We start from the raw sequence: 52,211 nt of genomic DNA on the forward strand, positions 1-52,211 counted from the left end.
CCCCCGCCGGCAGCCGGCGACGTCCCGCCGCCCCCGCCGCCTGCCGCGCCCCAGGCCAACTGAGCCGGCAAATCCTAGGCCATCACACTGGCCGCACAGCGGAGCAACGCTCCGCTTGAACGCACCCCGACACGCTTGCCGCGTGCCGGGGTGTTTGTTTTCCAGGCGGGGCTAAGCCCAGGCAGATTTCCCCGTTTTGACGCATGGGCCCTGGCCGCGCCCCATAACAGGGCACCAGCATGGTGCATTGCCATAGCCTGAAGGACACTGCGGCGGGTTGCACGATGGCGCCGAAACCTGGCACGGACATTGCTTGAAGGGATTTGAGCCGGTTTTACCTGCACAAGCCGGCCAGCCGGATGCGCCGCGCGCCGTCCGCTCTTTCGACTATCCGATCAGGACCTTCGCACCATGAATAAGACGTTGCTAGCCTTGCCCCTCGCGCTTGCCGCTTGTTTTGCAGGTGTGGCGCAAGCCGAACCCACCGACCTGGGTGGCGGCTTTTCGCTCAGCGGTAACGCCACCATAGTCAGCGATTACCGCTTCCGCGGCTATTCGCAGACCGACTTCCGTCCTGCCGTCCAGCTGGGTTTCGACCTGAACCACAGTTCGGGCTTCTACCTGGGCAACTGGAACTCCAACGTCTCCAGCTTCGTCTTCACCGACGGCAACCTGGAAATGGATTTCTACGGCGGCTGGAAGGGTGACGTGGGCGGCGGCTTCACGCTGGATGCGGGCGTGCTGCATTACTACTATCCCGGCTCCAGTTCCCCCAAGGGCGGGAACTACAACAACACGGACCTCTACCTGGGCGCGTCCTACGGCAACTACAGCCTCAAGTATTCGTACACGCCCAGCGACTTTTTCAGCACGCCGGACAGCAAGGGCACCTGGTACCTGGACGGAACGGCCACGTTCGACCTGGGCGACGGCTGGGGATTGCTCGGCCACCTGGGCTACCAGAAGCTCAAGAACCAGACCAATATGGACGGCGACTCGATCGGCCATTACGTCGACTACAAGGTGGGCGTGACCAAGGACCTGAAGGGATGGATCCTGGGCCTGGCAGCCGTCGGCGCCACCAAGGACAACTGGCTGCCCACCAAGTACGGCCACCCGTCGGGCCGTATCGGCGCCGTCTTCTCGGTTGCGCGCTCGTTCTGATATCCGTGGCGGCGCCTGACCGGCGCCGGCCCTTGGGGCTGTTCCGGCACGCCGCCTTGCCCGGCGGCGGGCCGGAGCAGCCCCTTGTTTATCTGCGCGGGGCGCAGCACCTCAGAGCGAGGTACGGGCCGCTCCTGCCCCATCAAAGCCGATTTCCGGTAATTCGCGAAGTCCTTCTACAATCACGGGTTGCGTGCAATTCTGGACTGCGTGAGATGTCTGACGTTTTGAGTATCGAATCCCTGGACCTGGAAGCCAGGGGGATCGCCCGCCGCGACGGGAAAGTCATTTTCGTGGAAGGCGCCTTGCCGGGCGAACGGGTCACCGCGGTCACGTTGCGCCGCAAGCCTTCCTATGAGACCGCCCGTGTCGACGAGGTGCTGCGTCCCTCATCGCAACGCGTGGAACCCCGCTGCCCGCATTTCGGCGTCTGTGGCGGCTGTGCCATGCAGCATCTGGAGCCCACCACGCAGGTGGCGATCAAGCAGCGCGCGCTCGAAGACACGTTCTGGCATGTCGGCAAGCTGCGCCCGGCGCTGATCCTGCCGCCGCTGCAGGGGCCGACCTGGGGCTACCGTTACCGCGCGCGCCTGTCGGTGCGCGTGGTGCCCAAGAAGGGCGGGGTGCTTGTGGGCTTTCACGAACGCAAGAGCAGCTTCGTGGCCGACATGCGCGAATGCCATGTGTTGCCGCGCCACGTCAGCGATCTGCTGATCCCGCTGCGCGAAATGATCGCGTCCATGTCCGCCCCTGACCGCATGCCTCAGATCGAGGTGGCCCTCGGCGAAGGCGTGACGGCGCTGGTGCTGCGCCATCTGCTGCCGCTGACCGACGGCGATATCGCCATCCTGCGCGCCTTTGCGGCCAAGCACAACGTGCAATGGTGGCTGCAGTCCAAGGGTCCGGAAACGGTGCACGCGCTGGAGCGCGAGCACAACGACGCGCTGTCCTACACCATGCCAGAATTCGGCCTGCGCATGCCGTACCGGCCCACCGACTTCACGCAGGTCAACCACGCCATCAACCGCGCGATGGTGTCGCGCGCACTTAAACTGCTGGACGTGCAGCCTACCGACCGCGTGGCCGATCTGTTCTGTGGTTTGGGCAACTTCACGCTGCCGCTGGCCACGCAAGGCCGTGAGGCCGTGGGCGTGGAAGGCAGCAAGGCGCTGACTGATCGCGCCTTCGATGCGGCGTCACGCCACGGCCTGGGTGACCGCACCAGCTTTGCCACGCTGAACCTCTTTGAAGTCGACGCGACCTGGCTGCGCAGCCTGGGCTATTTCGACCGCATGCTGATCGATCCGCCGCGCGAAGGCGCCCACGCGGTGTCGCAGGCGTTGTCCGATCTCACGTATGAAGAACGGCCGCGCCGCATCGTCTATGTGTCCTGTAATCCCGGCACCTTGGCGCGCGACGCGTCCATCCTCGTGCACGAAGGCGGCTACGTGCTCAAGAGCGCAGGCGTGATCAACATGTTCCCGCACACGGGCCATGTGGAATCCATCGCCGTGTTCGAAACCCTGGATGCCGAGGGTGTGCTGGAGGCGAAGGAGCGCGCTCGTCAACGCGCGATCCAGGCAGCGGCTGATGCGGCGGCCGCCGAGCAAGCCAAGTTGGCCGCGGCGGCTGAAAAGGCGGCAGCCAAGCAGGCTGCCACCGAAGCATACGAGGCCCGTGTCGCCGCCGAGGCGCAGGCGGACCAGTAAAAAGCAGCGGCGGGCGTATCCCGCGGCGGGCGTCGTCCCGCGGTGGGCGTATCCCGCGGCGGGCGTATGCCGCGGCGGGAAAATCTCCGCCGCGTGGCGTCAGTGCGAGCAGCCCAGGTTTTCCAGAATGGGGCAGTCGGGCCGCTCGTCGCCATGGCAATGCTGCGCCAGATGCTTAAGCGTGGCGGCCATCTCGCGCAGCGCCTCCGCCTTGCGCTCCAGCTCCTCAACGTGTTCCAGCGCAATCCGCTTAACGTCCGCGCTGGCCCGGCTGCGGTCCTGCCATAGCGCCAGCAGCTCGTTCATCTGTTCCACCGAAAAACCCAGATCGCGCGCACGGCGCACGAAACGCAGCGTGTGCACGTCGTGCTCGCTATAGACGCGGTAGCCCGAATCCGTACGCACGGGCGGGCTGATCAGGCCGATGCTCTCGTAGTAGCGGATCATCTTGGCCGAGATGCCGGATTCCTTGGCGGCTTGTCCGATGTTCATGCTTGCCTCCCGTGGGGGCGGAATGCCTTCAGGCGCAGCGCATTGCCCAGCACGAAGACGCTGGACAGCGCCATCGCGCCCGCCGCAAAGATCGGCGATAGCGACAGACCGAAGGCCGGATACAGCGCGCCCGCGGCCAGGGGAATCAGCGCCGCGTTGTAGGCGAACGCCCAGAACAGGTTTTGCCGGATGTTGGCCAGCGTGGCGCGGCTGAGCGCGATGGCGTTGGGCACGCCGTGCAGGTCGTCGGCCATCAGCACGACGGATGCCGCCTCGATCGCGACGTCCGTGCCGGTGCCGATTGCGATGCCGGTATCGGCCGCGGCCAGCGCCGGCGCGTCGTTGATGCCGTCGCCCACAAACGCCACCTTGCGGCCGCCTTCGCGCAGCGTGGCGATAGCCTCGACCTTGCCGTCCGGCAGCACCTCGGCGCGCACTTCGTCGATGCCCAACTGGCGCGCAACCGCCTGCGCGGTGTGGCGGTTGTCGCCCGTGATCATGGCGGTCTTCAGGCCTTGCGCGTGCAGCGCGGCGATGGCCGATACGGCCGAGGGCTTGACCGGATCCGTCACGGCCATCATGGCGGCTGCCTGGCCGTCGACGGCGACGTAGATCGGCGTCTTGCCTTCGTTGCCCCAGTCGGCGGCGCGTGCGCCGAATGCGCTGACGTCAACGCCACGCTCGGCCATCAGACGCGCCGCGCCCGCCAGCACCTTGCGGCCCGCCACCGACGCCTCGACGCCGGCGCCGGTGATGGCGGCAAAGCCTTCCGCGGGCAGCAGTTCAATCTTGCGTTCGGCGGCCGCGGCCACGATGGCCAGCGCGATCGGATGTTCGGAGCGCGCCTGCACGGACGCCACCCACTGCAGGACCTGCTGCGCATCCTGGCCCGGCGAGGGTTCCAGTTCGGTGAGGGTGGGCTTGCCCAGCGTCAGGGTGCCCGTCTTGTCGAAGGCCACGACGTTGACGTCGCGCAGCGTCTGCAAGGCATCGCCCTGCCGGAACAGCACGCCCATCTCGGCGGCGCGCCCCGTGCCCACCATGATGGACGTGGGCGTGGCCAGCCCCATGGCGCATGGGCAGGCGATGATCAGCACGGCCACCGCGTTGATCAGCGCATGGGACAACGCCGGTTCGGGGCCTATGAAGAACCATGCCAGGAAGGTGAGCAGGGCGGCCGCCATGACCGCCGGCACGAACCACGCGGTCACCTGGTCCACCATCGCCTGGATCGGCAGTCGCGCGCCCTGGGCCGCTTCGACCATGCGGATGATCCGGGCCAGCATGGTGTCCGCGCCCGTGTGCGTGACGCGCAGCGTGAAGCTGCCCGACGTGTTCAGCGTTCCGCCGGTGGCCTGCATGCCCGGCTCCTTTTCCACCGGCACGGGCTCGCCCGTCAGCATGGATTCGTCGACGTACGAGCTGCCTTCGATGATGTCGCCGTCCAGCGGAATCTTCTCGCCCGGTCGCACCATCACGATGTCACCCGTGCGCACGCGTTCGATCTCGATGTCCTGCGCCTGGCCGTCGCGCAGCACGCGCGCGGTGCGCGGCTGTAGGCCGATCAGCCGCTTGATGGCCGCGCCCGTCTTGCCCTTGGCCCGGGCTTCCAGCATGCGGCCCAGCAGGATCAGCGTGACGATGACGGCGGCGGCTTCAAAATAGACGTTGCGCGCCGCGTCCGGCAGCAAGCCCGGCGCAGAGGTGGCGACAACCGAATAGCCCCAGGCCGCGCCCGCGCCCAGCGCCACCAGCGAATTCATTTCGGGCGCGCGGCGCCACAGCGCCACAAGCCCCTTGGTGAAGAACTGCCGGCCCGGCCAGACCAGCACTGCGGTGGTCAGTACAAACTGCAGCAGCCAGCTGTTTTGCCGGCCAATCGTTTCCATCACCCAGTGGTGCATGGCGGGAATCAGGTGCGATCCCATCTCCAGCGCAAACACCGGCAGCGTCAGGACCAGCGCGGCGATGAACGCACGTTGCAGGCGGTGCGCCTCGGCGTCGCGGGCCTCGGACTGCCGCTCGGCATGGTCATCCTGGGCGGCGATCGGACGCGCCTCATAGCCCATCTTGCCGACGGCCGCGACCATCGCCTGCGGCTCGGCAGCGGTAGGATCGAAGGAGACCCGCGCCCGCTCGGTTGCAAGGTTCACTTGCGCCTGCGCAACGCCGGGAACATTCGCCAGCGCTTTTTCCACGCGCTTGACGCATGATGCGCAGGTCATGCCTTCGATGGCGAGTTCCAATTCGGAAAATGAAGATGAGCGTGCTGCGTGCATGACTATCTCGATCTGGATGGGAGCGCCCAGTTTCATCCTTCCCATCGTGGGAAGGTCAAGCGCCATTCTACGCTTGACCTTGACATGATGGGAACGTTTAACCTGCCGGGCATGGTGGCTCGAGCGCCACCCCTCAATCTTCTGGAGAAAACCATGAGCATCGCTTTTCAAGTGCCGGACATGACCTGCGGCCATTGCGTCAAGACCATTACCGGCGCCGTCAACGAGGCGGTCCCGGGCGCCGTGGTCGCCGTGGATCTGCCCACGCACCGCGTCACCATCACGGGCACCGATCAGGCCGACAAGGTAGAAGCCGCCATCCGCGAGGCGGGTTACGAGCCGGCCCGCGTCTAAAGACGCGAACGCCAGTTTGTGATAGCTTCAATCTTTCGCGAAATATTCGGCAATTGTCTTGGGCTATCAATCAATTAATTTAATTAAATTGGATTAATTGATAGCCGAGATTTATGATTCTTTTCATGGCGGGCCAGAAACCCGCCACTTAAGTTATCAAACCAAGGAGAGAATCGAATGCTGCAAAACCGCGAAGGCCAACGTGTTCCGAATGTGACGTTCCCCGTTCGTGAGGACAACACGTGGAAGAAGGTCACGACCGACGACCTGTTCAAGAACAAGACGGTCGTGGTCTTCTCGCTTCCCGGCGCTTTCACGCCGACCTGCTCGTCCACCCACCTGCCGCGCTACAACGAACTGGCTCCCGCGTTCTTCGCCGCCGGCGTCGATAGCATCGTCTGCGTGTCGGTCAACGACACCTTCGTCATGAACGAATGGGCCAAGGACCAGGAATCGGCCAACATCACGCTGCTGCCCGACGGCAACGGCGCCTTCACCGAAGGCATGGGCATGCTCGTCGACAAGAGCGACCTGGGCTTCGGCAAGCGCAGCTGGCGCTATTCCATGCTGGTCAAGGACGGTGTCGTCGAAAAGATGTTCATCGAGCCGGAAAAGGAAGGCGATCCGTTTGAAGTGTCGGACGCCGACACCATGCTGGCTCACTTTGCGCCGTCGGCCAAGAAGCCCGACCAGGTCGTGGTGTTCTCCAAGCCCGGCTGCCCGTTCTGCGTCGAAGCCAAGGCGCTGCTGGACAGCAAGGGCTACGCCCCGATCGAGATCCCGCTGGAAAACAAGGTCCGCGGCCGCGTGATCGGTGCGGTGTCCGGCAAGGGCACGGCTCCGCAGGTGTTCATCAACGGCGCCCTGATCGGCGGCCTGGAAGACCTGAAGGCGCACTTCGCCTGATACACCGGCGAGACGGCCGGGCAGGGGCGTGGCCCCCGCCCGGCCACCCGGACGCGCGGCGGTTGATTCCGCGTTGGCCGCCGCGCGCTCCGGCGCAAGGGTCGGCAACCCAGCCGCCGCGCCATTCCCGCAAGTTTCCCTTCTTTTGCGCCCTTGTGCTGGCGCCGTGCGTCCGCAATGGGGACGCAGGACGGCGTTCGCGTCGAGGGCACGCAACAAGGCGGAATTTGCCTTCACATTCTGAACATCACGCGACAACGGGGGATTCCCAATCATGAAGACGCTGCATACCGACATCGCTGTCATCGGCGCCGGCACCGCAGGCCTGGCTGCTTACCGAGCCGCCAAGGCGGCGGGCAAGCGAGCGCTGCTTATCGAAGGCGGTCCGTACGGCACGACCTGCGCCCGGGTCGGCTGCATGCCGTCCAAGCTGCTGATCGCGGCCGCCGAAGCGGCGCACGCGGCGGCGCACACCGATGCGTTCGGCGTGCACGTCGGCGGAGAGATCACGGTCGACGGCGCCGAGGTCATGGACCGCGTCAAGCGCGAGCGCGACCGCTTCGTGGGCTTTGTTGTCGACGGCGTGGAGAACATTCCGGCCGAAGACAAGGTGCGCGGCTACGCTAAATTCGTGTCCGATACCGTGCTGCGTGTGGATGATCACACCGAAATCCAGGCGTCCCGTGTCGTGATCGCCACCGGCTCGCGGCCGTCCGTGCCGCCGCCTTTCCGCGCGCTGGGCGATCGCCTCGTTGTGAACGATGACGTGTTCGCGTGGGACGATCTGCCTAACCGCGTGGCGGTTTTCGGACCCGGCGTGATCGGGCTGGAGCTTGGCCAGGCGCTCGCCCGGCTGGGCGTGGAAGTGCGCGTGTTCGGCATGAGCGGCAGCCTGGGCGGCATCAGCGATCCGCAGGTGCGGCAAACCGCCCGCAAGATCTTTCAGCGCGAGTTCTACCTGGACACCGATGCCCGCGTCCTGGAGACCAGCCGCGTCGGCGACGAGGTGGAAGTGCGTTACGTGGCGCTGGACAACAGCGAGCGCACCGAGCGCTTCGACTATGCGCTGGTCGCCACGGGCCGCCGTCCCAACGTCGATGGCCTAGGCCTGGAAAACACGTCGCTGGCGCTCAACGCGCAAGGCGTGCCGCAGTTTGACCGGCTGACGATGCAGGCGGGCAGCTCGCCGATCTTCATTGCCGGCGACGCCAACGCCGACGCGCCGCTCCTGCACGAGGCCGCCGACGAAGGCCGCATTGCGGGCGAGAATGCGGCGCGCTTCCCGGAAGTGCGCGAGGGATTGCGCCGTGCGCCGCTGGGTGTGGTCTTCTCGGATCCGCAGATCGCGCTGGTCGGCGCTGGACACGCGAAACTGGTGCCGGGCACATTCGTCACCGGCGCGGTCGATTTCAGCGACCAGGGCCGTTCGCGCGTCATGCTGAAGAACCGCGGCATGCTGCATGTGTACGCCGACATTGAAACGGGCCGCTTCCTGGGCGCCGAAATGATCGGTCCCAGCGCGGAGCACATCGGTCATCTGCTGGCGTGGGCCGTGCAGCAGGAGCTCACGGTGGCGCGCATGCTGGAAATGCCGTTCTATCACCCCGTGATCGAGGAAGGCCTGCGCACCGCGTTGCGTGATGCCGCGTCGAAGCTGGCGCTGGCGCAAGAAGCGATGCGCCAGGCCGACGTCGAAACGGTCTGAGCGCCGCAGGCGTGAGCAGGTCGCAGACGTAAGCGGGTCGCGGTCGCAAAAAAGGTCGCTGACGTAAAAGGGTCGCGGACCTCATGGGATCGCGATCGCAAAAAAGGGCCGCGCCATGAAGGCGCGGCCCTTTGTCGTCGGCGCGGCCGCATTGCCCCGGCGCGGGGCAGGGCGTCAGTCGTCCGATTGCTTCTTCGGTACCGGGAACGGATTCTCGCGATATTGCAGCGTGAAGCCGGCGCGTTCGTCCTGTGCCAGTTCGCGCGCCAGATACGGCATGGCCTGTTTCAACGCGTCGTGCAGCGTCCAGGGCGGGTTGATGAGGAACATCCCGCTGCCGTGCAGGCCGTAGCCATCGATGGTCGCCTTCTTGACGGTCAACGTGGCGTGCAGCCAGCTCTTGACCTTCAGGTTCTCGAAATGGCGCGCCATCTCGCTGGCCTCCCGGCGTTGCACCAGCGGATACCAGATGGCATACGTGCCGGTGGCAAAGCGCTTGATGCACTCCTTCACGGTGAGAAGCGTGCGGCGATAGTCGTGCTTGTCCTCATACGACGGGTCGATCAGGACCATGCCGCGCCGCGTGGGCGGCGGCAGCAGCGCCTTGATGCCCTCGAAACCGTCGTCGCCGTAGATCGTGGTCTGGCGCTGCGCGGCGCGGCCCTGGTGCTCCAGGTTGCCGACCAGCGTGTCGATTTCGGTGGGGTGCATCTCGAACAGGCGCAGGCGGTCGGACGGGCGCAGCGCGTCCAGCGTCAGCCACGGCGAGCCCGGATAGCGGCGCAACCGGCCGTTGGTGTTGTAGTCGCGGATGCGCGCAACGTAATCGGCCAGCAGTGGCGGCAGGTCCTGCGCTTCCCACAGGCGGCCGATGCCGTCCGCGAATTCGGACGTCTTGGCTGCCCAGTCGCTGTCCAGGCTGTAGAGGCCGGCGCCTGCATGGGTGTCGATGACCCAGTACGGGGCGTCTTTCTTGTTGAAGTAGTCCAGGGTGTGGACCAGGATGGCGTGCTTGAGCACGTCGGCATGGTTGCCGGCGTGAAAGGCGTGGCGGTAGCTGAACACGGGGCTTTCTGCCTCAGGCGGCGGGCCGGATGGCGGCCAGCTCGTCGGTGAAAATGCCGTCGATGCCCCAGTCGAGCAGCAGGCGCGCGCGCTCGGGGTCGTTGACGGTCCAGGCCGCGATGCGGTAGCCGGCGGCGTGCACGGCGTCGATCAGTTCGCGGGTGGCGTCCTTCTGATTGATGTTCAGCGCCACGCATTCATATTTGGCAAGGCGTTCGCGCCAGTCGGCAGGCACCTTCTCCACGAGCAGGGCGCGCGGCAGTTCAGGCGCGGCCTGGCGGGCGGCTTCCAGGGCTTCCTCGGCAAACGAGGACAACAGCGGCGCCGTGTCCGCGCCTTGCCACAGTTCGCGGGCGGCCAGGGCGACGGCGCGGCCGGTTTCGGCTTCGCGGCCGGGGCAGGGTTTGATCTCGACGTTGCTGGCGATGCCGTTGGCCAGCGTGTAGCGGGCGACCGCTGCGAAGGTGGGCAACGGTTCGCCGGCGTAAGCCGCCGAATGCCAGCTGCCGAAGTCAAGCTGGGCCAGCTCGGCGTAGGTCTTGGCGGCGGCGGGGCCCTTGCCGTTCGAGGTGCGGTCGACATCGTCGTCGTGCATCAGCACCAGCACGTTGTCGCTGCTGAGCTTCACGTCGTATTCGAACATCGTGAAGCCGTTTTCGGCGCCGACGCGCATGGCGGCCAGCGTGTTCTCCGGCGCCAGACGGCCGCCGCCGCGATGCGCGATGTGGCGGGAGTAGGGCCAGGAGGGAAGGTTTGCGGTCATTTGGTGCTGCTTTGGGGTTCTTTTGGGACAGGTTGCAAGGATACCTTGTTCTGCGATACGTCCATGATCATGCGCGTGGCCAGATACAGGCGCGGCACGATGCTGCTCACCAGGATGTACTCGGCGTCATTCGAATGCGCGCCGAATCCGCTCAGTCCCATGCCCTCGATGACGGGACCGCGGGCCTTGAGCGCCGCGAAGGCGGCGTCCGTGCCGCCGCCGCTGGCCCGGTCCACCACCTTCAGCGGCAGGTCGAGCTCCTGGTAGACCTTCACGCCGTGCTGGGCCAGGGCGCGCGACGCCGCGGTCGCTTCCAGCGGCGGGCGGCGGACCTCGAACTTCACGCTGACCTTGGACTCGGGCAGCAGTTTCTTCTGGATGCGTTCCTCCAGCGTGCGCGCCAGGGCGTCGAAGTCCGACACGCGCAGCGCCCGCGCGTCGCCCTGGGCGGTGGCCAGTCCGGGGATGACGTTGCGGTTGGTGCCTGCCTGGGCGACGGTCCAGTTCAGCTTCAGCCCCTCGTCGGGCTTGGAAAGATCGTCAAGCTGCAGGAGCTGGTGCGACAGCTCGTAGAGCGCATTGACGCCGCCTTCCGGCCGGGCGCCCGCGTGCGAGGTCTTGCCCTGCACGGTCAGGTACGCCGCGCCGATGCCGCTGGTGGCCAGCGTCAGGCGCGGTTCCATGCCGCCGCCCTCGAACGAAAAGACCGCATCCTGGTCGGCGCCCAGGCGGGTGATGGTGCTGCGCGCGCCGGGCGAGCTGATCTCTTCGTCCCCGTTGATCAGCACCGTCAGCGAGCCGTAGTCGGCAAACTTCAGTGTTTTCAATAGGGCGATGGTGTGCAGGATAGCCGCCACGCCGTGCTTGTCGTCGGCAATTCCCAGGCCATAAGCCTTGTCGCCGTCAATACGGAACGGCTGGTCCTTCAACATGCCGTTGCGGTACACGGTGTCCATGTGGGCGATCAGCATGATCTTCTTGCTGCCGCTGCCCTTGAATTCCGCGTGGACCATCGGTCCGACCTTCTCGGGGGTGTCGTCCAGCCGGAACACGTCGGTCGGCGCAATGATCTCGACGGCGCCGCCCAGTTCCTTGAGCCGGTCGCGGATCACCTCGGCGATGCGCTCGACGCCTTCGACGTCCTTGCTGCCCGACTCGATGTTGACCAGATCCCGCATGGTATCGAGCATGGCCTGCTGCTGGCCCTTTGCCGCGTCCAGCACATTGGCCACCGGGGCGGCCTGCGGGGCGTGGGCGCAGCTCAGAAACATCAGGGCGACACAGGACTTCAGCAACGGGAGGCGGGAAGGCGTGAACGGCATCGTGGGTGACCTTTTTGCGCGCGGGAAGGGGAACCGGCCTTGTGCCGGCCTGGCAGGGCGGCCCTCGATCTGCGGGCTAACCCCAGCCCACGATACGAGCGCGGCGCGGGGGCGGTAATGGGGGATTCCCGGGTTGACGGACCTCGCCCTCCGTGGGGACGGATGGTCCACGACGCCGCGCATTGCCGGGTGGCTTGGACAATAGCCGCGCAATGAATGAGAAATGGTAAAATCCGCCCGCTGAACCCGGTTTGAACCGGTATGGGAATAGAGGCGAATCGACTTCGCCTTTTTTTATGCGTTTTCGTGCGGCCCCGGGCGTCTACCCCCGGAGCGCGGCAACAGGGATTCCATGTTCGAATTTATTCGCAGCCATCGGCGCTGGATGCAGTTCATCCTGCTGATCTTGATCGTGCCTTCCTTCTTCCTGGTCGGGATTCAAGGCTATGACAGCTTCATGAGTCGGGAGCCCGAGCTGGCGACGGTGGCTGGCCAGCCGATTTCCCGCGCCGAGTTTGATCAGGCGCACCGCAACCAGCTTGACCAGTTCCGCCAACGCCTGGGCGCGCAGTTCGATCCGGCCGTGATCGATACCCCCGCGCTGCGTGAAGGCCTGCTGAACCAGCTCATTAACCAGCGCCTGCTCGCCAACGTGGCCGCCGACAACCGTTTCTCGGTGTCCGACGAGACGCTGCGCAACACGATCGCCGCCATCCCCGAAGTCCAGGATAACGGCCGCTTCTCGCCCGAACGCTATCGCCAGGTGCTGGCCGCGCAGGGCATGTCGCCGACCTCGTTTGAAGCCGGCCTGCGCCGCGACCTGGCCATCGCCCGTGTGCTCGAGCCCGTCGGCGAATCGGCCCGCGCGCCGGCCGAAGTGGTCGCCGCCGTGGAATCGGCGCTGACCCAGGCCCGCACCGTGCAACTGCGCAACTTCTCCGCCGCCGACTTCCGCTCGCAAGTCACCGTGAACCCGGCCGACATCCAGGCTTGGTACGACGCCAACAAGCAGCAATTGCAGGTGCCGGAACAGGTGCAGGTGCAATACCTGGTGCTGGACGAAGCCGCCGCCACGCAAGGCGTGCAGGTCAAGGACGAGGACCTGGCTTCGTATTACGAACAGAACAAGAACCGCTTTGGCCAGCCCGAGCGCCGCCGCGCCAGCCACATCTTCATCGAGCTGCCGTCGGGCGAAGACGCCCGCAAGGCCGCTCGCGCCAAGGCCGAAGACATCGCCAAGCAGGCCGCTGCCGATCCCGCCAAGTTCGCCGAACTGGCTGCCAAGAATTCGCAGGACGCCGGCTCGGCCGCCAAGGGCGGCGACCTGGGCTGGATTGCCCCGGGTGCGCAGCCCGGCCCGTTGGACAAGGCCATCTTCGGCCAGGCCCAGAACCAGGTGTCCGGCGTGGTCGAAAGCCCGTTTGGCCTGCACATCGTCAAGGTCACGGAAATCAGCCCGGGCGCCGTCAAGCCGCTGGCCGAGGTCAAGGATCAGATCACCGCGGAAGTCCGCAAGCAGATCGCCGCGCAACGTTTTTCCGAGATGGCCAGCCAGCTGAACAAGCAGGTCTACGACCAGCGCGACAGCCTGCAACCGGCTGCCGATGCCGTCGGCCTGAAGCTGCGCACCGCGTCTGGCGTCACCCGCGAAGGCCTGCTGCCCGCCGACAAGGCCGGTCCGGGCTCCGCCGCTGATAGCCCCGACGCCGCGCTGCTGGACAACCCGCGCGTGCGCCAGGTGCTGTTCTCGCCCGACGTGCTGCGCGAAAAGCAGAATTCCGGTGTGATCGAACTCGCGCCCGATACGATGCTGGCCGTGCGCGTCGCCGCCGTCGAACCGGCCCACGTGCCGCCGCTGGACAAGGTCAGCGAAGTCATTCGCGCCAAGCTGCTCGATGAGCGCTCTGCCGAAGCCGCCAAGAAGGCCGGCGAAGCGGCTCTGGCGGCCGCCAAGGCTGATCCCGCCGCGACGCCCGAAGGCTTCGGCCCATCCATCAGTGTGACGCGCCAGAATCCTCAGGACCTGTCGCGCCCGGTGCTGGACGCCGTGATGCGGCTGCCGTCGGCCACGCTGCCAGCCTTCACGGGCGTGCAGTCCGGCGTGGACTACACCCTGGTGCGTCTGGAAAAAGTGGAAGCCGGCAAGTCCGATGCCGCCGACATGGAGCGCCTGGCGCAGCAACTGTCGGGTGCATGGGGCCAGGCCGAAAACGAGGCGTTGATCCGCATGCTGCGCCAACAGTACGAGGTGAACGTCACGCCCGCCGCCGCGGATGTCATCCGCGGCGATCAGGCCCAGGCCGCGGGCTGATCGCCCTGGCAGATAGTCAGTTCAACATGGGCCGCAGCGCCGGCCACACGTTGTCCAGCAATTGAGGCTGGGCATCCTCGTTAGGGTGGATGCCGTCAGCCTGAAACATCGCCCGGTTCGTCGCGATACCTTCCATCAGGAAGGGCACGAGCCGGGCGTTTTCGTTTTTGGCCACATTGGAAAACACCGCGGCAAAGCGTTGGGCGTAGTCCCGTCCGTAATTGGGCGGAATCTGCATCCCGACGATCAGCACGTCGGCATCGGCCTTGCGCGCCGCCTGGGTCATGGTCCGCAGGTTTTGCTCGGTCATGTTCAGGGGCAGGCCGCGCAAGGCGTCATTGGCGCCCAGCTCCAGCACCACGACCGCTGGCGCATGCTGGCGCAGCAGGGCGGGCAGGCGGGCGACGCCGCCGCTGGTCGTGTCGCCGCTGATGCTGGCATTGACGACCTGGAACTTCGGGTATTGTTCTGAGATCCTCGCGGACAGCAAGGGCACCCAGCCCGTGCCGCGCTTGATGCCGTACTCGGCGGACAGGCTATCGCCCACCACCAGCACGGTGCGCGGCGTGGAACCCTGGGGCACAGCGGCGGTCTGAGCGTGGGCGGGCGCCGCCGCGGCAGTCGCGAAGGCAGTCACAAGAAGCAGACGGGAAAATAGGCGCATGGATAGCAATAACTCAATCGTGGTGAAAGGGCTGGGCAAGCGGGTGGCCGATGCCGGTGGATCGCTTTCTATCCTGGAAGGAATCGATTTTACGGTCGCGGCGGGCAGCGCCGTGGCCATCACGGGCAGCTCGGGCTCGGGCAAGTCGACTTTGCTGGGACTGCTGGCCGGTCTGGATGTTCCCAGCGTGGGCAGCGTACACCTTGCAGGGCAGGACCTTTTTGCCCTGGACGAAGACGGCCGTGCCCGTCTGCGGGCCAATCACGTCGGCTTCGTGTTCCAGTCCTTTCAGTTGCTGCCCAACCTGACCGCCCTGGAAAACGTAATGCTGCCGCTGGAGTTGGCCGGCCAATCCGCGCGTGAGGCTGCGCAGGCCATGCTGGAGCGGGTGGGGCTGGGCGCGCGCCTGCACCACTATCCGCGCACGTTGTCGGGCGGCGAGCAGCAGCGCGTGTCGCTGGCCCGTGCATTTGTGGTGCAGCCGGACCTGTTGTTTGCTGACGAGCCCACCGGCAGCCTGGATGCCGCAACTGGCGTGACGGTCATCGATCTGATGTTCGACTTGCACCGCGAACATGGGACAACGCTGGTGCTGGTCACGCACGATCCGCAACTGGCGGCGCGCTGCGGGCGGCAACTGGTGCTGGCGGCCGGCCGCATGGTGACGGACGATTGAGACGAATACCCATTGCTGTGGGAAATGTACGGGAGTAGGCTAACTCAAGGAGTTGCCATGTCCGTCCGTACATCCCTCCATGCGTGCTTGGTTGTTGCATTGCTGGCGCCCGCCGTTGCCAGTGCAAGTGATGGCGTCATCCGCTTTGTCGGGGCCATCGTGGAACCGGCGGTCTGCATGCCGCGCGTGACGCCGGCAATCGCGGGCGGGCTTCCCCGAGTGGTCTGCGCAACGGAATCCCGGATCCGAGCAGCGGACCCGGCGCTGCGGGTCAAGACCTCCGTGCGGGAAATGCCCGCGGCCACTGCTGAAGACCGGGCTGCGGGTAAGCACTATCTGGTGACGCTGGAATACCTGTAGGAATGGCGCTGTCCCGACGCGCCGGGACAGCATGATTAACGCACCGGCGGCGCTGTCGGCCCGCGTTCAGCCCAGATTGCGGATCTCCACGACCGGATCGACGTCGGCCGCGTAGTCCACGCCGTCGATTTCAAACCCGAACAGCCGCAGGAAATCGCGCTTGTAGCCGGCAAAATCGGTCAGCGCATAGAGGCTGTCCGTATCGACCTGATCCCACAGCGCCTGCACCCGCGCCTGCACCTTCGGATCCAGCTCCTTGTAGTCGGCGCGCAGCCGGCCTTCGTCGTCCAGGATGGGCGACGGGCCGCACAGGCTGTCGCGATACAGCCCATACACCTGCTCGATGCAGCCTTCGTGCGTGCCGTCTTCCTTCATGACCTTGAAGAGCAGGGACAGGTACAGCGGCATCATCGGGATGGCCGAGCTTGCCTGCGTGACCACGGCCTTTAGCACCGATACGCGCGCGTCGCCGCCGTGTTCCGAAAGCTTGGCCCGGATGTCCAGCACGCGCTGGTCCAGATCTTTCTTGGCCGCGCCGATGGAGCCGTTCCAGTAGACGTCGTGCGTGATCTTTTCGCCCAGATAGGTGAAGGCCGTGGTGGTGGCGCCGTCGGCCAGCACGCCGGCCTCCAGCAGCGCGTCGATCCACATCTGCCAGTCTTCGCCGCCCATCACGGCGACGGTGGCGTCGATTTCGTCTTGCGAGGCGGGTTCCAGCACGCCGTCCTTGATGAGTTCCTTATCGGTATCCAGGCCGCGCAAGGTCACGGATTTGCCGATGGGCTTGAGCGTGGAGGTGTAGACCTGGCCCGTCTTCGGATGCGTGCGGCGCGGGGCGGCAAGGCTGTAGATGACCTGATCGACTTGGCCCAGGTCCGCCTTGATGGCGGCGATGGTCTTTTGCTTGATCTCATCGGAAAAGGCGTCGCCGTTGATGCTCTTGGCGTACAGGCCTTCGGCCTCGGCAAACTTGTGGAACGCGGCGCTGTTGTACCAGCCCGGCGTGCCCGGCTTGGCGGCATCGCCCGGCCGCTCAAAGAACACACCCAGCGTCTGCGCGCCACAGGCGAATGCGGCGCTAATGCGCGCCGCCAATCCATAACCCGTCGACGCGCCCAGGATCAGCACGCGCTTGGGTCCACCAGGCACCGGTCCTTGCGCTTTCACGTAATCGATCTGTTGCTTCACGTTGGCTTCGCAGCCGGCAGGATGGGTGGTGACGCAGATGAAACCGCGCACGCGGGGCTTGATGATCATGGGAGCCTCTTGTTGGGAATACGCCAGGGACGGATGCGGGAATGGGCATCAGGCGAAGCGCATTGTACGGGAGGCGGCGGGCCCGCCATCGCGAGTCTGCCGCCGTTCAGCGCCGGGGCTATGTGCCGCTGGCAGTCCGTGCGGCGGCGGCGCCTTGGGCGCGGCCACGGCGCCATTCGATCATGCCGATTCCCACGCCGCTGGCGCAAATGATGGCAATGCCCAGCCAGGTCAGCGGGTCGGGAAAATGTCCCCAAACCAGCCAGCCCACCGACGTGGCGCTGATGATCTGCAGGTAGATGAACGGCGCCAGCGTGGACGCCGGCGCACGGCGGTAGGCGGCGATCTGGAACAGGTGGCCCACGCAGCCCGTGATGCCGGTGGAGATGAGCACGGCCCAGTCGAACGCCGACAAAGCCTGCAGAAAAGGCAGCGCGGGCGGCAGGATGAAGGGCAGGGCAAGGGTCAGGCAGATCGTGCCCACCGCACCGCTCCAGATCAGCGAAGTGAAGGGATCGTCGCCGGCGACGCGGCGCGTGGCAATGAACTGGGCCGTGAAGCAACAGGCCGTCAGCAGGCCGAAGATCGTGCCGACCGGATGCAGGCCGCCGCCGGGCCGGATGACGATCAGCACGCCGACAAAGGCGATGCCCGCCGCGACAAAGCGCGACATGCGCGCGGGTTCCTTCAGGATCCAGGGCGCCAGCGACAGCACGAGCAACGGCGCCAGGAAATTGATGGATGTGGCCTCGGCCTGGGGGATGTAGCTCAGTGTCGTGAAGAACATGAGCGTGGCCAGGAACATCGAGCCGCCGCGGATGAGCTGCTCACGCGGCTTGGTGCTGCGCAACACGCGCATGCCGCGCGCGGGCAGCACAAGCGCCAGCACCAGCACCAGATGGATGGCATAGCGGAACCATGACAGCACCAGCAAAGGCACACCCGCGTCCATGACCCATTTGCCGCTAGCGTCAAGGCACGATAGGGTCCACATCGACAACACCAGCAGCAGCACGCCGATCATCGGGCCGCGTGCGGCGGGCGCGCCGGGGCGCGGGCGACCGTTATCGGCCGGGGACATGGAAGGTACTCCTTTCAGCGTGCACGAGGCATGGCGCCTTTGGGGCGATGGGCGGCTGACATGATACGCTCATCGCGCCGGGGGAAAAGGCCAATGATAGAACTACGCAACGTCGAAACGTTTTTCTGGGTCGCCACGCTGGGCAGCTTTCGCGCCGCGTCCGACAAACTCAACACCACGCAGCCCGCAGTCTCGCAGCGCATCGCTTCGCTGGAGGCCGACCTGGGCGTCAAGCTGTTCGAGCGCGATGCGCGCGGTGTCAAGCTGACGGCCAAGGGACACGAACTGCTGTCGCATGCCGAGCGCATGCTGCAGGTGCGGCGCGACATGTTCGAAGCCGCGCGCGAGCAGAACGTCATGTCGGGCACCGTGCGCATCGGCGTGGCCGAGACCATCGTGCAGACCTGGCTGCCCGCGCTCATTGAGCTGATCCACGCGACGTATCCCGCGCTGGTGCTGGAAATCGAAGTCGATACCACGCACGTGCTGCGCTCGCACCTGATGTCGCGCCAGATCGATCTGGCGTTTCTGATGGGGCCGGTGCTTGAGGCACGGGTCGAAAATCTGCCGCTGTGCACCTATCCGCTGGCGTGGGTCGCCAGTCCGCTGCTGGATCTGGGGCCCGAACCCCTGACGCTAGCAACGATCGGCAAGCTGCCGATCATCACCTATCCCTCCAACAGTTCGCCTTACCGCGTCGTGCGCGACATGCTGACCCGGGCAGGGGTCACGTCGCCGCGCATGTATGGCAGCGCTTCGATGTCCATGGTGGTGCGGATGACGCAGGACGCCATCGGCACCAGCGTGATCGCGCCCGTGTTTCTGGGCAAGGAGCTTGCGCGGGGCGAGTTGCGCATTCTGCAGGTGCAGGCCGATCCGCTGCCAGAGTTGAGCTTCACCGCCACGTGGGTGCAAGGGCCGGACAGCCATGCCGTGCGCGTCATCGCGCAGATGGCGCAGAAGGTCGCCGCGCAGACCTGAACGGCATTTTGGCCGTAGGTGTTTTCCCGAGCGGGCGGCGGCGGGGACGGCCATGCCACGTGCGCGAAGAACCTGCTGCCGAGCACGCCGGCTGGCCGCAAAGCCGCGCCGATGCGTCGTTTGCGCGGAACGCATCCACGCCGCGCCGCGAGACCCAAAAAATATTTATACCCCCACATCGGAACTTACGATTGGACGCTCGCCGCCCCTGACGCTGCAATGGCGCTCATAACGAAGTAGCGGCTGGATACACATCCGTGACCACCGATTCTTACCGGCGCGCAACCAGGACAACGGGATCCCGCGCGCGACACACGATCCCGCAGCCAGGAGTTTTTCCATGAAGAAGTCCCTTGCTTTTGCCGCCATCGCCGCCAGCCTCTTGGCCGGCGCCGTCCACGCCCAGGACCTTCCCAAGACCCACTTGAAGATCGTGGGCGGCTTGTCCAACCTGACCGCCTACAACGACTACGAAAAGCCGTTCTGGACCAAGACCATTCCCGAGCAGTCCAAGGGTCAGGTCACGGCGGAGATCAAGGGCTTCAATGAAATGGGCTTGAAGGGGCCTGAACTGCTGCGCCTGATGTCGCAGGGCGTGATCGAATTCGGCACCGCCACGCTGTCCTACTTTGCCAGCGACAACCCGATCAACGAGGCCATCGACCTGGCTGGCCTCGCGCCCGACGTCAAGACCGCGCGCGCCGTGACCGAAGCCTTCGAACCCGTCTACGCCAAGCTGTACGGCGAAGGCAACAACGTCAAGCTGCTGGGCATCTCCACCTATCCGGCGCAGGTGCTGTTCTGCAATGCCGAGATCAAGGGCCTGGCCGACATCAAGGGCAAGAAGGTCCGCACCAGCAGCCGCACCACGGCCGAATTTGTCGAAGCGTTGGGCGGTTCGAGCGTCACGATGGCCTTCGGCGAAGTCGTTCCCGCGCTGCAGAACAAGGTGGTCGATTGCGCCATCACGGGTTCGCTGTCGGGCTACTCGGCCAAGTGGTACGAGGTGTCGACGCACCTGGTGGCGCTGCCGATCAACTGGAACCAGCAGATCCATGCCGTCAACCAGAAGGCCTGGGACAAGCTGGATCCGAAGGTGCGCACGTTCCTGCAGGACAACGTCAAGACGCTGGTCGACAACATCTGGGATGCCGCTGCCCGCCAGACGCAGGAAGGCTATGACTGCAACACCGGCGCGGCCGCGTGCCCGTTCCCGGTCAAGGGCAAGATGGTGCTGGTGCAGCCCAGCGACGCTGACAAGGCGCTGCTCAAGAAGGTGGCGCAAGAGGCCGTCCTGCCCAAATGGGCTGCCCGCTGCTCGGCGCAGTGCGTGAAGGACTGGAATGCCACGGTCGGCAAGACGCTGAACCTGACCGCCAGCAAGTAAGCGCCAGGACGCGCCGGCCCGCGGGCCGGCGCGAACTCCGGCCGGTGATGGCGCGCGATGGTCCGTGACCTTGGCATGAGGTCCGCGCCGCCCGCACGCGATGGCAGGCCGTGCCACCTGAGGTTCCATTCATGACTCAAACCGAACACTTCCGTCTGCTCGGCGGCCTGTTGCGGCGCGCGGAAAGCTTTTCCCGCGCAGCTGTATGGGCCGGCGGCGCTTTGACCGTGGCCAGCGTGCTGCTGATCTCTTTCGACGTGCTGGCCCGCAAGTTCCTGGGTTTCACAACCGGGGGCGCGGACGAACTGTCCAGCTACGCGTTTGCCATCAGCACCTCCTGGGCGCTGGCGTTTGCCACGCTGCAGCGCGCCAACGTGCGCGTCGACGTGCTCTATCAATACCTGCCGGTTCGCCTGTCGGCCGTGCTGGACTGGATCTCCATGGTGGCATTGGCCGTCTTCATGGTCTTTCTGACGTATTACGCGTACGACGTGGTGGTGACGTCCTGGACGCAGAAGTCCGCGGCCAACACGCCGCTGGCTACGCCGCTCTGGATTCCGCAGGGGCTGTGGGTGCTGGGTCTGGCGTGGATGTGCATCACGGTCGCGCTGATGCTGGCGCGGGCATCCGCCGCGCTCGTCACGGGCGATATCGAACTGGTCAAGCAGATCTGCGGTGTGCGTTCGGCGCAGGAAGAGGCTGACGAGGAAGCCGCCGCGGGCGAGCGCATGGTGAAGGGAGAAGCCGCATGATTGCCACCGCCTTGACCCTGTTGCTGGTCCTGATCGGTCTGTCGATCCCCGTGGGCGCCGCGCTTGGCGTCCTGGGCCTGATCCTGGATCCGATGTTCTCGATGCTGCCGCTGACGCGGGCCATCGGCGAGATCTCCTGGAGTTCGAACAACGAGTTCCTGCTGGTCGCGATTCCGCTGTTCATCATGCTGGGCGAAGTGCTGCTGCGCGCCGGTTTTGCCGAGCGCATGTACGGCGCGATGAGCCTGTGGCTGTCGTGGCTGCCGGGCGGACTGATGCACGCCAACATTGGCGCCTCGACGCTGTTCTCGGCGACATCCGGCTCCAGCGTGGCAACGGCTGCTACCGTGGGCACCGTCGCCATTCCGCAGATCCGCAAGTACGGCTACAACGAGCCGCTGTTTCTTGGCAGCCTTGCCGCGGGCGGCACGCTGGGCATCCTGATCCCGCCGTCGATCAATCTGGTCATCTATGGCGTGCTGACGAACTCGTCGGTGCCCAAGCTGTACCTCGCCGGCATCATCCCCGGCTTTGCGATGGCGGCGCTGTTCATGCTGACCGTCGTGATCGCCTGCGTGGCCAAACCGTCGTGGGGCGGCAAGAAGATCCACGCAACGTGGGGCGAACGCATCGCCAGCCTCGTGCATCTGGCGCCGCCGCTGGGCATCTTCTTCCTGGTGGTCGGATCGATCTATGCGGGCCTGGCGACGCCGACCGAGGCCGCCGCGCTGGGCGTGCTGGGCGCGTTCATCCTGGCCGCGTGGTTCCGCCGCCTGACGTGGTCGATGCTGCGCGAGGTGATGGAAGGCACGATGCGGTCCACGGCCATGATCATGCTGATCGTCATTGCCGCCAGCTTCCTGAACTTCGTCATGTCGGCGACGGGCCTGACCGATGCGCTGACCAAGTCCATCACCGGTCTCGGCCTGTCCCCTGGCTGGATGCTCCTGATCGTGGTGATCTTCTATCTGGTGCTGGGCTGCTTCATGGAGACGCTGTCCATGATGATCACGACGATTCCCATCGTGGCGCCCATCATGATCGCGCTGGGCTACGACCCCATCTGGCTGGGCATCGTGATCATCATTCTGGTCGAGGCTGCGCTCATCACGCCGCCCGTGGGCCTGAACCTGTTCGTGGTGCAGAGCCTGCGCAAGAGCGGCTCGATGAGCGCAGTGATTGTCGGCAGCCTGCCGTTCGTGGCGGCCATGTTCGTGATGCTGGCGCTGCTGGCGTTCTGGCCCGACTTCGCGCTGTGGTTGCCGCGCGTCTTCGGTTGATGACTCTTTGATTCCGGCGCGGCCCGTTGGCCGCGCCGCTTCCCACTCCTTCTTCGCAGGACTGATATGAAAGCCGTATTCAAGATCGACGACGCCAATCCCCGCCAGGTGGAAGTGGCCATCAACAGCGTGATCGTGGCGGGCTGGGCCGGGCGCGACATGGCTGCCATCGAACACCACATCGAGGAACTGGCCGCGATCGGCGTGCCGCGTCCCAGCAGCGTGCCGCTGTACTACCGCATCGCCGAGAACCAGCTTACGCAGTCTGCCAACGTGCAGGCGCTGGGCGAGGAATCGTCGGGCGAGGTCGAGACGTTTGTTTTTGCGATTGATGGCGAGATGTACGTCAGCATCGCGTCCGACCATACCGACCGCAAGCTGGAGACCGTCAGCGTGGCAATGTCCAAGCAGGTCTGCGTGAAGCCCGTTGGCGCCGAAGCCTGGCGTCTCGCGGACGTGGCGGGGCACTGGGACGAACTGATCATCCGCGCCTACATCGTTGAAAACGGCGAGAAGGTGCTGTACCAGGAAGGGCCGCTGTCCACGTTGCGCACGCCGCAGGACCTGATCGCGGGCTACACAGGCGGCGGCGCCGTCCTGCCGGATGGCGCAGGCATGACCTGCGGCACGGTGGCCGCCATCGGCGGCATCCGCCCGGCCGCGGATTTCACGATGGAACTGCACGATCCGCGCCTGAATCGCACGCTGCGCCACCGCTATCATGTCGAGTCGCTGCCCGTGGTCGCCTGATGGCCGCCACGTTCGGCGCTGAATCCGGGCGCGTTCCCCGCGAAGGCGTCCGTCCGAACACTTACGCCGCCAGGCGGCATTAGGACAATGATGGTTTCGACCCTGAATGATCTGACCTCGGCCCTGCGTGAGGGCCGCAGCACCTCCGTCGCGTTGACCGAAGCCGCGCTGGCGCGGGCTCAGGATCCGGCGGGCGAGGGCGCTCGCGCCTTCACCAAGCTCTATGCCGATTCGGCGCTGGCGCAGGCGCGCGCGTCCGATACGCTGCGCGCGGCCGGCATCGTGCGGTCCGCGATCGAAGGGTTGCCCATCAGCATCAAGGACCTGTTCGACATCGCGGGCGAGACCACGATGGCCGGTTCCGTGGCGCGCGAAGGCGAGCCGGCGGCCGAAGCGAATGCCGAGGTCGTGCAGCGCCTGATCGCCGCGGGCGCCGTCATCATCGGACGCACCAATATGACCGAATTTGCGTATTCGGGCCTGGGCATCAATCCCCACTACGGCACGCCGCTCAATCCGTACGACCGCGCCACCGGCCGCATTCCCGGCGGCTCGTCGTCCGGTGCGGCGGTGTCCGTTGCGGACGGCATGGCGGTGGCGGGCATCGGGTCGGATACGGGCGGCTCCGTGCGCATTCCCGCCGCCCTGTGCGGCCTGACCGGGTTCAAGCCCAGCGCCTGGCGCGTGTCCATGCAGGGCGTGCTGCCCCTGTCGGCGAATCTGGATTCCATCGGCCCCATCGCCGCCAGCGTGCGCTGCTGCGCCGAACTTGACGCGATCCTGTCTGGCGACGCCGGCCCCTTGCCGCAGGCGCTGCCGGTGCGTGGCCTGCGTCTGGCCATCCCGACGACGCTGGCGCTGGACGCCATGGACAAGCATGTCTCCGACACCTTCGCGGCGGCGGTGCAACGCCTGGAGGACGCCGGCGCGCTGATCGATCGGATCGAGATTCCGGAATTCGCCGAACTGGCATCCATCAACAGCAAGGGCGGCTTCACCGCCGCCGAGGCCTGGGCCTGGCACCGCGACCTGATCGCGCGCGCCGGCAAGCGTTACGATCCGCGCGTCGTCTCGCGCATCATGCGCGGTCAGGATATGACGGCGGCCGATTACATCGAACTGCTCGACGCGCGCGAGGCGTGGGTAGCCGCCGTGGACCACCGCATTGCGGGTTACGACGCGCTGATCATGCCCACCACGCCCATCGTCGCGCCGCCCGTGGCCGACCTGCAGGGTTCCGACGAGGCCTACTACGCCGCCAACGGGCTCATCCTGCGCAATCCCACCCTAATCAACTTCCTGGACGGCTGCGCGCTGTCCTTGCCCTGCCACGCCGCGGGCTCGGCGCCCGTGGGCCTGATGATCGCGGCCAGCAATGGCGCGGACCGCCGCGTCCTGGGCATCGGCCTGTCGGTCGAAGACCTGTTCGCCGCGCGCTGAGCGGCGCTTACCTGCAACGAGAGAACCCATGCCAGACGCCGATAACGTTAGAACCAGCCTCGCGCTCGCCCGCCAGGCGCGGCTGGATGCCCGCAGCGGGCGCCTGACGGGGCCCACGGCGAATCTGGCGCCGGGGCACGTTCAGGCCAACCTGGCGATTTTGCCGCGCGCGCTGGCGGCGGATTTTCTTCACTTCTGCCAGCGCAATCCGAAGCCGTGCCCCTTGCTGGCCATGTCCGAGCCGGGCGACCCGTCGTTGCCCGAGCTTGGCGCGGACATCGACATCCGCACCGATATCCCGCGATACCGCGTATGGAAGGACGGCGAACTCGTGGCGGAGCCGACGGACGTGCGCGACCTGTGGCGCGACGACCTCGTGTCGTTCCTGATCGGCTGCTCGTTCTCGTTCGAGGAGGCGATGCTGGACAACGGCCTGCCCGTGCGCCACATCGAGCAGGGCAGCAATGTGCCCATGTACCGCACCAACATCGCAACGCAGCCGGCTGGCGTGTTCGGCGGTCCGCTGGTGGTGTCGATGCGGCCACTGAAGGCCGCCGACGCGATCCGGGCGATCCAGGTGACGTCGCGGTTCCCGTCGGTGCACGGCGCGCCCGTTCACATTGGCGATCCGTCGCTCATCGGCATCGCGGATATCGATGCCCCCGATTACGGCGATCCCGTGGAGATCCGCCCTGGCGAAATGCCGGTGTTCTGGGCGTGCGGCGTGACGCCGCAATCGGTGGTGGCGGCGGTGCGGCCGGAATTTTGCATCACGCATGCGCCGGGCCACATGCTGGTCACCGACCTCATCAACAGCCGCATGGCGGTGTTCTGATCCGGGCGCGGCCCGAGGGTGGTTTGTCGGCGGGCGTCAGCGCTGTTGCATCAGCGTCTTGACGCGCTGGTCGTAGTCGGGCGGGAAGGTCCAGAAGCGCATGCCTTGCTGCGTAAAGCCTTCCTGCAGCCCGCGCTCGGCCGGCGCCTTGTGCCACAGGAACTGCATCAGCACGTCGCTGCTGACCCACGCGTTGCCGAACCAGAAGCTGTGGGCGCGGCGATTCAGATCGGGGATGGCGCGCGGATCGACCCAGATCATGTCGAAATTCAGCCGCTGCGAGGCGGCGTTGACGAAATCCACCTGCTCCTCGGTCAGATCGTCCGCATCGGGCCGGCCGGCCCGTGACGCCCGCTGGTGGCGCGCCGCGAATCGCAAGGCGCGATCACCTAGATTGGCGCCCAGGCTCACGCGTTCGGTCAGGTCGATGTACTGCTGCAGGTCTGTCACGAACCGGTAGGTGTCCTCGTCGGGCGCCGCGAAATAGATCTGGCCCAGGCGCAGCCGCGCGCGCAATGCCTCGCGGCTTTCGCCTTCGCGGGGCTGAGCCAGCGTGGCGAGTCCTTCACTGGCAATGCGCGCGCCCGCGCTGAACGCCAGCACGTTGATGTGCTCGGCATTCGTGTTGCGCGCGAGCAGTTCCAAAAGCCGTGCAAAGGCGGGCACTGATGCCCGCGCGGTTCGGACATCCGTGGCATAGGACAGCAGGCTGCCGGCCGATGGCCAGAGAAAGGCCAGGACGACCGCCTGCCGGCCTGTGAAGTGATGAAACTGCGCGGCCTGCGCCGTGCCGCGCCATACGGCATTGTTGAAGCCGTGTACATAGACGATCAGGTCGCGGTGCCGGCTGACCGCCAGCGCATCGTTGATGAGCGCGAAGTAAGCCTGCGCCTCGGGCGAGGATTCTGCATCGCTCTGCGGCGTGAGGGCAACCAGCTCTTCCATACGCTCCAGGCTGAGCACCGGCCTGCCGCGCTGGCTGCCGGTGGTGGAAAGCTGGCGCAATTGATCCCAGTCCAGCGTCCCGTCGCCGATCTGCACCTTGGCCACGCCCATGCGCAGCGTGTCGCTGGGAAAGATGGAATAGAAGGGTTGGCGCGATTCCAGGAAGACGGCGCGGTTGGTGGCGTACAGGAGCGGAATCGACGTGATGTCGGCCGCCGCCTTGTGCGCGAAGGGGTCGGCCTGGCCCGTCGTGAACTTGACGGGTGTGGGCATGAGTTGCACGGGTGAGGAGCAGGCTGCCAGAAGTGTCGTGAGCAGCAGCGCGGCCAGGAGGGCGCGGGCGGCCCCTGACGGGCAAACCGCGGAGGCGATCGAGCGGGCATTGAAAAAGCGCATGCGGTGGGCCCGGTTGATGTGGGAGCCAAACGGCAAAGGCACGCGTGGATTGTCGCCGTGGTGCAGGCGGCGATCAAGGGGGAAGGGGGGGAGCGGCTTGAATGGATAGCCGCGGGTAGCGAGGCGGGGGAGGCGGGGCGGTTGGGGGCGCCCCGCCGTGACGCCGGCCCGTGAGGGAGCCGGTGCCTGAAAGATCAGAAAATGTGGCGGTAACCGACGGCGGCGCCGACCTGATTGCTCTTGCCCGCGATTTCGCCGCTGGCGGCATCGCTGACCTTGTTCCAATCGACGGTGCCATACAGTTGCGAGCGCTTGGACAGCGAGTATTCGGCCACGGCGACCAGCGCATAGCGCTTGCCCTTGTCGCCTTCGACGACCACGTTCTCGCTGCGGTCGTAGTACGCGGCGCCCGTGATGGCCCAGCGCGGGGTGGCCTGCCAGGTCACGCCGGCGAAGTAGCCGTTGTCCTTGCGGTCCAGGCTGGCGGTGGTGGTGCCGCCCATGACGCCGTTGACCCAGCCCGTTTCATCGCGGCCGTTGAAGTAACCCGCGAAGACCTTGGCCGACTCGAACTGATAGGACGCGTTCAGATTCCAGGCGCGCTGGCGCTCGTCGGAGTCGGTGGCGGCATAGGTTTGCTGCCACGCGGCGCCCAGGCCCAGCTGGCCGATCGTGTAGCGCAGGCTGGCGCCATACTGCTGGCCGGCCTTGCGGTCTTCCCAGTCGTCGCCGTTTGCCCAGGATGCCACCACGGCCAGGTTGCCGAACGTGTTGGCGTATTTGGTCATGTTGTTGGTGCGCACGCGCGACATGGCGGCGGGCAGCCAGGCGTTCTGTTCGTAGTTGCCGACGGTCAGCGGGTCGAAGTAGTCGGCCAGCAGGTCGAACATGGGGGTGTTCTGCAGACCCAGGGTCAGCGTGCCGATGCTGCCGCCGTCCAGGCCGACATAAGCCAGGCGGCTGAAGGCCTTGGACGTGTCCGATCCCCGGCCGTTCTGCAGATTGATGCCATTTTCCAGGCGGAAGAAGGCGCGGTTGCCGTTGCCCAGGTCTTCGGAGCCGCGCAGGCCCCAGCGGCTGTTGGAGATGGCGCCGTTTTCCATGGAGATGCGGCTACCGTCTTCGCCCACGGCGCCCGAGCTGGTGCTCAGGTAGCGGATGCTGACGTCGGCGATGCCGTACAGGGTGACGCTGGTTTCGGCGCTTGCCGCGCCGGCGGCCAGGCCAAGGCCGGCCGCAGCCAGCGATAAGGTGATGCGCTTCATGTTGGACTCCTCCAGGTGTAGCTGATTTGTGGTTGCGCCGCGCTTGTGGCTTGGCTTGCTGCGCCCGGCGGTTGGCCGGATGCCTGGCCGCTGCACCGACGCCAGGGTTGGCGCGGGTCCGGAGCAGAGGCCAGCTTGCAGAAATGCGCCGTGCCGTTGCCGGACACGAGCGACTGGGGATTCTAAGTAAGTTGGGGGATGGCGAATATCGAAAATATTCGGCGTTTTCCCGGGTTTACAGGCCGATAAACCCGCGCCGCCCCGTTGAAGGGCGAACTGAAAAGAAAAAACCCCGTTCGCGGGAACGGGGTTTTTGTGGTGTCAGCGCGACGTTACAGCGTCATGTGCAGCGGCAGCCAGGTGGCGATGCCAGGCACCGCATAAAGCAGCAGCACGGCCGCGATCATCAGGAAGAACATCGGCAGCGATGCGCGCGCGATGTAGGGCAGTTCACGTCCGCTCATGCCGGACAGCACAAACAGGTTGAACCCCACCGGCGGCGTGATCTGTGCCATTTCCACCACGAACACGATGAAGATGCCGAACCAGATCAGGTCGATGCCCGCAGCCTGCACCGTCGGCAGCAGCACGCCCATGGTCAGCACCACGATCGAGATGCCGTCCAGGAAGCAGCCCAGGATGATGAAGAACACCATCAACGCCATGATCAGGCCGAACTGCGACAGGCCCAATCCGCCGATCCATTCCGCCAGCGCGCGCGGAAGGCCGATATAGCCCATCGCCAGCGTGAGGAACTGCGCACCCGCCAGGATCAGGGCAATCATGCAGTACAGCCGGGTGGCTCCCAGCAGCGACTGCATGAACGTCGAGCCGTTCAGTGATCCCTGCAGCGCCGACAGGATCAGCGCGCCCACCACGCCCACCGCCGCCGCTTCCGTGGCGGTGGCGATGCCGGTGTAAATCGATCCCAACACCGCGCCGATCAGGAGCAGCACTGGAATCAGGTGACGCGAGCGTGACAGCTTCTGCATGAAGGTCAAGCCGGGATCCGCCGCCGGCACCTGGCCGGGATTGCGGATGGCCCACCAGGCGATGTAGCCGCTGAACAGCAAGGCGAGCAGAATGCCCGGAAAGATGCCTGCGATGAACAGCTTGGCGATCGACACATCCGCCGCCACCCCGTACACGATCATGATGATCGAGGGCGGAATGAGCAGGCCCAGCGTGCCCGCGCCCGACAGCGTGCCGAGGATCTTTTCCTCGGGGTAACCGCGGCGCGTCAGTTCGGGGATGGTCATCTTGCCGACCGTGGCGCAGGTGGCCGCCGACGAGCCTGACACGGCCGCAAAGATTGCGCAGCCGATCACGTTCGTGTGCAAGAGGCGACCCGGCAGCCGGTTCAGCCAGGGCGCCAGCCCTTTGAACAGGTCTTCGGACAGCCGCGTGCGGAACAGGATCTCGCCCATCCACAGAAAGAGCGGCAGGGCGGTCAGCGTCCAGCTGGACGAGGCGCCCCAGATCGTGACGGCCATCGCGTCGCCTGCGGGACGGCTGGAGAATATTTCCATGCCGATCCACGCGGTGCCCGCCAGCGTCAGGCCGACCCAGACCCCGCAGCCGAGCAGGACGAAGATCGAAATGACCAATAAGGTAATGACGAGAAGTTCATTCATGGGTTTGCTGCGAGGTGGCGGCGGCGACGCCGCGCGAACGGCGGACCAGTTCATCGACCAGGGCGACGAAGAACAGGATCGTGCCTGCGGCCATGGTCGTCTGCGGAATCCAGAGCGGCGTGGCGTCGTTCGACGTGGAAACGTCGTTGAACAGCCAGGAGTCGTAGGTCAGTTTGATGCTGAAGAAAGCGAAGGCGGCGGCCAGGAGGGAACCGATGGCCAGGGCAAAGATGTCCAGCCTGCGGCTCCCGGCGGGATTCAGCGAATTGAGCAGCAACGTGACGCGGATGTGCTCGCCGTGCTTGAACGTGCTGGCCAGCGCCAGAAAGCCGGCGGCGGCCATGAAGTAGCCGGCGTAGGCATCGGTGCCGGGGATGTGCAGGTCGAGCTGACGGCCAAGAATGGCCGCCAGCACCGACACAAGTACGCCTATCGTGCACAAGCCGGCCAGAAGGCCGGCTGCGCCGTAAAGACCATCAAGAAAGCGGCGCATGGCGATATCACTGCTTCTTGTAGGCGTCGATCATGGCCTGGCCGTCCGCACCGGCTTTCTTGAGCCAGTCTTCAAGCATGCGCTTGCCAATCACGCTCAGGCCTTCCTTGAGTTCGACCGTGGGCTGGATGGTTTCCATGCCGTTCTTGGCAAGCTCGGCCTGGTACCACTTGTTCTTTTCCTGCGACAGCTTCCAGCCGCGTTCCTCGGCCTGCGCGCCGGCTTTCTTCAGCGCTTCCTGCGTGGCGGGATCCAGCGCGTCGAATGCCTTCTTGTTCACGATGATGGCGTTCTTGGGCAGCCAGGCCTGGGTGTCGTAGAACTTCTTGATGTACTCGTACGTCTTGGTGTCGTAGCCGGTGGACGCCGACGACATGTACGAGTCGATCACGCCGGTGGCGAGCGCCTGGGCCAGTTCGGCCTGCTGCACGGTCACGGGCTGCGCACCCACCAGTTCGGCGATCTTGGCTGTGACGGGGCTGTAAGCGCGCCACTTCAGGCCCTTCATGTCGTTGATCTGCTTGATGTCCTTGTTAGCGAAGATGCCTTGGGGCGGCCATGCCACCGCATACAGCAGCGTCATGCCTTGCGAGGCCAGCTTCTTTTCGAGGAACGGCTTCTGGGCCTGATACAGCTTGAACGATGCGTCGTAGCCGGTGGCCAGGAAGGGCAGGCCGTCCAGTTCGTAGATCGGGTCTTCATTGGCAAAGTTGGTCAGCAGGATTTCGCCGATCTGCGCCTGGTTGCCTTGCACCGCGCGCTTGATTTCAGGCGCCTTGTACAGCGAGGCATTGTTGTGCAGCGTGATCTTGAGCTTGCCTTGCGACAGCGAATCGACGTCCTTGATGAAGGTCGTCAGGTTCTCGACGTGGAAGTTGCTGGCCGGGTAGGCGCTGGGCAGATCCCACTTGGTCTGGGCCTGTGCGCCCGCGCTGAATGCCAGGACGATGCTGCCGGTCAACAGCGAAATTTTCTTGTACATGGTGGTCCTTCTTTGCGAATGATGAAGACGGGTCTGACCCGATAGGCATTGCGAAAAAAGAAAGCGCGGCGCCGCGTCGCGCCGCCTGAATGCCGTGCCATTCTATGTTGCTGTGCGGTAACAAAGCGCGGGAAATCGCCGTATTACGGGTAATTCCTAGGGGGAGTTGTTGTTCATTGGTTGAAGGTTCAATGACCCCGCAAACTTTGCGTTGCGCGCTGATGGCAAGCCATCCGGCGCGCATTTTTTTCTTCTAAGATTGCGGAATCGCAGATGTGGTGAAGAGGGTCGCGTGAATTTCGTTTTTCGCCGTGATGAGTTGCTGGTCGAAGCATCGTCCAGCGTGTTGCCGGATGCGGCGTTGTGTGAACGCATCGGCTTGGCGGCTGCGGCCCTGCAGCCGGTCTGGATGGAAACCGGCTCGCCGTATCGCACGGTCTGCGTCGACCCCGGTCTCGAAGCGCCCGAAGGCTACGCCTTCAAGAAGCTCCGTTCGCTCTTCGGCGTATTCGACGACGAAGGCATGGCGCTGGCCGGCCGCGCTTATCAGATCGCCGAATGGGCGCGCACCCACCGGTTCTGCGGCGCCTGCGGTACGCCCGCCGAACGTGTGACGCACGAATTCTGTCTGCGCTGCCCGGCCTGCGGCCTTTCCGCCTATCCCCGCATTTCGCCGGCCATGATGGTCCTTATCCGCAAGGGCGACAGCATCCTGCTCGCGCGCCATGCCAACGGGCCAGCGGCGCGCTACACGGCACTGGCCGGCTTTGTGGAACCCGGCGAAAGCATCGAGCAGACGGTCCACCGCGAGGTCTACGAGGAAGTCGGCCTCAGGGTCGGGAACCTGCAGTATTTCGGTAGCCAGCCGTGGCCGTTTCCACATTCGCTGATGGTCGCGTTCACCGCCGACTACGTCTCCGGCGACATCCGCATCCAGGAAGACGAAATCGCCGACGCCCGTTGGTTCGGCCCGGGCGACGAGATGCCCGACATCGCAGCCCGAATTTCCATCGCGGGCTGGCTGATCCGGGCCAACCTGCCCATGGGGTGGACCGCGCCGTAAGCATACGGCGCCGCCCGGCGCGGGTAGGGTATTCCCTCGAAATGAGGGAATTTTTGCCGCACTCGAATGTTTTTTATTGATAAAATATAGATAAATTATTAGTATTTCGTTCAGTTAAACCTTGCCGTCCGCCCCTATGACCCCCACTTTGATCGCATCGTCGGCGCATCTTGCCGGCGGCAGCGCGCCCGACCTTTCCGAGGTGGAGTTCGGCCTCATGATCGCCAGCCACGCGTTCGATCGCTGGACTGTGCGGTGCATGGCGGCCGCAGGCCTGCCCGATCTGACGCCTACTGACGTGATGGTGTTTCACCACGTCTACCACCGCGAGCGGCCCAAGAAGCTGGCCGACATCTGCTTCACGCTCAATGTCGAAGACACCCACATCGTCAGCTACGCACTGAAGAAGCTGGACCGGCTGGGCGTGGTGCGCGGCGAACGCAGCAGCAAGGAAGTTTTTTACAGCGTTACGCCCGAGGGCGCGGCGATTCTCAAGCGCTACGGCGAAATCCGCGAGCAATGCCTGACCGCCGGCCTGGATGGCCCGGGCGGGGGCGGACTGGAATTCAGCCGGCAACTGGCGCACACGCTGCGCGCGCTGTCCGGCCTGTACGACCAGGCAGCCCGCGCCGCGACATCTCTCTGAACTCAACATGCGGGGCAACGCCCCGATCTGTCAGCAACCCGACCGTGGCCGAACGCGCTCCGGCGGTCTCTTGTTTTCAAGGACACCTATGAAGTGGCAATTCTGGATTGACCGTGGGGGCACCTTCACCGACATCGTGGCGCGCCGTCCCGATGGCACGACCACCACCGCAAAGATGCTGTCGGAAAACCCCGAGCAGTACCGCGACGCCGCGGTGGCCGGCATCCGCAAGCTGCTGGGCATCGCACCCGGCCAGCCGGTGCCCGCCGACCAGGTCGAGTGCGTGAAGATGGGCACCACGGTGGCCACCAACGCGCTGCTCGAGCGCAAGGGCGAACGCACCTTGCTCGTCACGACGCGCGGTTTCCGCGATGCGCTGCGCATTGCCTACCAGAACCGCCCGCGGCTTTTTGACCGCAATGTCCTGCTGCCCGAGATGCTGTACGAATCCGTCGTCGAGGCAGACGAGCGGGTCGCGGCGGACGGCGAGGTCATCCAGCCGCTGGACGAAGCCGCGCTGCGCCGCGACATGCAGGTAGCATACGACGACGGCATCCGCGCGGTCGCCATCGTCTTCATGCATGCCTGGCACGCCACCGGCCACGAACAGCAGGCCGCGCACATCGCCAACCAGATCGGCTTTACCCAGGTGTCGGTGTCGCACGAGGTCAGCCCGCTGATCAAGTTTGTCTCGCGCGGCGACACGACCGTGGTGGACGCCTACCTGTCGCCCATCCTGAAGCGCTACGTCGATCAGGTGGCCGGCGAATTGCCGGGTATCCGGCTCATGTTCATGCAATCGAGCGGCGGCCTGACCGACGCGCACCGCTTCCGTGGCAAGGACGCGATTCTCTCGGGGCCGGCCGGCGGCATCGTCGGCATGGTGCGCACCAGTGAAATTGCCGGTTTCCCGAAGGTGATCGGCTTTGACATGGGCGGCACGTCCACCGACGTGTCGCACTACGCGGGCGAGTTCGAACGCGAATTCGAAACCCAGGTGGCCGGCGTGCGCATGCGCGCGCCGATGATGAGCATCCATACGGTCGCGGCCGGCGGCGGCTCGATCCTGCATTTCGACGGCGCGCGGCTGCGCGTCGGCCCCGATTCCGCGGGCGCCAATCCGGGACCGGCGTGCTATCGCCGCGGCGGTCCGCTGGCAGTGACGGACTGCAACGTCCTTCTCGGCAAAATCCAGCCCGATTTCTTCCCGAAGGTGTTCGGACCCGAAGCCAACGAGGCCCTGGACCGCGACGCCGTGGTCGAACGCTTTTCCGCGATGGCCGACGAAGTGCGCGCCGCCACGGGCCGCGAGATGTCGCCCGAGCAGCTTGCCGAAGGCTTTCTCGAGATCGCCGTGGGCAACATGGCCGAAGCCATCAAGCGCATCTCGGTGCAGCGCGGCCATGATGTCACCGAGTACGCGCTGACCGTGTTCGGCGGCGCGGGCGGGCAGCATGCCTGCCTGGTGGCCGACGCGCTGGGCATGACGACAGTGTTCGCGCACCCGCTGGGTGGCGTGCTGTCGGCCTACGGCATGGGCCTTGCCGATCAGACCGACATGCGCCAGAAGACGGTCGAGAAGGTGCTGGACGCGAGCCTGATGGGCGAGTTGAAGGACGAACTGGACGTGCTGGCTGGGCAGGCCGTGGGCGAACTGCGCCGTCAGCATGTGGCGGAAGCCGACATCACGGTGCAGCGCCGTCTGCATCTGAAATACCGCGGCACCGACACCGCGCTGGAAGTGGCGTATTCGGACTTGGATCAGGCCCGCCGCGACTTCGAAGCCGCCTACCGCCAGCGCTATTCATTCCTGATGCCCAACCGCGAACTCGTGGTCGAGACCATCTCGGTCGAGGCCACCGGCGGCGGCGAGCGCGTTGGGGAAGCGTCGACGTCGCGCACCCGCGAGGGCGCATTGGCAGCCCGCCGTGTGGTCAGCATGTACAGCGCGGGCGCCTGGCGCGACACGCCGCTGTACGTGCGTGAAGACATGGCCGGCGGCGACGTGGTTGCAGGACCCGCGATCATTTCCGAGCCCAACCAGACCACGGTCGTCGAGCCCGGCTGGCAGGCCGAACTGACGGCGCAGGATCATTTCGTGATCCGCCGCGTGGAAGCGCGCCGCGAGCAGCGCAAGGTCGGCACGCAGGCGGATCCTGTCATGCTCGAGGTCTTCAACAACCTTTTCATGTCGATCGCCGAGCAGATGGGCTACCGTCTGCAGAACACGGCGTACTCGGTCAACATCAAGGAACGCCTGGACTTCTCTTGCGCCATCTTCGATGCGCAGGCCCGCCTGATCGCCAATGCGCCGCACATGCCGGTGCACCTGGGTTCCATGGGCGAGTCCGTGCGCACGGTCATGAACGCCAATGCCGGCAAGATGATGCCCGGCGACGCATACGTCGTGAATGATCCGTACCACGGCGGCACGCACTTGCCCGACGTCACGGTCATCACGCCGGTGTTCGACAAGGCGGGGCGCGAGATTCTGTTCTACGTGGGATCGCGCGGCCACCACGCCGATATCGGCGGCACCACGCCCGGCTCCATGCCGCCCGATTCCAAGACGGTCGAAGACGAAGGCGTGCTGTTCACGAACTTCCAGCTCGTCAAGAACGGCGAGTTCCGCGAAGCGGCCGCGCGTGGGATCCTCGGGTCGGGCCGCTGGCCGGCGCGCAACCCCGATCAGAACATCGCCGACATGCATGCGCAGATCGCCGCCAACGAAAAGGGCGTGCAGGAACTCTTGCGCATGTGCGACCACTTCGGTCTGGACGTGGTGCGCGCCTACATGGGCCACGTGCAGGACAACGCCGAAGAGGCCGTGCGCCGCGTGATCTCGGTGCTGAAGGACGGCAGCTACGAGTACCCGCTGGACAACGGCGCGGTCATCCGCGTGGCCGTGCGCGTGGACACCGAAGCGCGCAGCGCCGTGGTGGATTTCACGGGCACCTCGGCGCAGTTGGACAACAACTTCAACGCGCCGGGCGCGATCGCCGTAGCCGCCGTGCTGTACGTGTTCCGCACGATGGTCAACGACGACATCCCGCTGAACGACGGTTGCCTGGTGCCGCTGTCCATCATCGTGCCGGAAGGCTCGATGCTGCGTCCGAACCCGCCCGCCTCGGTGGTCGCGGGCAACGTGGAAACGTCCATGTGCATCGTCAACGCGCTGTACGGCGCGCTGGGCGTGCTGGCCGCCAGCCAGGGCACCATGAACAACTTCACGTTCGGTAACGCGCGCCATCAGTATTACGAGACCATCTCGGGCGGCACCGGTGCGGGTCCGGTGCGCATCGACGCGGCGGGTCCCCACGACGAAGGCTTTGCGGGGACGTCGGTCGTTCAGGCGCACATGACCAACTCGCGCCTGACCGATCCGGAAGTGCTGGAGTTCCGCTTCCCGGTGCGTCTGGAGTCCTACGAGATCCGCCAGGGCTCGGGCGGCAAGGGCCGGTATCCCGGCGGCGACGGCGGCATACGCCGCATCCGCTTCCTGGAAGACATGACCGCGGCGATCCTGTCGAACAACCGGCGTTACGCGCCGTTCGGTCTGGCGGGCGGTGAGCCGGGCGCCATGGGCCGCAACACGGTTGAACGCGTGGATGGCACCATCGAGGAACTGGGTCCGCAGGACAGCGCGCAACTGCGTCCGGGCGATGTCTTCGTGGTGGAAACGCCCGGAGGCGGCGGTTACGGCGCGCAGTGATGCACGCCAAGTTGTCCGGTCCCGATCACTCGGGATCGGACATCACGTCCAGCGCGATATCGGCGCGTGCCTTACGGTCGTAGACGCGCAGGACGACCGCCTCATCGGTGATCTCGAACATCGCCGTCGCCAGGGTGTTCTCATCGTCGGGATCGTCCTTGGCCGTTCGCAGGATCGGCAGCTTGCCCTCGGTATCGAGCAGGGCGGCCAGCATGTCGGCGCTGCCCGATTCCGGCAGCCATCCATCCACCAGGCCTTCGATCCGGTTCTGCCGCGCCCGCGACGAATCGGTGACGATCTGCGCCTGGCCGCGGGTGGCCGCGTGCACCATGTGGTTGGCGTGCCCGTAGCGCCGGCCGATCTCTTGGATTGACACCGAACCCGGCGTGACCTCGGCGCTGAGCAGGCGCGGGTCCGACGCCGCGCCCAGCGTGTGATGAAAACCGCCGGCATGGGGCAGGTCGTGCAGCAGCGCCACCGCCTCGTTCAGCGTCGTGCAGTCCAGAACCGCGCGCGCCGCGAACATGCGGGGCACGCCCGCGTGCCGCTGCCGGGTACGCAGGTTGTTGATGGTTTGCACCAGGCCCGCGCGATTGGCGGCGAAGGTGTGGCCGGGCAGGGAGCCTGGGTAGTAAAAGCTGAGATAACCCGGCGCGTCGTCCAGCGCCACGTCCACCAGATGGCAGCGGCCATACAGATAGGGATCGCCGTCCTCGTTGTGCCCGATCCAACGCGTGCCGTCGGCGGTGCGCAGGGCGGCCGACGTGCAGCCATCCGTGGTGCTGTGCAGCAGATCGCCGCGGCAATGCCATAGCAGCACGTCCTTGAGCGGCATGCGCAGGCCTTCGGCCAACCCTTCGAATTCTTCCCAGATCTCGGGCAGGGCGGCCTGCGTTTGCTGCGCCAGCTCGTCGACGAAAGGATGACCGCGCCACGGCCGCAAGGCTTCCCAGGTGCCGCTCTGTTCCAGATAGGAGCCCATGATGGCACGGGCCAGCTTGCCCAGCGCCACGCCGACCTGGCGGCGGTTTCCAGCGATGCGTACGTATTTGCAGGCCATCGAAAACCTCCGGATGTCTCGCGGATTGTACGGGGTCTGCCGTTCCGCCGGGCTCCATCCGATGCGTTAAGATCGTCGATAAGTTGCGCCGGCGAACCCGATGCAGCCCAGGAATCATGCCCTTACAACAAGCCCGGGGTGCCTGGCGCTCCCCAAGAGGAGAGTTTCATGATCAAACGTAAAGTCGCCGCCGCTATGGTGGGCCTGTCCCTGACCCTGTTCGGCGCCGCGTCGGCCGCTCAGGCCCAGGGCAGGGAATTGGTGGTGGCCACCGATACCGCTTTCGTGCCGTTCGAATTCAAGCAGGGCAACACGTACGTCGGCTTCGATGTCGATCTGTGGGCGGCCATCGCGAAGGAACTCAACCTCAAGTACAAGCTGCAACCGATGGACTTCGCCGGCATCATTCCCGGCCTGCAGACCAAGAACATCGACGCCGCGCTGGCGGGCATCACGATCCGCGATGACCGCAAGAAGGTCATCGACTTCTCGGATCCCTATTACGAAAGCGGCCTGGCCATCCTGGTGGGCGAAAAGAACACCGACATCAAGGATGCCAAGTCCCTGGCCGGCAAGACGGTCGCCGTCAAGACGGGCACCGCAACCGTGGACTTCCTGAAGGCCCAGGTGCCGGACGCCAAGCTCAAGCTGTTCCCCAACATCGACAACGCGTACCTTGAACTGGCCACCGGCCGGGTCGACGCCGCCGTCCACGACACGCCGAACGTCCAGTATTACGCCAATACGGCCGGCAAGGGCCGCGTGAAGGTGGTCGGCTCGGTCAAAAGCGGCGACTTCTACGGCATCGCCTTCCCCAAGGGCAGCGAACTGGTCCCCGAGGTCAACAAGGCGCTCGCCAACCTGAAGGCCAGCGGCGAGTACGACGCGATCTACACCAAGTGGTTCGGCAAGAAGCCCTGACCGGCTCGGCAAGCGGTACTTTTTACGGACGCGCCGTGTAAGCCGCGGTGAAGGACCGGGTCCGGCGCGACGCCGGATGCCGGGGTGGCACGCGCCACCGCTCCCGACCGCGAGGCGCGTCCGCCATGATGCGGGCGCGCCGCTGCGCGCCATAGGGGGAAGATCGTGGAGTTTGACTGGGCTGTCATCGAGGAAGCGTTACCCAATCTGCTGACGGGTACGCTCATGACCATCAAGATCACGTTCTGGGGCCTGGCGGGCGGCTTTCTGCTCGGGGCGCTGTCGGGCGTGACGCGGGCCTACGGGAACGCGATCTTGTCGGGCATCGCGCAGGTCTATGTCGCGGTCATCCGCGGCACGCCGATCGTGGTGCAGGTCATGTTCATCTACTTTGCGCTGCCGCTGCTGGCAGACATCCGGGTCGACGCCGAATTCGCGGCGATCGCCACCCTCATCATCAACTCGGGGGCGTATATCTCGGAAATCGTGCGGGGGGCGCTGCTGTCGGTCCATAAGGGCCTGAAGGAAGCAGGGCAGGCGATGGGCCTGCCGTTTCACAAGATCCTGCTGCACATCATTGGTCCGGTTGCGTTCCGGCGCATGATTCCGCCGCTGGGCAACCAGTGCATCATCAGCCTTAAGGATTCGTCGCTGTTCATCGTGATCGGCGTGGCGGAACTGACCCGTCAAGGGCAGGAAATCATGGCCAGTAATTTCCGGGCGGTCGAAATCTGGTCCGCCGTGGCGATCATCTATCTGATCCTCACGGGGCTGATGGCGTTGACCCTGCATCTGGTCGAAAAGAGGATGCGCATCATATGAGCATGGTTGAATTTCATAACGTCACCAAACGCTTTGGCGACTCGACGGTGCTGAACGGCATCTCGCTCAACATCGATGCTGGCGAGGTCGTGGTGGTGGTCGGGCCGTCAGGCTCGGGCAAGTCCACGTTCCTGCGTTGCATCAACGTGCTGGAAACGATCAACGACGGCGACCTGCTGGTCGATGGCCTCAGTGTGAAGGGCGATCCGGCCACCGTACGCGAGATCCGGCGCGAGGCGGGCATGGTGTTCCAGCAGTTCAATCTGTTCCCGCAGATGACAGCGCTGGAAAACGTCATGTTCGGACCCGTCCACACCCGGGGCCAGAGCCGCGACGAGGCCCGTCAGCTCGCTCAGGGGTTGCTGGCAAAGGTGGGCCTGGCCGAACGCATGAATCACTATCCTTCGGAACTGTCCGGGGGGCAGCAGCAGCGTGTGGCAATTGCCCGCGCGCTGGCGATCATGCCCAAGCTGATGCTGTTCGACGAGCCCACGTCTGCGCTGGATCCCGAACTGCGTCACGAAGTGCTGAAGGTCATGCGCGACCTGGCCGAGGAGGGGATGACGATGGTGGTCGTCACGCACGAGATGGAATTCGCGCGCAAGGTCGGCAGCCGGCTGATCTTCATCGACGCCGGCAAGATCGCTCATGACGGACCGCCGGAGGAGCTGCTCAGCAATCCGCCCAGCCAGCGCCTGAAGGACTTCCTGCAGCACGTGACATGACGTGACGTAAAAAAGGCGTCCGGCTTGTGGCCGGACGCCTTTTTTGATGTTCGCGGTAGGAACGGCCTCAGCCCTTCACGCGGACGATCTTCTGCACCTGCGGCACGTGCCGGATGGCGCGGATGACCTGGGCCAGATGCTTGCGGCTGTCGACCTGGATGGTCAGGTGCAGCGACACGGTGGACACGGCGTCGTCGTGCATCGTGACATGCATGATATTGGCATCGGCGGCGGTGACTTCCGCTGCCAGCCGTCCCAACACGCCGCGTTCATTGCGCGTGACGATGTCCAGGCGCGTCGCCAAATGCTTGGCGGTCTGCGCGTCCCAACCCACGTTGATCCACCGCTCGGGCTCGCGCAGGCGCTGGCGCAACGCGACGGGGCAATCCGCCGTGTGCACCACCAGGCCGTGGCCCATGCGCATCCCGGCCACGATGGGATCGCCGGGCAGCGGACCGCAGCAAGGAGCAAGCTGCACCGCCTGGCCTTCGTTGCCCTGAATCAGGATGGGCGCGCTGCGCGCCGAGGTCAGTTCGTCGACCGCGGCGGCCGTGGTGGCGACCAGTTGGTGCTCCGGCGCAAAGCGGCGGGCGACCACCGCGGCCAGCCGTTTGCCCAGCCCGATGTCCGCCAGGATTTCCTCGCGCGAGCTGGCGCCGGTGCTGCGCGCCAGCTTTTGCCAGCCCGGGTCGTCGGTAGCGGGCAAAGGCATGTGCAATTCCTGCATTGCCTGGGCCAGCAATCGTTCGCCGAAAGCCACCGACTCTTCGTACTTGACGGTACGCAGGTAGTGGCGGATTTCAGAACGCGCGCGACCCGTGCGCACATAGTTCAGCCATTGCGCATTGGGGCGCGAGGCCGGCGACGTGACGATTTCCACGGTGTCGCCGCTGCTCAGTTCCGTGCGTAGCGGCACGAACTCGCCATTGACCTTGGCCGCGACGGCCTGATTGCCGATGTCGGTGTGAATCGCGTAGGCGAAGTCGACGGGCGTGGCGCCGCGGGGCAGCGAAATGATCTTGCCGCGGGGCGTAAAAACGTACACGGCGTCCGGGAACAGGTCGACCTTGACGTGCTCGAGGAACTCGCCTGAATCGCCGGTCTGGCTCTGGATGTCCAGCAGCGACTGCAGCCACTGGTGCGTGCGCTTCTGCAGGTCATTGAGCGTCAGGTCCGCGCCCTTATACAGCCAGTGCGAGGCAACGCCTTCCTCGGCGACGTGGTGCATGTCGCGCGTCCGGAACTGGAACTCGACGGGCGTGCCGTAGGGGCCGACCAGCGTCGTGTGCAGGGACTGATAGCCGTTCACCTTGGGGATGGCGATGTAGTCCTTGAACTTGCCGGGCACCGGGCGGAACAGCTGATGCAGCGTACCCAGCGCCAGATAGCACTCGGGCAGCGTGTGGACCACGATGCGGAAACCGTAGATGTCCAGCACGTCCGAGAACGACTTTTTCTGGTCGACCATCTTGCGGTAGATGCCGAACAGCGTCTTTTCGCGGCCACTGACTTCGGCCTCGATGCCGGCGGCGGGCAGGGCGGCCCGCACGGAGTCGGCAATCTTGGTGATGACCTCGCGACGGTTGCCGCGCGCGGCCAGGACGGCCTTGTACAGCACCTGGTAGCGGTTGGGGTGCATCGCGGCAAAGCACAGGTCCTGTAGTTCGCGGAACAGCAGGTTCAGGCCGAGCCGATGGGCGATGGGCGCATAGATGTCGAGCGTCTCGCGGGCGATGCGGCGACGCTTTTCGGGATTGACCGCGTCCAGCGTGCGCATGTTGTGCAGCCGGTCGGCCAGCTTGATGAGGATGACGCGCACGTCGCGCGCCATCGCCAGCAGCATCTTGCGGAAGCTCTCTGCCTGTTGTTCAGCCTTGGTGGCGAAGTCCAGTCGGTCCAGCTTGGACAGGCCATCGACCAGCTCGGCGACTTCCGGTCCGAATTTCTCGGCCAGTTCGTGCTTGGCGATGCCCTGGTCTTCCATCACGTCGTGCAGCAGGGCGGCAGACAGCGCGTTGACGTCGAGCTTCCAGCCTGCGCAGATTTCGGTGACGGCGATGGGGTGAGAGATGTAGGGCGAGCCGCTGGCGCGGAACTGGCCCAGATGCGCCTGGTCCGCAAAGCGATAGGCTTCGCGCACGCGCTCTACATCATTCTTGTCGAGATAGCTGCCGATGATTTCGGTCAGCGGCGCCAGCGAGGCGACCGGGGATCCGGTCGCGTCCGCCGCTTCTTGTGCGGCGACGGACGGTGGCGTGGGGGAATTCTTGTCTTTCTTGCCCGTGCGGCGCCCGAGACGGGAGCCGGCACGTAGTGCGGCAAGCAGACCAGATGAAGCGTACTTCAGCCCGGGAAAAGCCATGCTTGCAGCCCCCCGGAGCGTATCAGGTGGGAACTTTACGCAGCATTTCCACGCCGGTGAGTCCGCCAGCGATTTCGCGCAGGGCCGTGACCGTGGGCTTGTCCTTGCTGTCCAGGCGCGGGGCGTGGCCTTGCGCCAGTTCACGGGCGCGGTACGTCGCGGCCAGCGTGAGCTTGAAACGGTTGGGGATTTGATTCAGACAGTCTTCGACAGTGATGCGAGCCATTAGGACACCTGGTGCTGATGGATGATGGGGAGAATGCGTTCGGCTCAGTGTTCGGCCGGGATGCCAAGTTGCGCGAACAACTCTGCATGACGGGCGGCCTGAGACGAAAAACGCAGCCGTGCGGCGCTGACGATTTGGGTCAGCTCCGACAGGGCTACGCTAAATTCTTGATTAATAATAACATATTCGCATTCAGGCGCATGGGCGATTTCGCCGCCTGCGGCCATCAGCCGGCGGGCGATGACTTGGGGCTCGTCCTGACCGCGCGCTTTGAGCCGGCTTTCGAGTTCGTCGATGGACGGCGGCAGCACGAAAATGCCAATCGCACGCGGGAAACGCTGCTTCACCTGGCGCGCGCCTTGCCAGTCGATTTCCAGCAGCACGTCGCGTCCCTGGCTGGTCGCCTCGTCGATGCGGTCGCGCGGCGTGCCGTAGAAATTGCCGTGGACTTCGGCCCATTCCAGCAGGTTCTGCGCTTCGCGCATGCGCTTGAAATCGTCGAGCGACACAAACCGGTATTCGCGGCCATCTTCTTCGCCGGGGCGAGGTGCGCGCGTGGTGCAGGAAATGGAAAGCAGGATGGAGGAGTCCTGGGCAAGCAGGGCCTTCACGAGGCTGGACTTGCCGGCGCCGCTGGGCGCGACGACCATGAAGACGTTTCCGGGAGTGGCGTGCATGAATGAATGTGACCGGCTGTGATGCTGAGACTCGAAGAATAGCAAATCGCGCGGTTGGCCGCGCGGTCCGGCAACGCGTGAATCCGTGCCGGGCCGCGTTGGATCCAGACTGCCGGCCCGCCGTGTGGGCGGCGCAACGGGCGCGGGTCATCCCTCTGGCGGGAATGTAGAAAGTGTGTCGCGCCTGGAACCTTCGCTTGCAGCATCTGTAAGACGATTCGGGTAGGATTTCGCGCATTCATAAGACGGAGAATCCGATGAACACGAACGAGATCGATCCGCCCCGCGTCGCCCTGGTCACGGGCGCCGGCACCGGCATTGGCCGCGCAGTCGCGCTGGAATTCCTGGCGCAGGGTTACCGGGTCGTGCTGGCGGGCCGCCGGCGAGAGCCGCTGGAAGCCACCCGCACGGCCGCCGGCGAAGACGGCCTGCGGGCCCTCGTGGTGCCGACCGACGTGTCTGACGAGCAGGCAGTCCGCGATCTCTTCGACACCGCCCAGCGCGAATACGGCCGCCTGGACGTCCTGTTCAACAACGCCGGGCGCGGCGCGCCGGCCGTGCCGATCGAGGAATTGCCGGTTGCCGTGTGGCGCGAAGTCGTCGACACCAACCTGACGGGCATGTTCCTGTGCGCGCAGGCTGCGATCCGCATCATGAAAGCACAGAACCCGCGAGGCGGCCGCATCATCAACAACGGCTCGATTTCCTCGCACGCGCCGCGGCCGTTTTCCATTGCCTACACCGCCACAAAGCACGCGGTGACCGGGCTGACCAAGTCGATTTCCCTGGATTGCCGGGCGTACAACATTGCGTGCGGCCAGATCGACATCGGCAACGCCGCCACGGAAATGACCGAACGCATGGCTGCCGGCATCCTGCAGGCCGATGGCAGCACCAAAGTCGAACCGCGCATGGACGTTGCGCACGTGGCGCAGGCGGTGGCCGCAATGGCCCGTCTGCCGCTGGACGCCAACGTGCAGTTCATGACGCTCATGGCCACCAACATGCCGTTCGTGGGCCGGGGCTGAGCGTCATTTAAGGAACGAAACCGCCGGCACACGCGTGCCGGCGTTTTTGCGTTTATCCCCAGGCGCCCAGCGGGCGCCGTCCGCCGGCCTTGCGCTTAGCGCGAGGCCTGAGCAAGCAGTTGCTTGGGCGGGGTATCCAGATAGGCGCGGGCGCCCAGGTAACGTTTGGACCAGTAGGCCGTCTTCATGTCGTCGACGCGCACCTTGGTGCCGCGGCGGGGGGCATGAACGAACTTGTTCTGGCCAATATAGATGCCGACATGCGAGGTGACGCCGCGTCCACGGGTGGCGAAGAACACCAGATCACCCGGGCGCAGTTCCTTCTTGGCGGACACGGTCTTGCCTTCGCTGCGCTGAGCGCGCGCGGTGCGCGGCAGCTCCAGGCCCGCGATTTCGCGGTAGACATACAGGACGAGCCCGCTGCAATCGAAGCCGTCGGCGTCATCGCCGCCCCAGCTGTAGGGCGTGCCGATGGCCTCCAGGCCGGCCTGCACGACGCGCTCGCGCAGCGTCAGGACGGTGGGCTCTTGCGCGAGGCTTAATCCGCTAAGGGTGGGGCGGGCTTGTTCGGCGGCCAGCGAGGCTTGGGCGGCGCCAGGAATCCAGGAGAGCGTCAGGGCCAGCAGGGGCGCTGACAGAAATGCGGGCGTGCGGAATTGGGTAAAGCGAAACTTTCGCGTGGGCGGCGTCATTACGTCACTTCAGAAATCGGAGTGGGCGGCATGGCTTTGCCTACGAGGCAAGCCGGCGGAAAGGGGAGCGGTTTCCAGGCAGAAAGCAAGAAACGCCTCAAGATTATAGTGTAATAATGTTTCATTACATTTGTAGTGCAATGCAGCATAATCGCCGGCCCGTTGTTACTGTGCGCCCACCATGCCACGTAACAGGCTCATCAGAAATCGCGTATGCGCGGGCCGTTGTGTGAGATAGCCACGACGGCGGCCCTGATGACATTTCATTGCCCAACGCCTCGGGCATAATCGACCGCATCGGCCTTCGGAATTGCCGTTGCGCGAAGCCGATGCAAGAAAAGACAGATAAGAAGGCGGAGTAAAGCTCAATGATGAACGCAGTACACCCTTTGTCGTCCATGAACCGGCCTGAGGCCCTGCCGTTTGAACCCTTCCAGGACGCATTGTCCGCCGTAGACCGGCTGGCGGAAATCTATGCGCGCAATACGGCTTTCCTGCGTACCGCGTTTCGCGAGGTCCTGAAGGGCACGGGCAATGGCAGCGCGCGATTCCGCGCCTACTACCCGGCCATCCGCATCGTCGTCGAAACCTACGATCCCATCGACACCCGGCTTTCCTATGGCCACGTGGCCGAACCGGGTTACTACCAGACCACCATCACACAGCCGGTTCTGTTTCGCGACTACCTGATCGAGCAGATCGGCCAGTTGTTGCAGAACCATCGGGTGGCGGTCGAAGTGGGCGAGTCGGATTCGCCGATTCCGCTGCATTTCGCGTTTCCCGAGGGCGCCTACGTGGAAGGCGAGCACCTCGAGGCGCTCAAGCGTCCGCTGCGCGACCTGTTCGACGTGCCGGATCTGGCGGTCACCGACGACGCCATCGTGAACGGATCGTGGCGCGGCAAGGAAGGCGAACCCAAGCCGCTGGCGCCATTTACCGCGCAGCGCGTGGATTATTCGCTGCACCGGCTGCAGCACTACACCTCCACGGCGCCCACGCACTTCCAGAATTTCGTGCTGTTCACCAATTACCAGTTCTACGTGGACGAGTTCTGCGCCCGGGCCCGCGCGCTGATGGCCAGCGGCAACGAAGACTACGAAATGCTGGTCGAGCCCGGCAACCGCATCACGCGCCGTGGCGAAAGCGGTCCTGGCGACGAGGCGCAGGCCGTACGCCTGCCGCAGATGCCGGCTTACCACCTGGTGCGCGGCGATCACTCCGGCATCACGTTGGTCAACATCGGCGTCGGGCCGTCCAACGCCAAGACGATCACCGACCACATCGCCGTGCTGCGCCCGCATGCGTGGCTGATGTTGGGTCACTGCGCCGGCCTGCGAGATTCTCAGCGGCTGGGCGATTACGTGTTGGCGCACGGCTATGTCCGCGAAGACCACGTGCTGGACGACGATCTGCCCACCTGGGTGCCCGTGCCGGCGCTGGCGGAGGTGCAGGTGGCGCTGGAGCAGGCGGTCGAAGAAGTGGCCGGGCTGTCCGGCTGGGACCTGAAGCGCATCATGCGCACGGGCACCGTGGCGACGATCGATAACCGCAACTGGGAATTGCGCGATCACGTCGATCTGGTGGAACGCTTTGCCCAGTCGCGCGCGATTGCGCTGGACATGGAGTCGGCCACGATCGCAGCCAACGGATTCCGCTTCCGGGTGCCGTACGGCACCTTGCTGTGCGTGTCCGACAAGCCGCTGCATGGCGAACTGAAGCTGCCCGGCATGGCCAGCGCCTTTTACCGGCGCCAGGTCAACCAGCATCTGGAAATCGGCATCCGGGCGCTGGAGCGGCTGCGCGACATGCCGCCGGAGCGGCTGCATTCGCGCAAGCTGCGCACGTTTATGGAAACGGCGTTTCAATAGGACGGCCGCTGCCGGGAGGCCTGCGGGGCGGATCCGTCCCCAGCCCCCGGTCATTTTTCATGTCGGGGCCGATTGCGCTATTCTCGCGCGTTGCTCGGTAATCCCAGGGCGTTCGCGGACCGTTGCGCGAGCGCCATCCAGACGTGAAGGAACGCATTTTGGCACCATCGGAACACGATGACCGTCGCTCAGACGGCACGCGCGACGCGCAGGCGGACAGGCCGTCCGAATTGCGGCGCACGCTGTCGGCGCGCCACCTGACCATGATCGCGGTCGGCGGGTCCATCGGCACCGGACTCTTCGTGGCGTCGGGCGCGACGATCGCCAAGGCCGGCCCCGGCGGTGCGCTGCTGGGCTATGTGCTGATCGGCATCATGGTCTATTTCCTGATGACCAGCCTGGGCGAACTGGCGGCCGCCATGCCGGTGTCCGGTTCGTTCTCGACCTATGGGGCGCGCTACGTTGAAGACGGGTTTGGCTTCGCGCTGGGGTGGAACTATTGGTACAACTGGGCGGTGACGGTGGCGGTCGACCTGGTCGCGGCGCAGCTCGTCATGGCGTACTGGTTCCCCGACGTGCCCGGCTTCTATTGGAGCGCGCTGTTCCTGGCCATCACTTTCGGACTGAACGCCATGTCCGCCCGCGGGTTCGGCGAGGCCGAATTCTGGTTTGCGCTGATCAAGGTGATCGCCGTGCTGGCCTTCGTCACCATGGGCGTGATGATGCTGCTGGGCATCATCCGTGGTGGCGAGGCGGGCGGCCTGGCCAACTGGACTGTCGGCGACGCGCCCTTCGCGGGCGGCTTTGCCGCGCTTATCGGCGTGGCGATGGTGGTGGGATTCTCGTTCCAGGGCACCGAACTGATCGGCATTGCCGCAGGAGAATCCAAGGATCCGGCCCGCAATCTGCCGCGCGCGGTGCGCCAGGTGTTCTGGCGCATTCTGCTGTTCTATGTGGCGGCGATCCTGGTCATCGGCCTCTTGATTCCCTATACCGACCCGCACCTGCTGCGCAACGATGTCAAGGACATCAGCGTCAGCCCGTTCGCGCTGATCTTCGAACGCGCGGGACTGTTGGGTGCAGCCTCCGTGATGAACGCCGTGGTGCTGACGTCGGTGCTGTCCGCCGGCAATTCGGGCATGTATGCGGCCACGCGCATGCTCTACAGCCTGGCGCGCGAAGGCAAGGCGCCGCGGATCTTTGGCCGCATTTCGCGTACCGGCGTGCCCCTGTGGGCGCTGCTGGCCACCACCGTCGTCGCGGCGCTGTGCTTTTTCACCTTCCTCTTCAGCCCCAACGACGTCTACATCTGGCTGCTCAACACGTCGGGGATGACCGGGTTCATTGCCTGGCTGGGCATTGCCATCAGCCATTACCGATTCCGGCGGGGTTACGTGAAGCAGGGCAACAGCCTGGCGGATCTGCCGTATGTGTCCCCGTTCTTCCCCTTCGGTCCGATCTTCGCGTTCGTGCTCTGCCTGATCATCACCTTGGGTCAGAACTACCAGGCGTTTCTGGAGGACAAGATCCAGTGGGGTGGCGTGGTCGCCACCTACATCGGCATCCCGCTCTTCCTGCTGATCTGGGCCGGCTACCGCCTGACACGCGGATCGCGCTTTGTCAGCTACCGCGACATGCGTTTTCCGGACGCGCGCGCCCGTAGCGAATACCTGGATTCGGCCCTGCGGGGCGAGCCCGCGACGGGCGAAAGCCGCTAACAGGGTGGCCGCCTGGCGGGGGTAGTAACCCCCGCGGGCGCCGCGCCCCTTATTCGATGTTCTGCGCCTGCTCGCGCATCTGCTCGATCAGCAGCTTCAGGTCCATGGCGGCGCGGGTGACTTCCATGCTGCCGGCCTTGGAACCCAGCGTGTTGGCTTCACGGTTCATTTCCTGGAACAGGAAATCCAGGCGCTTGCCCGCGCTGCCGGCGTTCTTCTTGCCGGCCGCGGGCTTGCCCCCGCCGTCGGACAGCAGGTGACGCAGTTCTTCCAGGTGCGAGCGCAGGCGGGACAGTTCTTCAGCCACATCGATGCGCAGGGCAAAGAGGTTGGCTTCCTGCGACAGGCGTTCGGACAGTTCCGCGCCGGAAATGTGCGTGAATCCGCCGGGGAAGGCAGATTCCACGCTTTCGCGCAGCTTGGCGGCCTGGCGTTCGCGGTGGTCGGCCAGCAATTGCGGCAGATGCGCCTGCACGATGTCCACGACGCGCGCGACGCCATCGGCGCATTCGCGCATCATCCCGGCCAGGCGTTCGCCTTCGCGCTCGCGGCCTTCCTGAAGCTGTGTCAGGGCCTGTTGCGCGGCCTGCAGGCACGCGGCCCCCCAGATCTGCGGATCCAGGGCGTCGTTGCCCCGCTGGCCGGGCCAGTTGAACAGTTCCGCCAGACGCGGGGATGCGATGTCCGGAATGATGCGGCGCGCGGCCTGCAGCTGTTCGGCCAGGCTGTCGAGCCAGGCGGGATCCAGCTTGGACAGGTCGGCGTTGGCCGCACGGGTGAAGGACACGCGGATTTCGACCTTGCCGCGGGCCAGATTGGTGGTCAGCAATTCGCGCAAGGGCGTTTCCACGTGGCGCAGCTCGTCGGGAAGACGGAAATACAGGTCGAGAAAGCGGCTGTTGACGCTGCGCAGTTCTATGGCGAGAGTGCCTTGTTCTAAGTCTGCTCGGGCGTTGCCGAAGGCGGTCATGCTGCGGATCATGGTGTGCGTGTCCTGGTGATTCTTGGAATAGGAGCCGGTTGCGCCGGGGCCCGCGGCGCCCAGGTCCTGGGCAGCGGGTCTGTGTTTTCAACCGGATACATCGCGGCAGGATACTCCAAGCGTGATTGTCCCGTGGCGCCTGCCCGTACAATGCCGCGAATCTAAGCCAAGTCTGGAGCCAATTGTGACCAACATCCCCACGAATGCCCGGCCGTCGGGCCGCGCCGCCGACCAATTGCGTCCGTTCAGCCTGGAGCGGGGCTTTACGCGTTACGCCGAAGGCTCCGTGCTCGTGAAGGCGGGCGACACCCATGTGCTTTGCACGGCAAGCGTCCTGGACAAGGTACCGCCTTTTCTGAAGGGCAAGGGCGAAGGCTGGGTAACGGCTGAATACGGCATGTTGCCGCGGGCCACGCACACGCGCGGCGATCGCGAGGCCGCGCGCGGCAAGCAGAGCGGCCGTACGCAGGAGATCCAGCGCCTGATCGGACGCAGCCTGCGCGCGGTGTTCGACATGAAGGCGCTGGGTGAACGCACGCTGCATCTCGACTGCGATGTGCTGCAGGCAGACGGCGGCACGCGCTGCGCCAGCATCACGGGCGCCTGGGTCGCGGCGGCCGACGCGGTCGGCCTGCTGATGAAGCGTGGCGATCTGGCCACCAATCCGATTCGCGACGCCGTGGCCGCCGTCTCGGTCGGGCTGGTCAACGGCCAGGCGGTCCTGGACCTGGACTACGTGGAAGATTCGGCCTGCGACGCCGACGTGAACGTCATCATGACGGGCAGCGGCGCCTTCGTGGAAGTGCAGGGCACGGGCGAGGGCGCGACGTTCACGCGGGCCGAGCTGGACACGATGCTGGTGCTGGCGGAAAACGGAATTGCCAACCTGGTGAAGGCCCAGCGCGCCGCGCTGGCGTGAGCTGGGCGGCGCCCGGTCCGTTGTGCGAACCCGGTGTCTGACACCCTGATATGGTCGCTGTCGTCAATAGGAATGGTTTGCTGGTTGGAAATCAGTGACACGGGGTGATGCGACACAAGCCTGCTGCTGCGACGATAGATCAGACTGATATCCGTGGGTTGGTAACCACCGTGCATCGATCCGTCGTGGAAGCTGCCTCGCTCTAGTGACGCAGGTTGCCCCAAAGGGTTCTGTTGAGGGTGTCGTGAGGGTTCTTCCTATCGAGTTCGTGTCGCATCACCTCGTGTCACGGGTATGGGTGTCATTGATGTGTGTTGTCGGGCAGCGATTGGCGCGCAATGGCCCAGATGAAGCCGGTCAGTTCCCGCGCCACGGCTACGCAGACTTTGTTCGCCTGCACGCCTCGGGCCGATAGATGTGCAAATCTGGAGCACAAACGCACCTGAGCTTTCCAGGCGTGGGTGCGGATACCGGGAGAAAGTGTCGCGCTTCGGTCACGCAACGCCTGACTCATGCGCGCCGGGAAGCGGTAGTTCCAGGCCGCTTCGGTCAGAAGCCGCCGGGCGTGTGCGTTACCGGTTTTGGTGATCGAACCCCGGCGTACGCTGTTGCCACTGGAATGCTCCGAAGGCACCAGTCCGAGATAACCCATGAGCTGGCGAGCACTACCAAAGCGGGCGATGTCGCCGATCTCGCACACTAAGCCGATTGCGCTGACCGTATCGATACCACGCAGCGCCCTGAGCGCAGCCACGGTCGGCTCCTGGCGCCAACCTTCGATGGCGTGCTCGAGCGCCGTCGTCAGACGCTGTACGCGATCTTGAGCCGCTTGCACGGCCAGTTGATACTCGACTAGCGCGATGTAATCAGCAGGATGGTCAAAATGCTGCTCCGCAATCCAGCGTTGGTGCGTCTTGTTCCAGGATGTCTTGCCGGGATAGCGCCGGCCTTGGCGTAGCAAAAATGCCTTGAGCTGCTGGCGCGCCTGCAGGCGCAGGTTGACGGCATCTTCGCGAGCCCGCCAGAGATTGCGCAGCGCCTCGTGGGCCTGGTCAGGCACCCAGATGGCCTTGAGCTCCCCAGCCCGCGACAGCTCGGCCAGTCGCAAGCTGTCGCGCCGGTCCGTCTTGATGCGCTCGCCCGGGCGACGCGGGGTCAATGACGGCGCAATGATCTCGCAGCGATAGCCCCGATCGCTCAGCGCACGATATAGCCCATAGCCCGTCGGCCCAGCCTCATAGACCACGCTGACCTGCCGTGCGGCACCATATTTGCTTAGGGTCTTGAGCAACGCCTGCACGTCTGGCGTAAGCGTGCTGACAAACCGGCCGGGCTCCCGCCCGGCCTCGCACACGGACATCGCAATGCTGTCACCGTGCACATCCAGACCAACGAAAAACTTGATACGCTCGTCCATGGCTCGTCTCCATACGGTTTGCGGCTGGCTTGCCCCGCCGCATGTGGCTCGGCGCTCTCCTGGAGAGCGCAATCCACGATACAGGAGACGAGCCGCCTTCCGATTAACGAGCGACCATAATGTCT

Annotated in this window: 45 protein-coding genes; 25 read left to right on the top strand and 20 right to left on the bottom strand. The window is 65.3% G+C overall.

What is annotated here, in order from left to right:
* Positions 1-411: 411 nt before the first annotated feature.
* Together B3446_RS08245 and rlmD are read left to right on the top strand one after the other, a co-directional pair.
* Positions 412-1,164, top strand: coding sequence for a TorF family putative porin (locus tag B3446_RS08245; protein WP_175121707.1), 753 nt, complete (start codon positions 412-414; stop codon positions 1,162-1,164).
* Positions 1,165-1,379: 215 nt separating this feature from the next.
* The gene (gene rlmD, locus B3446_RS08250; RefSeq protein ID WP_291379625.1) at positions 1,380-2,873 is read left to right on the top strand and encodes a 23S rRNA (uracil(1939)-C(5))-methyltransferase RlmD; all 1,494 of its coding nucleotides are present in this window, start codon (positions 1,380-1,382) and stop codon (positions 2,871-2,873) included.
* 99 nt (positions 2,874-2,972) lie between these two features.
* Here rlmD and cueR read toward each other — a convergent pair whose 3' ends face one another.
* Both cueR and B3446_RS08260 read right to left on the bottom strand, forming a co-directional pair.
* Positions 2,973-3,365: a Cu(I)-responsive transcriptional regulator gene (gene cueR, locus B3446_RS08255; RefSeq protein WP_191578936.1), complete on the bottom strand. Its 393-nt coding sequence runs from the start codon at positions 3,363-3,365 to the stop codon at positions 2,973-2,975.
* Positions 3,362-5,644 carry a heavy metal translocating P-type ATPase gene (locus tag B3446_RS08260; protein WP_291379627.1) on the bottom strand — a complete coding sequence of 761 codons (2,283 nt, stop codon included), beginning with the start codon at positions 5,642-5,644 and terminating at the stop codon, positions 3,362-3,364. Before B3446_RS08260 ends, cueR begins: the two co-directional genes overlap by 4 nt.
* A gap of 153 nt (positions 5,645-5,797) precedes the next feature.
* Here B3446_RS08260 and B3446_RS08265 point away from each other — a divergent pair, with 153 nt between their 5' ends.
* From B3446_RS08265 to B3446_RS08275, 3 genes are all read left to right on the top strand, one after another.
* Positions 5,798-5,998: a heavy-metal-associated domain-containing protein gene (locus B3446_RS08265; RefSeq protein ID WP_291379629.1), complete on the top strand. Its 201-nt coding sequence runs from the start codon at positions 5,798-5,800 to the stop codon at positions 5,996-5,998.
* A gap of 177 nt (positions 5,999-6,175) precedes the next feature.
* Entirely contained in the window at positions 6,176-6,904 is a 729-nt protein-coding gene (locus B3446_RS08270; protein WP_108005634.1) for a glutathione peroxidase, read from the top strand.
* Between the two features lie 274 nt (positions 6,905-7,178).
* Positions 7,179-8,609, top strand: coding sequence for a dihydrolipoyl dehydrogenase (locus B3446_RS08275; RefSeq protein ID WP_175121702.1), 1,431 nt, complete (start codon positions 7,179-7,181; stop codon positions 8,607-8,609).
* 174 nt (positions 8,610-8,783) lie between these two features.
* Here B3446_RS08275 and B3446_RS08280 read toward each other — a convergent pair whose 3' ends face one another.
* From B3446_RS08280 to B3446_RS08290, 3 genes are read right to left on the bottom strand one after another with little or no spacing between them, the layout of a single operon-like run.
* On the bottom strand, positions 8,784-9,674 hold the full coding sequence (locus B3446_RS08280) for a 23S rRNA (adenine(2030)-N(6))-methyltransferase RlmJ (protein WP_175121701.1): 891 nt from the start codon (positions 9,672-9,674) through the stop codon (positions 8,784-8,786).
* Between the two features lie 13 nt (positions 9,675-9,687).
* Entirely contained in the window at positions 9,688-10,437 is a 750-nt protein-coding gene (ugpQ, locus tag B3446_RS08285; RefSeq protein ID WP_291379634.1) for a glycerophosphodiester phosphodiesterase, read from the bottom strand.
* On the bottom strand, positions 10,434-11,759 hold the full coding sequence (locus B3446_RS08290; RefSeq protein ID WP_291379636.1) for a M20/M25/M40 family metallo-hydrolase: 1,326 nt from the start codon (positions 11,757-11,759) through the stop codon (positions 10,434-10,436). The genes ugpQ and B3446_RS08290 overlap by 4 nt, the downstream gene beginning before the upstream one ends.
* Positions 11,760-12,111: 352 nt before the next feature.
* Here B3446_RS08290 and B3446_RS08295 point away from each other — a divergent pair, with 352 nt between their 5' ends.
* On the top strand, positions 12,112-14,070 hold the full coding sequence (locus B3446_RS08295) for a SurA N-terminal domain-containing protein (RefSeq protein WP_291379641.1): 1,959 nt from the start codon (positions 12,112-12,114) through the stop codon (positions 14,068-14,070).
* A 16-nt stretch (positions 14,071-14,086) separates the two neighbouring features.
* On the opposite strand, the gene B3446_RS08300 is transcribed toward B3446_RS08295, so the two are convergent.
* A complete protein-coding gene (locus tag B3446_RS08300; protein WP_291379642.1) occupies positions 14,087-14,734 on the bottom strand; it encodes an arylesterase in 648 nt (215 codons plus the stop codon).
* Between B3446_RS08300 and B3446_RS08305 the strand changes: the two genes are divergently transcribed.
* Positions 14,733-15,410, top strand: coding sequence for an ABC transporter ATP-binding protein (locus B3446_RS08305; protein WP_105238766.1), 678 nt, complete (start codon positions 14,733-14,735; stop codon positions 15,408-15,410). The genes B3446_RS08300 and B3446_RS08305 overlap by 2 nt on opposite strands.
* Positions 15,411-15,467: 57 nt before the next feature.
* Positions 15,468-15,770 (top strand): hypothetical protein, encoded by a 303-nt coding sequence (locus B3446_RS08310; protein WP_291379643.1) that lies wholly within the window; start codon positions 15,468-15,470, stop codon positions 15,768-15,770.
* A 66-nt stretch (positions 15,771-15,836) separates the two neighbouring features.
* Here the strand turns inward: B3446_RS08310 and fabV are convergent, their stop codons facing one another.
* Both fabV and B3446_RS08320 read right to left on the bottom strand, forming a co-directional pair.
* On the bottom strand, positions 15,837-17,027 hold the full coding sequence (fabV, locus tag B3446_RS08315) for an enoyl-ACP reductase FabV (protein WP_191578927.1): 1,191 nt from the start codon (positions 17,025-17,027) through the stop codon (positions 15,837-15,839).
* A 118-nt stretch (positions 17,028-17,145) separates the two neighbouring features.
* Positions 17,146-18,108 (bottom strand): DMT family transporter, encoded by a 963-nt coding sequence (locus B3446_RS08320; RefSeq protein WP_291379645.1) that lies wholly within the window; start codon positions 18,106-18,108, stop codon positions 17,146-17,148.
* 93 nt (positions 18,109-18,201) lie between these two features.
* Between B3446_RS08320 and B3446_RS08325 the strand changes: the two genes are divergently transcribed.
* The 7 genes from B3446_RS08325 (at position 18,202) to B3446_RS08355 (ending at position 25,533) form a co-directional block, all read left to right on the top strand.
* Complete coding sequence (locus tag B3446_RS08325; RefSeq protein ID WP_175121693.1) at positions 18,202-19,089, top strand: LysR family transcriptional regulator; 888 nt, start codon at positions 18,202-18,204, stop codon at positions 19,087-19,089.
* 340 nt (positions 19,090-19,429) lie between these two features.
* Positions 19,430-20,476: a TRAP transporter substrate-binding protein gene (locus B3446_RS08330; RefSeq protein WP_105238771.1), complete on the top strand. Its 1,047-nt coding sequence runs from the start codon at positions 19,430-19,432 to the stop codon at positions 20,474-20,476.
* Positions 20,477-20,607: 131 nt separating this feature from the next.
* Complete coding sequence (locus B3446_RS08335) at positions 20,608-21,228, top strand: TRAP transporter small permease subunit (protein WP_175121692.1); 621 nt, start codon at positions 20,608-20,610, stop codon at positions 21,226-21,228.
* On the top strand, positions 21,225-22,508 hold the full coding sequence (locus tag B3446_RS08340) for a TRAP transporter large permease (protein WP_191578925.1): 1,284 nt from the start codon (positions 21,225-21,227) through the stop codon (positions 22,506-22,508). Before B3446_RS08335 ends, B3446_RS08340 begins: the two co-directional genes overlap by 4 nt.
* Positions 22,509-22,574: 66 nt before the next feature.
* On the top strand, positions 22,575-23,258 hold the full coding sequence (locus B3446_RS08345) for a DUF2848 domain-containing protein (protein WP_291379673.1): 684 nt from the start codon (positions 22,575-22,577) through the stop codon (positions 23,256-23,258).
* A gap of 90 nt (positions 23,259-23,348) precedes the next feature.
* Positions 23,349-24,698: an amidase gene (locus B3446_RS08350; protein WP_291379751.1), complete on the top strand. Its 1,350-nt coding sequence runs from the start codon at positions 23,349-23,351 to the stop codon at positions 24,696-24,698.
* A gap of 28 nt (positions 24,699-24,726) precedes the next feature.
* Positions 24,727-25,533, top strand: a complete 807-nt coding sequence (locus tag B3446_RS08355; protein ID WP_291379675.1) for a putative hydro-lyase — start codon at positions 24,727-24,729, stop codon at positions 25,531-25,533.
* Between the two features lie 36 nt (positions 25,534-25,569).
* Here the strand turns inward: B3446_RS08355 and B3446_RS08360 are convergent, their stop codons facing one another.
* The 5 genes from B3446_RS08360 to B3446_RS08380 all read right to left on the bottom strand — a co-directional run bounded on the left by B3446_RS08360 (position 25,570) and on the right by B3446_RS08380 (position 31,248).
* Positions 25,570-26,751 carry an alpha/beta hydrolase gene (locus B3446_RS08360; RefSeq protein WP_191578922.1) on the bottom strand — a complete coding sequence of 394 codons (1,182 nt, stop codon included), beginning with the start codon at positions 26,749-26,751 and terminating at the stop codon, positions 25,570-25,572.
* 317 nt (positions 26,752-27,068) lie between these two features.
* Positions 27,069-28,139 carry a porin gene (locus B3446_RS08365; RefSeq protein WP_191578665.1) on the bottom strand — a complete coding sequence of 357 codons (1,071 nt, stop codon included), beginning with the start codon at positions 28,137-28,139 and terminating at the stop codon, positions 27,069-27,071.
* Between the two features lie 332 nt (positions 28,140-28,471).
* The gene (locus B3446_RS08370; protein WP_291379678.1) at positions 28,472-29,773 is read right to left on the bottom strand and encodes a TRAP transporter large permease; all 1,302 of its coding nucleotides are present in this window, start codon (positions 29,771-29,773) and stop codon (positions 28,472-28,474) included.
* Positions 29,766-30,266: a TRAP transporter small permease gene (locus B3446_RS08375; protein ID WP_291379680.1), complete on the bottom strand. Its 501-nt coding sequence runs from the start codon at positions 30,264-30,266 to the stop codon at positions 29,766-29,768. Before B3446_RS08375 ends, B3446_RS08370 begins: the two co-directional genes overlap by 8 nt.
* 7 nt (positions 30,267-30,273) lie before the next feature.
* Positions 30,274-31,248, bottom strand: a complete 975-nt coding sequence (locus B3446_RS08380; RefSeq protein WP_175121684.1) for a TRAP transporter substrate-binding protein — start codon at positions 31,246-31,248, stop codon at positions 30,274-30,276.
* Positions 31,249-31,540: 292 nt separating this feature from the next.
* Here B3446_RS08380 and nudC point away from each other — a divergent pair, with 292 nt between their 5' ends.
* The 3 genes from nudC (at position 31,541) to B3446_RS08395 (ending at position 36,669) form a co-directional block, all read left to right on the top strand.
* The gene (gene nudC, locus B3446_RS08385) at positions 31,541-32,311 is read left to right on the top strand and encodes an NAD(+) diphosphatase (RefSeq protein ID WP_291379683.1); all 771 of its coding nucleotides are present in this window, start codon (positions 31,541-31,543) and stop codon (positions 32,309-32,311) included.
* Positions 32,312-32,447: 136 nt separating this feature from the next.
* The gene (locus B3446_RS08390) at positions 32,448-32,957 is read left to right on the top strand and encodes a winged helix DNA-binding protein (protein ID WP_191578669.1); all 510 of its coding nucleotides are present in this window, start codon (positions 32,448-32,450) and stop codon (positions 32,955-32,957) included.
* 88 nt (positions 32,958-33,045) lie between these two features.
* Complete coding sequence (locus B3446_RS08395) at positions 33,046-36,669, top strand: hydantoinase B/oxoprolinase family protein (protein WP_291379685.1); 3,624 nt, start codon at positions 33,046-33,048, stop codon at positions 36,667-36,669.
* 25 nt (positions 36,670-36,694) lie between these two features.
* On the opposite strand, the gene B3446_RS08400 is transcribed toward B3446_RS08395, so the two are convergent.
* Positions 36,695-37,729: a C45 family autoproteolytic acyltransferase/hydolase gene (locus B3446_RS08400; RefSeq protein WP_291379687.1), complete on the bottom strand. Its 1,035-nt coding sequence runs from the start codon at positions 37,727-37,729 to the stop codon at positions 36,695-36,697.
* A gap of 168 nt (positions 37,730-37,897) precedes the next feature.
* Here B3446_RS08400 and glnH point away from each other — a divergent pair, with 168 nt between their 5' ends.
* The 3 genes from glnH to glnQ all read left to right on the top strand — a co-directional run bounded on the left by glnH (position 37,898) and on the right by glnQ (position 40,197).
* Positions 37,898-38,650 carry a glutamine ABC transporter substrate-binding protein GlnH gene (gene glnH / locus B3446_RS08405; RefSeq protein WP_175121679.1) on the top strand — a complete coding sequence of 251 codons (753 nt, stop codon included), beginning with the start codon at positions 37,898-37,900 and terminating at the stop codon, positions 38,648-38,650.
* A 165-nt stretch (positions 38,651-38,815) separates the two neighbouring features.
* Entirely contained in the window at positions 38,816-39,472 is a 657-nt protein-coding gene (gene glnP, locus B3446_RS08410; protein ID WP_175121678.1) for a glutamine ABC transporter permease GlnP, read from the top strand.
* Entirely contained in the window at positions 39,469-40,197 is a 729-nt protein-coding gene (gene glnQ, locus B3446_RS08415) for a glutamine ABC transporter ATP-binding protein GlnQ (protein WP_175121677.1), read from the top strand. The genes glnP and glnQ overlap by 4 nt, the downstream gene beginning before the upstream one ends.
* 67 nt (positions 40,198-40,264) lie before the next feature.
* On the opposite strand, the gene B3446_RS08420 is transcribed toward glnQ, so the two are convergent.
* The 3 genes from B3446_RS08420 to gmk are packed head-to-tail and all read right to left on the bottom strand — an operon-like array spanning position 40,265 to position 43,462.
* The gene (locus B3446_RS08420) at positions 40,265-42,559 is read right to left on the bottom strand and encodes a RelA/SpoT family protein (protein ID WP_175121676.1); all 2,295 of its coding nucleotides are present in this window, start codon (positions 42,557-42,559) and stop codon (positions 40,265-40,267) included.
* 22 nt (positions 42,560-42,581) lie between these two features.
* Positions 42,582-42,785, bottom strand: coding sequence for a DNA-directed RNA polymerase subunit omega (gene rpoZ, locus B3446_RS08425; RefSeq protein ID WP_006219679.1), 204 nt, complete (start codon positions 42,783-42,785; stop codon positions 42,582-42,584).
* A 44-nt stretch (positions 42,786-42,829) separates the two neighbouring features.
* Positions 42,830-43,462: a guanylate kinase gene (gene gmk / locus B3446_RS08430; protein ID WP_191578673.1), complete on the bottom strand. Its 633-nt coding sequence runs from the start codon at positions 43,460-43,462 to the stop codon at positions 42,830-42,832.
* A 257-nt stretch (positions 43,463-43,719) separates the two neighbouring features.
* On the opposite strand from gmk, the gene B3446_RS08435 reads away from it, so the two are divergent.
* On the top strand, positions 43,720-44,490 hold the full coding sequence (locus B3446_RS08435; protein WP_175121674.1) for an SDR family oxidoreductase: 771 nt from the start codon (positions 43,720-43,722) through the stop codon (positions 44,488-44,490).
* A gap of 95 nt (positions 44,491-44,585) precedes the next feature.
* On the opposite strand, the gene B3446_RS08440 is transcribed toward B3446_RS08435, so the two are convergent.
* Complete coding sequence (locus B3446_RS08440; protein ID WP_175121673.1) at positions 44,586-45,182, bottom strand: C40 family peptidase; 597 nt, start codon at positions 45,180-45,182, stop codon at positions 44,586-44,588.
* Between the two features lie 368 nt (positions 45,183-45,550).
* Here B3446_RS08440 and B3446_RS08445 point away from each other — a divergent pair, with 368 nt between their 5' ends.
* A complete protein-coding gene (locus tag B3446_RS08445) occupies positions 45,551-47,050 on the top strand; it encodes an AMP nucleosidase (protein WP_409515299.1) in 1,500 nt (499 codons plus the stop codon).
* Between the two features lie 158 nt (positions 47,051-47,208).
* The gene (locus B3446_RS08450) at positions 47,209-48,768 is read left to right on the top strand and encodes an amino acid permease (protein ID WP_291379744.1); all 1,560 of its coding nucleotides are present in this window, start codon (positions 47,209-47,211) and stop codon (positions 48,766-48,768) included.
* Positions 48,769-48,817: 49 nt separating this feature from the next.
* Here B3446_RS08450 and B3446_RS08455 read toward each other — a convergent pair whose 3' ends face one another.
* Positions 48,818-49,750 carry a YicC/YloC family endoribonuclease gene (locus tag B3446_RS08455; protein ID WP_175121671.1) on the bottom strand — a complete coding sequence of 311 codons (933 nt, stop codon included), beginning with the start codon at positions 49,748-49,750 and terminating at the stop codon, positions 48,818-48,820.
* A 184-nt stretch (positions 49,751-49,934) separates the two neighbouring features.
* Here B3446_RS08455 and rph point away from each other — a divergent pair, with 184 nt between their 5' ends.
* Complete coding sequence (gene rph, locus B3446_RS08460; protein WP_291379747.1) at positions 49,935-50,669, top strand: ribonuclease PH; 735 nt, start codon at positions 49,935-49,937, stop codon at positions 50,667-50,669.
* A 301-nt stretch (positions 50,670-50,970) separates the two neighbouring features.
* On the opposite strand, the gene B3446_RS08465 is transcribed toward rph, so the two are convergent.
* Positions 50,971-52,086, bottom strand: coding sequence for an IS110 family transposase (locus tag B3446_RS08465; RefSeq protein WP_291379749.1), 1,116 nt, complete (start codon positions 52,084-52,086; stop codon positions 50,971-50,973).
* Positions 52,087-52,211: the final 125 nt, after the last annotated feature.

Origin of the sequence: Achromobacter sp. UBA5777 (assembly GCF_002418565.1) — a bacterium.
Lineage (GTDB): Bacteria > Pseudomonadota > Gammaproteobacteria > Burkholderiales > Burkholderiaceae_B > Achromobacter > Achromobacter animicus.

What these genes read in the sequence shown, in the direction of transcription:
- B3446_RS08445 (WP_409515299.1), top strand. Translation starts at nt 45,551, where the DNA reads ATGATGAACGCAGTACACCCTTTGTCGTCCATGAACCGGCCTGAGGCC.
- B3446_RS08390 (WP_191578669.1), top strand. Translation starts at nt 32,448, where the DNA reads ATGACCCCCACTTTGATCGCATCGTCGGCGCATCTTGCCGGCGGCAGC.
- rpoZ (WP_006219679.1), bottom strand. Translation starts at nt 42,785, where the DNA reads ATGGCTCGCATCACTGTCGAAGACTGTCTGAATCAAATCCCCAACCGT.
- fabV (WP_191578927.1), bottom strand. Translation starts at nt 17,027, where the DNA reads ATGATCATCAAGCCCCGCGTGCGCGGTTTCATCTGCGTCACCACCCAT.
- B3446_RS08260 (WP_291379627.1), bottom strand. Translation starts at nt 5,644, where the DNA reads ATGCACGCAGCACGCTCATCTTCATTTTCCGAATTGGAACTCGCCATC.
- B3446_RS08440 (WP_175121673.1), bottom strand. Translation starts at nt 45,182, where the DNA reads ATGACGCCGCCCACGCGAAAGTTTCGCTTTACCCAATTCCGCACGCCC.
- ugpQ (WP_291379634.1), bottom strand. Translation starts at nt 10,437, where the DNA reads ATGACCGCAAACCTTCCCTCCTGGCCCTACTCCCGCCACATCGCGCAT.
- B3446_RS08265 (WP_291379629.1), top strand. Translation starts at nt 5,798, where the DNA reads ATGAGCATCGCTTTTCAAGTGCCGGACATGACCTGCGGCCATTGCGTC.
- B3446_RS08275 (WP_175121702.1), top strand. Translation starts at nt 7,179, where the DNA reads ATGAAGACGCTGCATACCGACATCGCTGTCATCGGCGCCGGCACCGCA.
- gmk (WP_191578673.1), bottom strand. Translation starts at nt 43,462, where the DNA reads ATGCACGCCACTCCCGGAAACGTCTTCATGGTCGTCGCGCCCAGCGGC.
- B3446_RS08420 (WP_175121676.1), bottom strand. Translation starts at nt 42,559, where the DNA reads ATGGCTTTTCCCGGGCTGAAGTACGCTTCATCTGGTCTGCTTGCCGCA.
- B3446_RS08395 (WP_291379685.1), top strand. Translation starts at nt 33,046, where the DNA reads ATGAAGTGGCAATTCTGGATTGACCGTGGGGGCACCTTCACCGACATC.
- B3446_RS08295 (WP_291379641.1), top strand. Translation starts at nt 12,112, where the DNA reads ATGTTCGAATTTATTCGCAGCCATCGGCGCTGGATGCAGTTCATCCTG.
- B3446_RS08360 (WP_191578922.1), bottom strand. Translation starts at nt 26,751, where the DNA reads ATGCCCACACCCGTCAAGTTCACGACGGGCCAGGCCGACCCCTTCGCG.
- B3446_RS08340 (WP_191578925.1), top strand. Translation starts at nt 21,225, where the DNA reads ATGATTGCCACCGCCTTGACCCTGTTGCTGGTCCTGATCGGTCTGTCG.
- B3446_RS08270 (WP_108005634.1), top strand. Translation starts at nt 6,176, where the DNA reads ATGCTGCAAAACCGCGAAGGCCAACGTGTTCCGAATGTGACGTTCCCC.
- B3446_RS08350 (WP_291379751.1), top strand. Translation starts at nt 23,349, where the DNA reads ATGGTTTCGACCCTGAATGATCTGACCTCGGCCCTGCGTGAGGGCCGC.
- B3446_RS08380 (WP_175121684.1), bottom strand. Translation starts at nt 31,248, where the DNA reads ATGTACAAGAAAATTTCGCTGTTGACCGGCAGCATCGTCCTGGCATTC.
- B3446_RS08370 (WP_291379678.1), bottom strand. Translation starts at nt 29,773, where the DNA reads ATGAATGAACTTCTCGTCATTACCTTATTGGTCATTTCGATCTTCGTC.
- B3446_RS08335 (WP_175121692.1), top strand. Translation starts at nt 20,608, where the DNA reads ATGACTCAAACCGAACACTTCCGTCTGCTCGGCGGCCTGTTGCGGCGC.
- B3446_RS08355 (WP_291379675.1), top strand. Translation starts at nt 24,727, where the DNA reads ATGCCAGACGCCGATAACGTTAGAACCAGCCTCGCGCTCGCCCGCCAG.
- glnH (WP_175121679.1), top strand. Translation starts at nt 37,898, where the DNA reads ATGATCAAACGTAAAGTCGCCGCCGCTATGGTGGGCCTGTCCCTGACC.
- B3446_RS08465 (WP_291379749.1), bottom strand. Translation starts at nt 52,086, where the DNA reads ATGGACGAGCGTATCAAGTTTTTCGTTGGTCTGGATGTGCACGGTGAC.
- B3446_RS08375 (WP_291379680.1), bottom strand. Translation starts at nt 30,266, where the DNA reads ATGCGCCGCTTTCTTGATGGTCTTTACGGCGCAGCCGGCCTTCTGGCC.
- glnQ (WP_175121677.1), top strand. Translation starts at nt 39,469, where the DNA reads ATGAGCATGGTTGAATTTCATAACGTCACCAAACGCTTTGGCGACTCG.
- rlmD (WP_291379625.1), top strand. Translation starts at nt 1,380, where the DNA reads ATGTCTGACGTTTTGAGTATCGAATCCCTGGACCTGGAAGCCAGGGGG.
- B3446_RS08320 (WP_291379645.1), bottom strand. Translation starts at nt 18,108, where the DNA reads ATGTCCCCGGCCGATAACGGTCGCCCGCGCCCCGGCGCGCCCGCCGCA.
- B3446_RS08325 (WP_175121693.1), top strand. Translation starts at nt 18,202, where the DNA reads ATGATAGAACTACGCAACGTCGAAACGTTTTTCTGGGTCGCCACGCTG.
- B3446_RS08305 (WP_105238766.1), top strand. Translation starts at nt 14,733, where the DNA reads ATGGATAGCAATAACTCAATCGTGGTGAAAGGGCTGGGCAAGCGGGTG.
- B3446_RS08330 (WP_105238771.1), top strand. Translation starts at nt 19,430, where the DNA reads ATGAAGAAGTCCCTTGCTTTTGCCGCCATCGCCGCCAGCCTCTTGGCC.
- B3446_RS08245 (WP_175121707.1), top strand. Translation starts at nt 412, where the DNA reads ATGAATAAGACGTTGCTAGCCTTGCCCCTCGCGCTTGCCGCTTGTTTT.
- B3446_RS08455 (WP_175121671.1), bottom strand. Translation starts at nt 49,750, where the DNA reads ATGATCCGCAGCATGACCGCCTTCGGCAACGCCCGAGCAGACTTAGAA.
- cueR (WP_191578936.1), bottom strand. Translation starts at nt 3,365, where the DNA reads ATGAACATCGGACAAGCCGCCAAGGAATCCGGCATCTCGGCCAAGATG.
- B3446_RS08400 (WP_291379687.1), bottom strand. Translation starts at nt 37,729, where the DNA reads ATGGCCTGCAAATACGTACGCATCGCTGGAAACCGCCGCCAGGTCGGC.
- B3446_RS08365 (WP_191578665.1), bottom strand. Translation starts at nt 28,139, where the DNA reads ATGAAGCGCATCACCTTATCGCTGGCTGCGGCCGGCCTTGGCCTGGCC.
- B3446_RS08435 (WP_175121674.1), top strand. Translation starts at nt 43,720, where the DNA reads ATGAACACGAACGAGATCGATCCGCCCCGCGTCGCCCTGGTCACGGGC.
- B3446_RS08310 (WP_291379643.1), top strand. Translation starts at nt 15,468, where the DNA reads ATGTCCGTCCGTACATCCCTCCATGCGTGCTTGGTTGTTGCATTGCTG.
- B3446_RS08345 (WP_291379673.1), top strand. Translation starts at nt 22,575, where the DNA reads ATGAAAGCCGTATTCAAGATCGACGACGCCAATCCCCGCCAGGTGGAA.
- B3446_RS08290 (WP_291379636.1), bottom strand. Translation starts at nt 11,759, where the DNA reads ATGCCGTTCACGCCTTCCCGCCTCCCGTTGCTGAAGTCCTGTGTCGCC.
- B3446_RS08300 (WP_291379642.1), bottom strand. Translation starts at nt 14,734, where the DNA reads ATGCGCCTATTTTCCCGTCTGCTTCTTGTGACTGCCTTCGCGACTGCC.